Raw genomic sequence first — 54,963 nt, 5'->3', positions numbered from 1 at the left:
CCGGCCATTATACAGACCCTGTTGATCGAGTCTGACTGGAGTTCTTCATGTTGCGTGGCTTCCTGATGCTGGCTGCTTTTTTCGGCTTCACCGGTGTTGCCTTGGGCGCATTCGCCGCCCATGGCCTGAAAAGCCGCCTGAGCGCCGAGTACCTGGCGATTTTCCATACGGGCGTCACCTATCAACTGGTGCATACCCTGGCGCTGCTGGGGGTAGCGCTGCTCGCCACGCAAATTCCCGGTCGACTGATTACTTGGGCCGGCGCATCCTTTGCTATCGGCATTCTGTTGTTTTCCGGCAGCCTGTACCTGCTGACGATCACCGGCATCAGCAAGCTCGGGATCGTGACGCCCTTCGGTGGCCTGGCGTTCCTGGTCGGCTGGGTTTGCCTGGGGCTTGCCGCCTGGCGGCTGTAGGAGCGAGGCTTGCCCGCGAAGGCGTCGTATCAGTCACCTTCTTCGTTGACTGATACCATGCCTTCGCGGGCAAGCCTCGCTCCTACGGGATCGGGTTTCAAGACGAATGGCTTGGGTCGACTTGCCTGATCGGGCTAGAATGCCAGCCCCTAAAAATGATGGCGGCATTCGGTATGCGCATTCAATTGAACGGCGAATCCCTTGAACTGCCCGACGGTGAAACCGTTGCGGCCCTGCTGACCCGTCTGGAACTGACCGGACGCCGGGTGGCGGTCGAGCTCAATCTGGATATCGTCCCGCGCAGCCAGCACGCAGAAACCACGCTGAACGACGGCGATTCCGTCGAGGTGGTCCACGCCATCGGCGGCGGCTAGTCGCCCGGCCCTGATGGGCACAGAATTCTGCAAGAACCTCACCCCTACAGAGGATTTCCCATGAGCATCGTTCGTAGCGACAAGCCCTTCGTCCTGGCCGGTCGTACTTACCAGTCGCGTTTGCTGGTAGGCACCGGCAAGTACCGCGACATGGAAGAAACCCGCCTGGCCATCGAAGCCTCGGGTGCCGAGATCGTCACCTTCGCCGTGCGCCGCACCAACCTCGGCCAGAACCCGGGCGAACCGAACCTGCTCGAAGTCCTGTCGCCGGATCGCTACACCTTCCTGCCTAACACCGCCGGTTGCTTCGACGCTACCGAGGCTGTGCGCACCTGCCGTCTGGCCCGTGAGCTGCTCGGCGGCCACAACCTGGTGAAGCTGGAAGTGCTGGCGGATCAGAAAACCCTGTTCCCTAACGTGATCGAAACCCTCAAGGCCGCCGAAGTGCTGGTCAAGGAAGGCTTCGACGTGATGGTGTACACCAGCGATGACCCGATCATTGCCCGTCAACTGGCGGAAATCGGCTGCATCGCGGTAATGCCGCTGGCCGGTCTGATTGGCACAGGCCTGGGGATCTGCAACCCGTACAACCTGCAGATCATCCTCGAAGAAGCGAAAATTCCGGTGCTGGTGGATGCCGGTGTCGGTACGGCTTCCGACGCCACCATCGCCATGGAACTGGGTTGCGAAGCGGTGCTGATGAACTCGGCCATCGCCCATGCCCAGCAGCCGATCATGATGGCTGAAGCCATGAAACACGCCATCGTTGCAGGTCGCTTGGCCTACCTCGCCGGCCGCATGCCGAAAAAACTCTATGCCAGCGCCTCCTCGCCGCTGGATGGTCTGATCAAGTAAGAGCCATTGATGACTGAATCAAACGACACGCCTATCCAGACGGAAGAAGGCGAAGAGCGCCAACACCGCCGCATCAAGAGTTTCGTGATGCGTGCCGGGCGCATGACCGAAGGCCAGCAACGTGGTCTGGACCAGGGCACGCCACTGTTCGTACTGCCGTTGGCCGATGCGCCGGTGGACTTCGACCAGGTGTTCGGTCGCTCGGCACCGCGCTCGCTGGAAATCGGTTTCGGCATGGGCCACTCGCTGCTGGAAATGGCCGCGGCCTCGCCGGAGCAGGATTTCATTGGTGTTGAGGTTCACCGTCCGGGTGTCGGCGCGCTGCTCAATGGCGTGCTGACTCAGGGGCTGACTAACCTGCGGGTCTACGATTGCGATGCGATCGAAGTGCTCAACCGTTGCATCGCCGACAACAGTCTCGATCGCCTGATGCTGTTTTTCCCGGATCCGTGGCACAAGAGCCGTCACCACAAGCGTCGTATCGTTCAGGCGTCGTTCGCCGAACTGGTGCGCAGCAAGTTGAAAGTCGGTGGTGTGTTGCACATGGCCACCGACTGGGAACCGTACGCCGAGTACATGCTGGAAGTGATGAACGTCGCGCCGGGCTATCGCAACCTCGCCGAAGACGGCAAATGCGTCCCGCGCCCGACCGAACGCCCGATCACCAAGTTCGAACGCCGCGGTGAACGCCTTGGGCATGGCGTGTGGGATCTGAAGTTCGAAAAACAGTCCTAAGCCCTACGCAATACCAAATGTGGGAGCGGGCTTGCTCGCGAAGACGGTTCATCATTCAACGTTAATGTTGACTGACACGACGCCTTCGCGAGCAAGCCCGCTCCCACATTTGTTTTGTGTTGTGCCTGGAGGTCAGCGGCGATCGGCTACGACGCCAATCAACACCAGCACCACCAACAACACCGGTGCCAGGCTGTAGTTGTTGAACTGGCTCAGGCCTTTGATGATCCATGGCGTTGCATAGATCAACGCCACGCCGCTGCCGACCATGCACAGCAGGGCCATCAGCGGGACGCGCAAAGCGCCGGCGATGCTGCCCAGGCGTTGGTCGACCCAACCTTTGATGTCGGCGCCAAACAGCACCAGCAGGCAGCCCACCAGCGCCAGAGAGATTTCCGACAGGTTGCTACGGCTCCAGCGGGACACGGTGGCGAGCAGGTCGAGTACCAGATCCATTCGATTTCCTTATGTCAGAAATTTTTGCAGCAAGTCATTGAGAAAGAGTTGTCCGCGCAGCGTGGCCGCCAGACGTGACGGTTCGACCTGCAACAAGCCACTTTGTTCGGCCTCGCGGCGAGCTTCGGCTAGGCTTTCCAGGGACAGCCCGGTGCGCTCCGGATACAACCGCGCTTCGACGCCCTCGGTCAGGCGCAAGGCGTTCATCAGGAACTCGAACGGTAGTTCTTCGTCGGGCAGCGCTTTCTCGCCAGCCTTGAAGCTTTTGGCCGGATTGAGGTAGTCCTTCGGCAGGCGGGTCTTCCAGGTACGGACGATGCGTCCGTCCGGATGGCTGAGCTTGCCATGGGCGCCGGCGCCGATGCCGATGAAGTCGCCGAAACTCCAGTAATTGAGGTTATGCCGCGCCGCACGACCGGGCAGGGCATAGGCCGAGACTTCGTATTGCGCGTAACCGTGCTCGGCCAACAGCGCCTGACCAGCCTCTTGAATGTCCCACAGGGTGTCGTCTTCCGGCAGCGTCGGCGGCTGGTTCCAGAACACCGTGTTCGGTTCCAGCGTCAGCTGATACCAGGACAGGTGCGTCGGCTTCAGGGCAATGGCCTGGCGCAGGTCGTTCAGGGCATCGTCCAGCGACTGATCGGGCAAACCATGCATCAGGTCCAGGTTGAAGTTATCGAAACCGGCCTGACGGGCCATGCCGGCGGCACGCACGGCTTCATCGCCGTTGTGAATTCGCCCCAGGGCCTTGAGTTTCTCTTCCTGAAAGCTCTGGATGCCGATCGACAGGCGATTGATGCCCAGCGCCCGGTAAGCGACGAACTTTTCCTGCTCGAAGGTTCCGGGGTTGGCTTCCAGGGTGATTTCAATGTCGCTGGCAAACGGAATTCGTTGCTCGACACCCTTGAGCAGGCGACCCAGCGCCTTGGCACTGAACAGGCTCGGCGTGCCGCCACCGAAGAAGATCGAACTCAGCTCACGGCCATAGACTGCATGCAGGTCTTGATCGAGGTCGGCCAGCAGGGCGTCGACATATTCTTCTTCCGGCAGCACGGGGCTGGCGGTGTGGGAGTTGAAGTCGCAATAAGGGCATTTGCGTACACACCACGGGATGTGGATGTACAACGCCAGGGGCGGCAGCACGGGCAGGGCCGCTCGAGGCGATTGGGCGGCACCGCCGAAGATCAGCGGCGACGCGGACGAGTCATGGGTCATTTCAGGCCCAGACGCTGGCGCAGCAGATCCATTGCACGGGCGCGGTGACTGATCTGGTTCTTGTCGCTGGGCTTAAGCTCGGCGCTGGAGCACTCGCGCTCCGGCACCCAGAACAGCGGGTCGTAGCCAAAACCGTGTTCGCCGCTGGCCTGGGTCAGGATGCGCCCATGCCACAGGCCTTCGCAGAGAATCGGCAACGGATCGTCGGCATGACGCACCAATGCCAGCACGCAGACGAATTGCGCACTGCGCTCGGCTTCGGGCACATCTTTCAAGACGTCGAGCAGTTTGGCGTTGTTCGCCGCATCGCCTTTACCGTCGGCGTAACGGGCCGAATAAATGCCCGGTGCACCACCGAGGAAATCCACTGCCAGCCCCGAATCGTCGGCCAATGCAGGCAGCCCGGAAATGCGCGAGGCATTGCGTGCCTTGAGAATGGCGTTCTCGACGAACGACAGGCCGGTTTCTTCAGGCTCGACGCTGCTGAACTCGCCGATCGAGCGCAAGTGCACCGATTCGCCGAGCATGGCCTGGAGTTCCTTGAGTTTGCCGGCATTGTGGCTGGCCAGTACGAGTTGGGTGAAATTCATCATTGGCCAGGGAAAAGCTCTTGTTGGAAACTGATGGTGTTGGTTTTGTCGCCGGTCTGCACTTTGATGTCAAAGGTGCGGATTTCCTGCTGATCCACCGGGAACTGGGCGATGTAGTACACCGCACCTGTTTCGGTGATCTGTTTGAACTTCAGCGGGATGCTTTGGCTGGTCAGGTCTTTGACCGTGCCGCTGACCTGAGCCGTCTGTGGTTTACCTTCCTTGAGTACCGAGACGTTGATTACGCCCTGATTCTTGCTGCGAGTCAGCTCCGCCGCTTTGGCGATCTCCGGCGTCAGGAAGGTGGAATTGAAGGTGTTGTAATGCACCGTCACGTCGCCAAAGGTTTCCTTGCGCTCGCCCTTGATAACGTCGGCGGCCATGGCGGTGACGCTCAGGCAGGCAGTAAGTAAAAACAGTGCTAGACGACCCATGATCGTTCTCCTCGAAGTGTCGTGATTCAGACCGCGACCTTGTGGTCCGGCAGACCGGGGCTGCTGACGCGGTAGATACCGATCTCACCTAACAGATTAGGCCATAGCTTACTGGCCCACCCATGCCGATGCTGTTGATCCACGGCAAGCCGATCAATGACCTTGGCTTCACGTTCGCGACACAGCGCTTCAAAGTCTTCGAAAGTGCAGAAGTGGATGTTCGGCGTGTTGTACCAGGTGTATGGCAGAAACTCCGAAACCGGCATCCGGCCCTTGCTCGCCAGGTACCAGCGGCAGCGCCAGTGACCGAAGTTGGGGAAGGTGATAATGCACTGGCGACCGACCCGCAGCATTTCGTCGAGGATCCTGTCCGGGTAGTGCACAGCTTGCAGGGCCTGAGTCATGACCACGATGTCGAAGCTGTTGCTGGCGAAGTTGCCCAAGCCCTTGTCCAGATCTTGCTCGATGACATTGATGCCCTTGGCCACGCACTCGGCAATGTTGTCCGGGTCGTTTTCCAGGCCATAGCCGGTGACCTGTTTGTGGTCACGCAGCCAGGTCAGCAACTCGCCATCACCGCAACCGAGGTCGAGCACGCGGCTGCCGGCGGGGATCCATTCCTGGATGATTTCCAGATCGGCTCTCATGTCTTCCTCAAAGCGCTATACGGTTCATGTAATTGCTGAAGGCCTGCAAATAACGCGGGATCGGGATCAGGAAGGCATCGTGGCCTTGCGGAGCGTCGATCTCCAGGTAGCAGACGTCTTTCCTGGCCGCCATCAGCGCGTCCACCAGTTCCCGCGAGCGGGCAGGGGAGAAGCGCCAATCGGTGGTGAAAGACATCACGCAGAACCTGGCCTGGGCATTGGCGAAGGTTTTCGCCAGGTCATTGTCGAAGTTCGCCGCCGGGTCGAAGTAGTCCAGTGCCTTGGTCATCAGCAGGTAGGTGTTGGCGTCGAAACGTCCGGAAAACTCTTCGCCCTGATAGCGCAGGTAGCTTTCGACCTGGAACTCGACGCTGTGGAAGTCGTAGTTGAGCTTTTCGCTCTTCAGGCCGCGACCGAATTTCTCGCCCATGGAGTCGTCGGACAGGTACGTGATGTGCCCGACCATCCGCGCCAGCATCAGCCCGCGCTTGGGAATCACGCCCGCTTCCTGGAACGAGCCGCCGTGGAACTCCGGGTCGGTGAGGATCGCCTGACGTGCGACTTCGTTGAACGCAATGTTCTGCGCCGACAGTTTTGGTGCCGAGGCGATCGCCAGGCAGTGCCGCACGCGGTCCGGGTAGGTGATGGTCCACTGCAAGGCCTGCATGCCGCCGAGGCTGCCGCCAATCACCGCCGCCCATTGATGGATGCCGAGCAAATCAGCCAGACGCGCCTGGCTGTGGACCCAGTCTTCCACAGTCAGGACCGGGAAGTCGGCGCCGAATGGCTTGCCGGTTTCCGGATTGACACTGCTGGGGCCGGTGGAACCATTGCACCCGCCGAGATTATTCAGGCTGACCACGAAGAACTTGTTGGTGTCGATCGGCTTGCCGGGGCCGATGCAGCTGTCCCACCAACCGGGTTTGCGGTCGTCGGGGCTGTGGAAGCCGGCAGCGTGATGGTGACCGGACAAGGCGTGGCAGATCAGCACGGCGTTGCTCGCCGTAGCGTTCAGCGTGCCGTAGGTTTCGTAGATCAGGTCATAAGCGGGCAACGAACGTCCGCAGGCCAAGGCCAGGGGTTCACTGAAGTGCGCCACTTGCGGCGTCACCAGACCAACAGAATCGGGGGGGAAGGCAGCTGGCATCGACCCTGCTCTCATTGAAATGAGGCGTAAGTCTAAAGACCGCTGTGGCTAGCGGCAAGCAAAGGCCGGGCCTGATTTCATTCAGTTGGACCGAGGTGCGCCATTCGCGAGCAAGCCCGCTCCCACAGGGGAACGCATTCCATTGTGGGAGCGGGCTTGCTCGCGAATGCAGCGCCTCGGTGGATCAGGTCTGTCGCACCAGATCCGGCAAATCCGGCAGCTTCTTCGGCGAACAAATCCGCACCCGTTTCTGCCGGTTCAGCTCTCCGCTGATCAAACTCACCTGACTCTTCGAAACCCCGAACGCCTTGGCCAGAAACGCCATCAGGTACGCATTGGCCTTGCCTTCAACTGGCGGTGCGGTCAGGCGGATCTTCAGGCGATCACCATGCAGCCCGCAGAAATCATCGCTGCGGGCCGCCGGTTGCAGGTGACATTCCAGAATCAGGTCATCACCGTCCCAGCGAAAATAGCTCATCAGATCAGGCCGAGCAGCCCCATCGGCATGAGGGCGAAGTTCGCAAGGCGCGGGATCAGCCAGCTTTGCAGTAACTGGATCACGATGAACGCGAAGATCGGCGAGATATCGAGGCCGCCCAGGTTCGGAATGATCCGACGGAACGGGGCGAGTACCGGTTCAGTGATCTGAGCAACCAGCTCTGCACCCGGGTTGTGGCTCCCCGGGGCGACCCAGGACAGAATCACGCTGATAATCATCGCCCAGAAAATAATATTCAAAAACAGCGAGAAGAGCGCGATCAGCGCCCACGGCACCAGGAACAGCCAGTCGACCATGAAGCCTTTGAGCAGCAGGATCACCGCAATCAGCAGCATCTGAATGATCAGCGCCAGTACCAGTGACGACATGTCCAGCCCGAACATGCTCGGGATGACCCGGCGCAGGGGCTTGAGCAGCGGTTGAGTGGCTTTCACGATGAACTGGCAGAGCGGGTTGTAAAAATTCGCCCGAACCAATTGCAGGATGAAGCGCATCAGCACGATCAGCAGGTACAGGCTGCCCAAGGTTTTGATGATGAAAATGGCAGCGTCATTGAGTCCGAGCATCATTGATTCCTTTGTAAGAGCTGATTAGCGACCCAGTTGTTCGGCCATCTCGGCCGAGCGGTGCGCAGCGGCGCCGAGTGCTTTTTCCACCAGGGCTTCGAAACCACCGGCCTGGAACGACTTGATCGCCGCTTCGGTGGTGCCCGCAGGTGACGTCACGCGACGACGCAGTTCAGCCGCGTCGACATCGCTTGCGACTGCCATGTGTGCAGCACCCAAAGCAGTTTGCACGGTCAGTTGTGCGGCGATGTCCGCTGGCAGGCCGAGCTTCACGCCCGCGGCGGTCATGGCTTCGATCAGCAGGAAGAAATATGCAGGACCCGAGCCGGAAACGGCGGTAACCGCGTCCAGTTGCTGTTCTTCGTTCAGCCACAGGGCAATGCCAACCGCCGACAGCAATTCTTCAGCTTGCTGGCGTTGCTCGGCGCTCACTTCGCTGGTGGCGAACAAACCGCTTACGCCCTGACGCAGCAGCGCCGGGGTGTTGGGCATGCAGCGCACGATGGGCTGGGCGCCAAGCCAGTTGTTCATGCTGGCGCAGGTGATGCCGGCCGCAATAGAGACCACCAGTTGATTCGGCGCAAGGCTTGGGCGAATGGCTTCGCACACGGCTTTCATCGCCTGGGGTTTGACCGCCAGCACGATCACGTCCACGCCCTGAATGGCTTCGGCGTTGTCGGCGAACACTTCGATGCCGTGTTCGGCACTCACGCGGGCACGGGTTTGTTCACCCGGATCACTGGCGCGGATCTGCGCGGCGTCCAGACCTTTGGCGCGCAGGCCGCCGATCAGGCTGGCGGCCATGTTGCCGGCTCCGATAAAGGCAATACGAGTCTTGCTCATGTCAGGTCCTTATAAAGAGAGGTGTCAGCCATTGTTTCAAGACTGGCCGTAGTCGCGGGCACCAAACAGGGCCGTTCCGATACGGACCCAAGTGGCGCCCATGGCAATGGCCGACTCGAGGTCGTGGCTCATGCCCATGGAAAGTGTGTCGAGTGGCAGGTTCAGGCTGGCTTGCAGGCTCTGTACGGCAGCAAAAGCCGCGTCCTGGGCGGCGCGATCTTCAGTCGGCTCGGGAATCGCCATCAAACCGCGCAATTTCAAGCGCGGCAGCGCGCTGATGGCATTGGCCAGGGCGGGCAGGTCGGCCGGGGTGCAGCCGGACTTGCTGGCTTCACCACTGACGTTGACCTGGATGCAGATGTTCAAGGGAGGCAAATCGGCGGGACGTTGTTCGGACAGCCGTTGTGCGATTTTCAAGCGATCCACGGAATGCACCCAGTCGAAATGCTCGGCGATAGCGCGAGTCTTGTTCGATTGAATGGGGCCGATGAAGTGCCAGATCAAGGGCAGGTCGGCCAATTCGAGCTGTTTGCTCAGCGCTTCCTGCAAGTAGTTTTCGCCAAAATCGCGCAGGCCGGCGGCATACGCTTCCCGCAGGGCTTCGGCGGGCTTGGTCTTGCTCACGGCCAGCAGCTGGATGCTGTTCTCATCGCGGTTGGCGGCTTTGGCTGCTGCCTGGATGCGTGAACTAACCTGAAGAATGTTGTCTGCTATCGTGGACATCAAGAGGCGCCAGCGGTCTGAAGGTTCGCGGCATTCTACTGGAATTGAGGAGCGCTATGGATATCACTGAGCTGCTGGCTTTCAGCGCCAAACAAGGCGCGTCTGACCTGCACCTGTCCGCCGGCCTGCCACCGATGATCCGTGTCGACGGCGATGTGCGACGCATCAACCTGCCGGCTCTGGATCACAAGGAAGTGCATGAGCTGATCTACGACATCATGAACGACCTCCAGCGGGTGGACTTCGAGAAGCATCTTGAAACCGACTTTTCCTTCGAAGTGCCCGGCGTGGCGCGTTTTCGGGTCAATGCCTTCAACCAGAATCGGGGTGCGGGCGCGGTATTCCGGACCATTCCGTCCAAGGTGCTGAGCATGGACGATCTGGGGATGGGGGAAGTGTTTCGCAAGATTACCGAAGCCCCCCGGGGCCTGGTGCTGGTGACCGGCCCGACCGGTTCGGGCAAGTCCACCACATTGGCGGCGATGATCGATTACCTGAACAACCATCGCCATCACCACATCCTCACCATCGAAGACCCGATCGAGTTCGTCCATGAATCGCGCAAATGCCTGATCAATCAGCGCGAAGTCCATCGCGATACCCGCAGCTTCGCCACGGCGCTGCGCTCGGCCCTGCGCGAAGACCCGGACGTGATTCTGGTGGGGGAGATGCGTGATCTGGAGACTATTCGGCTGGCATTGACTGCCGCCGAGACCGGTCACCTGGTATTCGGCACGCTGCACACCACGTCGGCGGCGAAAACCATCGACCGGGTGGTGGACGTGTTTCCGGGCGACGAGAAATCGATGGTGCGCTCGATGCTCTCCGAGTCGTTGCTGGCGGTGGTGTCGCAGACATTGATCAAGAAAATCGGCGGCGGGCGAGTTGCCGCCCACGAAATCATGCTTGGCACTTCGGCGATCCGTAACCTGATCCGCGAAGACAAGGTGGCGCAGATGTATTCGTCGATTCAGACCGGAGGGTCGCTGGGGATGCAGACGCTGGATATGTGCCTGAAGGAGTTGGTGACCAAGGGCGTGATCAGTCGCGAGCATGCGCGGGAGAAGGCGCGGTCGCCGGATAATTTTTAAGGGGAATTGTAGCGCTTTCACAGACGCCTTCGCGAGCAAGCCCGCTCCCACATTGGAACGCATTCTAATGTGGGAGCGGCGGTGCGACGATTCGACTTGCTCGCGAAGAGGCCATCATGTTCAAAGCAGATTTCGGGTCTGCTCCGGAGCGCTCGGATCAGCGCTGAACAACCCGCAATGCGTTCTGTTCTTTCGGCAGAACCCGCTTGGCAACCACGTAGTGGCTTTCCCAATACGGTTTCTTCAGGGTGTCGATGCTGACCGACTTGCCACGGCGGGGTGCGTGGATGAAGCGGTCGTTGCCCAGGTAGATGGCAACATGATTGACCCTGCGGCTCTTGATGTTGAAGAAAATCAGGTCGCCTGGCTTCAGATCATTGCGATCGACCTTCTCGCCATGACCGCTGGCCATGGCGTTGGAGGTACGAGGCAGGTCAAACGTAGCGTCGTTGAACGCGTATTTCACCAGACCGCTGCAATCGAATCCTTTACTTGGGCTGCTGCCACCCCAACGATAAGGTGTACCGAGCACGTTTACCGCGCGGCTCAACACGTTGCTGCTTTCCTTGCTGGCCATCGGCGGGACCAGCTTGCTGTTTACGCTGCTCAGTTGGCTGGAGCGTTTTACTGTTTGTTTGTTTTTGCTCGAAGGAGCAGAAACGTGGGATTTTGGGGTGTAACCATTAACGCTAGGAAGACGTTGCTCACGATTGGTGGCGTGGGCGGCCAGGGGCAATAATAGGCAAATGGTTAGCCATGTCTTGAAAAATGGACGCATTAGGCAAGGCTCATATGGGTGAACGCGCAACTTTATAACAGCTTTTTTGGCCCTTCCGAGGCCGTTGGTCGATTCAAACGGCGGGCCGCGGAACTAAAAATCGGCAAAGTTGACGTGGGTTGTCTGACAAAAGTCAGGTATTACAAGGCTTTGGCAGGAATGAAGTTAGCATTTGCCGTATGTCGGCCGCCTGTAAAAAAGTCACAAAGAATTCAAGAATATTTCTCTATCGTGTGAGTCGAGGTCATCCATGAACACCTATCAACACCCCGTTTCAGAGCAAGACACACACAGCAAAGTGATTGGTTACCTGTTGTGGATTTTCGGTTTTACCGGGGCTCACCGCTTCTATTACGGCAAGCCGGTGACCGGGACGATCTGGTTTTTTACCTTCGGTTTGCTGGGTATCGGCTGGCTGATCGACGTGTTTCTGATCCCCTCCATGGACCGTGAAGCGGACCTGCGCTTTACCGCTGGCCCCATCGAATACAACGTTGCATGGATTCTACTGACGTTTCTGGGGGTATTCGGTGTGCACCGGATGTATCAGGGGAAATGGATCAGCGGGTTGCTGTATCTGGTGACAGGCGGGTTGTTCTTTCTGGGGGTGTTGTATGACTTCTGGACGTTGAATGACCAGGTGTCGATTCGCAATGCCCAGAATAGAGGCGCCTTCCAGTAAGCCTTCGCGAGCAAGCCCGCTCCCACATGTGTTTTCGGTCGTACACAAATTCTGTGTTCGCTGAAGGTCAAGTGTGGGAGCGGGCTTGCTCGCGAATGCAGGCAGCGCGGTGTTAAGCCTGGTGACTGATCCGTCCATCCACCAGGGTGTAACGCACCACACCCGGCAAGCTATGGCCAACGAACGGACAGTTTTCGCCCTTCGACAACCAGTTCTCACCGGCCACGGTCGAGGCTGCAGGGTCGAACAGCACGATATCTGCCGGCCCTCCCACCGCCAATTTGCCCGCTGGTAAACGCAACGCTTCGGCAGGACCGGCGCTCAAGCGTGCGAGCAGCGTCGGCAAGTCGAGCAAACCGTCTTCCACCAAGGTCATCGCCAGCGGCAGCAGCAGTTCAACACTGCTGATGCCCGGTTCGGTGGCACCGAACGGCGCCAGTTTGGCATCGCGTTCATGGGGCTGGTGATGGCTGGAGATGGCTGACACCACCCCCGACTTCACCGCTGCCCGCAGGCCGTCGCGGTCCGCACGAGTGCGCAGCGGCGGTTGGACGTGATAGAGGCTGCTGAAGTCGACCAGCGCTTCGTCGGTGAGGATCAGTTGATACAACGCCACGTCCGCCGTGACCTTCAGGCCACGGGCCTGGGCTTGGGCGATCAGCGCCACACCGCGGGCGCTGGTGAGCTGGCTGAAGTGCGCACGCACGCCGCTTTGCTCGACCAGCAGCAGGTCCCGGGCCAGGGCCACGGTTTCAGCGGTTTCCGGAATGCCCGGCAAACCGAGGAAACTCGCCGTCGGACCTTCGTGAGCCAAGCCACCTTCGGCCAGATCATGGTCTTGCGAGTTGAAAATCACCGTCAGATCGAACGTCGCTGCGTATTCCAGCGCCCGACACAGGGTGCGGGTGTTGCGGAAGCTCTCCAGACCGTTACCGAAGGCCACGCAGCCGGCATCGCGCAAGGCGACCAGTTCGGCCAGCTGTTCGCCATCCAGGCCTTTGCTCAGGGCGCCGATCGGGAAGACTTTGGTGTTGCCGGCTTCGCGGGCGCGGTCGAGGATCAGTTCGGCCACGGCCGAGGTGTCCAGCACCGGTTTGGTTTTCGGTGGGCAGCACAGGCTGGTCACGCCACCGGCCGCCGCGGCGCGGGTTTCGCTGGCGATCGAGCCTTTGCGGCTGTAACCCGGCTCGCGCAGGGCGACGTTCAGGTCAACCAGGCCGGGGGCGGCAACCAGGCCTTTGGCGTCGATGGTGTCTACTGCAACGAAACCTGCCGGAGCGGCGCCGAGGGCGACGATCTTGCAGGCTTCAACGTGGATATCAGTCACTTGATCCAGGCCGCTGGCCGGATCGATAACGCGTGCGCCGAGAATGCTGAGCTTCACTGGGCGTTCTCCTGCTCGAATTGGCGCTGGGCTGTTTGCCCGCTCATGGCCATGGACAGCACAGCCATACGAATCGCGATGCCGTAGGTCACCTGGTTGAGGATCACCGAGTGCGGGCCGTCGGCCACCGCCGACTCAATTTCCACCCCGCGGTTGATCGGCCCCGGGTGCATGACGATGCAATCCGGTTTGGCCCCGGCCAGGCGCGCGGTGGTCAGGCCGAACAGGCGGTAGAACTCGCCTTCGCTCGGCAGCAGGCCGCCGGTCATACGTTCACGCTGCAGGCGCAGCATGATCACCACGTCGACGTCTTTCAGGCCTTCGGTCATGTCGGTGTACACCTTCACGCCGTATTGCTCGATGCCGATCGGCAGCAGGGTTTTCGGCGCAATCACGCGGATGTCCGGGCAGCCAAGGGTTTTCAGGGCCAGCATGTTCGAGCGCGCTACCCGCGAATGCAGGATGTCGCCGACGATGGCCACCGAAAGGTTTTCGAAGCCGCCCTTGTGCCGACGAATAGTGAGCATGTCGAGCATGCCCTGGGTCGGGTGGGCATGACGGCCGTCGCCGCCGTTGATGATCGCCACTTGCGGGCAGACATGCTCGGCGATGAAGTGCGCCGCGCCGGAATCACCGTGACGCACGACGAACATGTCGGCGGCCATGGCTTCCAGGTTGCGCAGGGTGTCGAGCAGGGTTTCACCCTTGCTCGCCGACGACGTCGACACGTTCAGGGTGATCACGTCGGCCGACAGCCGTTGGGCCGCCAGTTCGAAGGTGGTGCGGGTGCGGGTGGAGTTCTCGAAGAACACGTTGCACACGGTCTTGCCGCGCAGCAACGGGACTTTCTTCACCGCCCGGGCGCCAACCTCGAGGAACGAGTCGGCGGTGTCGAGGATTTCCGTCAGCAGCTCGCGGCGCAAACCGTCGAGCGAGAGGAAGTGGCGCAGCTGGCCCTGATCATTGAGCTGCAGCGGGCGCTTGGTTTCTAGAGGCGTCATCGCGAGGGGGACTCTCAATAGGGCGAATTAAAGGGCGAGGTCTTGAAGTTCGAGCTTGAGTTCCGGGCCGGACAGCTTCACTCGCTCATGGGCTGCCAGCGACAGCGTCGCGCCAACCACGTTCGGCCGGATCGGCAGTTCACCGGCGTCCAGGTCCAGCAGGCATACCAGCGTCACGCTGGCCGGGCGGCCGTAGTCGAAGAGTTCGTTCATTGCAGCGCGGATGGTCCGACCGCTCATCAGCACGTCATCGATCAGTACCAGGTGCTGGCCTTCGATCTCGAACGGCAGCGCCGATGGGCGTACTTGTGGGTGCAGGCCGTTCTGGCTGAAGTCGTCGCGGTAGAACGAAACATCCAGGGTACCCAGGGGCGAATCGCTGCCCAGTTCATCGAGCAACGCCTGCGCGACCCAGACGCCACCGGTCCGAATGCCGATGTAACGCGGTTCGCTGATGCCCCGTTTGGCCAGATAGGTGTCAAGACGGATCGCCATCTGGCTGATCAGTTCGGCGGGATTGGGCAGGCTCATGGTTTGCTCCTTCTTTGTCCCGAGCCGGATGCCGCTTGAGGGGTGGCTCGGGTTGTAGCTAAGGGAGACGCCGCAGCGGCTCTTCAGAATTAGGTGCGGTCAGGATTCGAACAGCGCGGTGTTTTCGTCGAGCCAGCCTTGCAACAGCAGCGCGGCGGCGATGGCATCGACCGGGTTGTCGCGGTAACTGCCTTTCTGGCCGCCACGGACCAGGCGTTCGCCCTTGGCCTCGAAAGTGGTCAGGCGTTCGTCATGCGTATAGAAGGGCAGGTTGTAGCGGCCGTTCAGGCGGCGGGCGAACTTCTCGGCCCGCAGGCACATGTCGCTCGGCGTGCCGTCCATGTTCAGCGGCAGGCCGACCACCACAGCGTCGGGTTTCCACTCTTTAATCAGGGCTTCGACCTGATTCCAGTCAGGAATGCCGTTTTGCGCCTTCAAGGTGCACAGCTCGCGGGCCTGACCGGTAATCACCTGGCCGACCGCAACGCCGATCTGTTTGGTGCCGTAGTCGAAACCCAAAATCAGCCGCAGGGCCATCAGGCGTGCCCCGCCTGGTTGGTGAGCAGACTGAGATTGACGCCCAGGTGTTTGGCCGCCGCTTCAAGACGTAATTCGCTGCTGGTATTGAACAGGATGTCGGCATTGAACGGGCAGGTCAGCCAGGCGTTGTCGGCCAGTTCGGCTTCCAGTTGCCCGGCTTCCCAACCGGCGTAGCCGAGGGTGATCAGGCTTTTCGCAGGGCCGACGCCGTCGGCGATGGCGAACAGCACGTCCTGGGAGGTCGACAGGGACAGCTCGCCTTCCAGATCAACGGTTGCCTGAAAAGATTTGCCCGATGGGTGCAGGACAAAACCGCGATCGGTTTGCACCGGGCCACCCATAAAGATCGGCACGTGCTGGCAGAGCACTGGTGGTTCGATATCGGGGCGCAATTGCTCGAGAATATCGGCCAGGTTCAGGTCCTGCGGGCGGTTGACCACCAGCCCCATGGCACCATTGGCCGTGTGCTCGACGATGTAGGTCAAGGTGTGCGCAAAGTTCGGGTCGGCCATGTGAGGCATGGCGATCAGGAAGTGATGCTTGAGGTAGCTGGGGCTGACGTTCTTCATGAGCGCTAGTGTGGCGTTGGAGGGGCGAACTGACAAGCCGAGGATGCACAGGAAATGCCCCAAATACTCCTGACAACACAGATCAAATGTGGGAGCGGGCTTGCTCGCGAAGAGGCCGGCCCATTCAACATTGATGTCGACTGACCCGACGCCTTCGCGAGCAAGCCCGCTCCCACAGGGGTTTTGTGCTGGTCAATTACTGGACAACCGGTCCCCACGCGCAAACTTCCACGTCCGAATGATTTCCAGACGATCGATGTCCGACAGATCCCCGGTGAACGGTGCAAACGGCGCCGCGAGCCTTACGATGCGCTGCGCCGCCTGGTCCAGCAGCGGCTGGCCGGAAGACTCCAGCACCAGCACTTCATACAGCGAGCCATCGCGGTTGATCGAGACCATCAGTCGCAGATTGCCGTAAATCTGTTTGCGCCGGGCTTCGTCGGGGTAGTTCAGGTTGCCGATGCGCTCGACCTTCTTGCGCCATTCATCTTTGTACCAGGCACCCTTGTCGCGCATGGTCGATGCGGCACTCAAGCGGTGGATGCGCGGGCGCTTGGCGTAAAGCTGTTGTTCACTGGCCAGTTCCGCTTCCAGGCTGGCGATGTCGCTGGACAGCTGCGCGCTGTCGAAGGTCGGTGCCACGACCTTGGGTTTGGTCTCGGTCTTGATCTCTTCGCGCTTGGTCGCGGTTTTTTTCGGTTTCGGCGCGACGGTCGTCACGGCTGCCTTGGGGGCTGCTTCAGGCACTGGCGGCGTGGCGGTTGGCGGCGGGGTGACTGGCTGCACCTTGTTGTCCTGGAAGGGCGCGACCTCGGTGGTCTTGGGCGTCGCCTTTTTTTCCAGGGTGCCGCTGCCTTCCTGATTTTCCTGGGCGAGAAAGTCAGCTTTTTCCGGCTTCTTTTCGCTTTTGAACGTGGCGAGGGTGATTTCCAGGGTTTTGCTGATTTGCTGGGGTTCGACCATGGAGAACCCGACGCCCAACAGCAAGGCCAAGTGGATCAGCGCCGCGAGAAACAGGGTGAAACCGAGGCGATCAGCCGGACGCACGCCACGGTGGGCGAGTTCAGGGGGCAGATCGGACGGGAGTGTCATAACAAGAAAACCAACATCGCGTTTTTTACAAGCCGGGGATGATAACGCAATGTTGGTTGTCTCTATCAACGAGCCTTGAGCTTCTGATCGATGGCATCCATCAGAAGGCCACCAATGTCGGTGCCGAACGCGTTATCGATCTCGCGAATGCAGGTCGGGCTGGTGACGTTGATTTCGGTCAGATGCTCACCGATTACGTCGAGACCGACGAACAGCAAGCCCTTCTCACGCAGGGTCGGGCCGACTTGCGCGGCGATCCAGCGATCTTTCTCGGTCAGCGGTCGGGCTTCGCCACGGCCACCGGCGGCGAGGTTGCCACGGGTTTCACCGAGCGCGGGAATCCGCGCCAGGCAGTAATCCACCGGCTCGCCGTCGATCATCAGGATGCGCTTGTCGCCATCAACGATCGCCGGCAGGTAACCCTGGATCATGATTTGCTGACGGCCGTGCAAGGTCAGGGTTTCGAGGATCACCGACAGGTTGGGGTGGCCAGCGGTGTGACGGAAGATCGACGAGCCGCCCATGCCGTCCAGCGGCTTGAGGATCACGTCACCGTGATGGTCGGCGAATTCACGCAACACGTCGGGGCGACGGCTGACGATGGTCGGCGGCGTACACTGCGGGAACAGCGTGGCGAACAGCTTTTCGTTGCAGTCACGCAGGCTTTGCGGCTTGTTGACCACCAGTACGCCGGCATTTTCCGCTTGTTCCAGCAAATACGTGGAATAGACGAATTCCATGTCGAACGGCGGATCCTTGCGCATCAGGATCACGTCCAGATCGCTCAGCAGCGCATCGCTTTCGGCGCCCAGTTCAAACCATTTTTCCGGGTTGGCGAACACCTTCAGCGGACGCATCCGCCCGCGAGCCTCGCCTTCGGCCTGATACAAATCGCGCTGTTCCATATAGAACAGTTCCCAGCCACGCTTTTGCGCGGCCAGCAGCATGGCCAGCGAGCTATCCTTTTTATAGGAGATGCCGGCGATAGGATCCATGACAATCCCGACGCGAACGCTCATGGGGTTTTCCTCGAAATTGGGGTGAAAAGTGTTGTGAAAAAGTGGCGTCAGAGTGGCGCTGAGTGTGTTCCCGGTCAAGGAAAAACCACCGCCAGGGTCGCCCGATAGATTGGATGGGGAGACTGTGCTAAAAAGGCTGCCATGCCCTGTTGGCCCTTAAGTATCAAGGGTTTCGAGCCAGCGATGAGCGGCAAACGGACAATTTGATTCACAAAGGCGACGGTAGAGCCACTATGGAACAGCATTCCAGCGCCTTGAAGGTCATGGTGATCGATGATTCGAAAACGATTCGTCGCACCGCCGAAACGCTGTTGAAAAACGTGGGCTGTGAAGTCATCACCGCAATCGATGGTTTCGATGCCCTGGCCAAGATTGCCGACAATCACCCCGGCATCATCTTTGTCGACATCATGATGCCGCGTCTGGATGGTTATCAGACCTGCGCTTTAATCAAGAACAACAGTGCGTTCAAGTCCACGCCAGTGATTATGCTGTCGTCCAAGGACGGGTTGTTCGACAAGGCCAAGGGGCGGATCGTCGGTTCCGACCAGTTTTTGACCAAGCCTTTCAGCAAGGAAGAACTGCTGAACGCGATTCAGGCCCATGTACCGGGCTTCACCGCCGTTTCGCCGCAGTAGGACACGCACAGTGACACTCGGCCATGGGGCCCGGTGTCGACAAGAATGGGGAAGACCATGGCACGTATTCTGATCGTCGATGACTCGCCGACCGAAATGTACAAACTGACCGGCATGCTCGAAAAGCACGGTCATGAGGTGTTGAAAGCCGAAAACGGCGCCGACGGCGTGGCGCTGGCCCGTCAGGAAAAACCCGACGCGGTGTTGATGGACATCGTCATGCCCGGCCTTAACGGTTTCCAGGCGACCCGTCAGCTGACCAAAGACCCGGAAACCGGGCACATTCCAGTGATCATCATCACCACCAAGGATCAGGAAACCGACAAAGTCTGGGGCACGCGCCAGGGCGCCAAGGACTACCTGACCAAACCGGTCGACGAAGACACCCTGATCAAAACCCTGAACAACGTGCTGGCCGGTTGATCGTCCGGTCATGACCGAGTCGCTGACGGCTTTCGAACTGCTGCTGCAGATTGACCAGCGCTGTCGTCTGCTGGCGGCGGACCTGCCGTCCCAGCCGACCCGACAGGACAGCTGGAGCGGCATCGGCTTTCGCTTGGGCGAGCATTGGTACGTCGCGCCCATGGGCGAAGTCAGCGAAGTCCTGCACGAACCGCGCGTGACCCAATTGCCGGGGGTCAAGCCCTGGGTCAAGGGCGTGGCTAACCTGCGGGGGCGCCTGCTGCCGATCATGGATTTGAGTGGCTTCATCGGTCATGAACTGTCGAATCTGCGCAAGCAGCGACGGGTTTTGGTGGTGGAGCACAACGAGGTGTTTGCCGGGTTACTGGTCGATGAAGTGTTTGGCTTGCAGCACTTTGCCCAGGACAGCCTGGAACCGGTAGATACCTTGAGCGGCCCGATTGCACCGTTCATCAAAGGCCGGTTCCAGCGTGAGCAGACCTGGCAGGTGTTCAGCCCGTTTGCGTTGGCGCAGTCACAGAGCTTCATGAGCGTAGCTCGGGGCGACGCCGCAATCCTGTAGGAGCGAGGCTTGCCCGCGAAGAACGATAACGCGGTGTTCCTGCGGGACCGCAGCGCCTGCTTCGCGGGCAAGCCTCGCTCCTACAAGGGCATTGAGTGAATTGAGCAGGACAGGCGAGAACCGATGATAAAAGCAAAAACAGGCAAGCCAGAAGGGTCGCGCAGTCGGTCGCAGATCATTGCGCTGTTCATCGCGTTGATCGTCTTCATCATGCTGCTGTTCGCCAACTTCGCGTACCTCAACACCCAGGCGAATTACGATAAACAGTACATCGGCCACGCCGGTGAGCTGCGCGTGTTGTCCCAACGCATCGCCAAGAACGCCACCGAAGCCGCCGCCGGCAAGGCCGCGGCGTTCAAGTTGCTCAGCGATGCACGCAATGACTTCGCCCAGCGTTGGGGTTACCTGAAGAAAGGCGATCCTTCCACCGGCCTGCCGCCGGCACCGTCCACCGTGCGCCCGGAAATGCGCGCCGTGCAGCTGGATTGGGAGCGTCTGCTGAAAAACACCGACGCCATCCTCTCCAGCGAACAGACCGTGTTGTCCTTGCATCAAGTCGCCGCAACGCTGGCCGAAACCGTGCCGCAGTTGCAGGTCGAGTATGAAAAGGTCGTCGAAACCCTCCTGCAACGTGGCGCCCCGGCCACTCAAGTGGCGATGGCCCAGCGTCAGTCGCTGCTGGCCGAGCGGATTCTTGGTGCGGTGAATACCGTGCTGTCCGGTGATGAAAATTCGCAGCAGGCGGCCGACGCTTTCGGTCGCGACGCGGCGCGTTTCGGCTTGGTGCTCAACGGCATGCTTCAAGGCAACGCGGCGCTGAAAATCAGCCAGGTCGAAGACCGCGACGCGCGCGCCCGGCTGACCGAGATTTCCGAACTGTTCGAATTCGTATCGGGTTCGGTGGACGAAATCCTCGAAACCTCGCCGGAGCTGCTCAAGGTCCGCGAATCGGCCACCAACATTTTTACCCTGTCGCAAACCCTGCTCGATGAAGCTTCACACCTGGCCAGCCGTTTCGAAAACCTCGCTGACGGGCGTAACACCGGCACTATCGGTGGTTATGTGCTGGGCTTGCTGGCGCTGATGTCGATCATCCTCATCGGCCTGGTGATGGTGCGCGAAACCAACCGTCAACTGCGTGAAACCGCCGAGAAGAATGAGCGCAACCAGAACGCGATCATGCGTTTGCTGGACGAAATCGAAGACCTCGCCGACGGCGACCTGACCGTGACCGCCTCGGTGACCGAAGACTTCACCGGGACCATCGCTGATTCGATCAACTATTCCGTCGACCAACTGCGCGATCTGGTGGCGACCATCAACCTCACCGCCGGCCAGGTCGCCGCCGCCGTGCAGGAAACCCAGGCCACTGCCATGCACTTGGCCCAGGCCTCGGAGCATCAGGCGCAGCAGATTTCCGAAGCCTCCACGGCCATCAACGACATGGCCCAGTCCATCGATCAGGTCTCGGCCAACGCCGCCGAATCCTCTGCGGTGGCCGAACGCTCGGTGGAAATCGCCAACAAGGGCAACGAAGTGGTGCACAACACCATTCATGGCATGGACAATATTCGCGAGCAGATTCAGGACACCGCCAAGCGCATCAAACGGCTGGGTGAGTCTTCTCAGGAAATCGGCGACATTGTCAGCCTGATCGATGACATTGCCGATCAGACCAACATCCTCGCCCTCAACGCGGCGATTCAGGCATCCATGGCCGGTGACGCCGGGCGCGGTTTTGCGGTGGTGGCCGACGAAGTCCAGCGTCTGGCCGAGCGTTCGTCCGCGGCGACCCGGCAGATCGAAACGCTGGTGCGGGCGATTCAGGCCGACACCAACGAAGCGGTGATTTCCATGGAGCAGACCACCACGGAAGTGGTGCGCGGCGCGCGTCTGGCGCAGGATGCCGGGGTGGCCCTGGAAGAAATCGAAGGTGTATCGAAGACCCTTGCGGCATTGATCCAGAGTATTTCCAACGCCGCGCAGCAACAGACTTCGTCGGCCGGCCAGATTTCCCTGACGATGAACGTGATCCAGCAGATCACCACGCAGACCTCGTCCGGCTCCACCGCCACCGCCGAGAGCATTGGCAACCTGGCGAAAATGGCCAGCCAGCTGCGACGTTCGGTGTCCGGTTTCACCTTGCCGGCCAAGTCTGCGGACAACGCTTGAACCGCCTCTGGGCGGATGCATCTTGATTGGAGTGGTTATGGGTGATCGGCACGACTATGTGGCCCTTGAGTGGGTCAAAGGCGAGATTGCCGAAACGCTGAAGCAGGCTCATCAGGCAATCGAAACCCTGATCGACGACCCGCAGGCGACGCACGCGCTGAGTGAGTGTCTGGCCTGTGTCCATCAGGTTCACGGTAGTTTGCAGATGGTCGAATTCTACGGCGCGGCCCTGCTCGCCGAAGAAATCGAGCAGTTGACCAGCGCCTTGCAGCAGAACCGCGTCAGCCATCGCGACGAGGCGATCCACTTGTTATTGCACGCCCTGGGGCAATTGCCGACTTACCTCGACCGGGTGCAAGGCGCCCGTCGTGATTTGCCTTTAGTCGTGTTGCCGTTGATCAACGATTTGCGCAGCGCCCGTGGCGAAAGCCTGTTATCGGAAACCAGCCTGTTCAGCCCGCAACTGCCGGAGCTGCCGCCCCTGAGCCAGGAAGCCTTGGCGCTGCTGGAACCGTCCGACTTGCCGAATGTACTGCGTAAATTGCGGCAGATGTTGCAGATGGCCCTGGTCGGTTTGTTGCGCGAGCAGGATGACGAAACCCACTTCGGTTATCTGGCCAGGGTGTTTGCGCGTCTCGAAGCGCTGTGCGACAACGCACCCCTGAGCCCGTTATGGCAAGTCGCTTCGGCACTGGTCGAAGGCATGCGCAATGGCTCGATCGCCAACAGCCCGGCGTTGCGCAGTCTGTTCAAGGATGCCGATAAAGAGCTCAAGCGTCTGCTCGAACAAGGCATGCCCGGAATCAATCAACCGGCACCGCCGCAGCTGCTCAAGAGTTTGTTGTTCTATATTGCCAAGGCCGAACACCCCACCGGGCAGATGCTGACCATGAAAGATCGCTACTCACTTGACGACGCGCTACCTGACGGCGCGATGGTCGATGAAGAACGGGCACGACTGGCCGGCCCTGACCGCGACGCCATGCGCTCGGTATTGTCGGCGCTGTGCGAAGAGCTGGTGCGGGTCAAGGAACGCCTGGACTTGTTCGTGCGCAGCGACCGCCAGCACACCTCAGACCTCGAAAGCCTGCTGGCGCCCCTGCGGCAAATCGCCGACACCTTGGCGGTGCTCGGTTTCGGCCAGCCGCGCAAGGTCATCATCGATCAACTGGCGGTGGTGCTGAGCCTTGCTCAGGGCCAGCGTGAACCCAACGACGCGACCCTCATGGACGTCGCCGGGGCCTTGCTCTACGTCGAAGCGACCCTGGCCGGCATGGTCGGCACCGTGGAGCCGCAAAGCCAGGAAGACAGCCGACTGCCGACCACTGACCTGACGCAGATCCATCAGATCGTGATCAAGGAAGCGCGCATTTGCCTGCAACAGGCCAAGGACATGATCGTCGACTACATCGACGCCGACTGGGACCGCCAGCATTTGCAACCCTTGCCGGCGTTGCTGACCCAGGTGCGCGGTGCGTTGGCGATGATTCCGTTGGCCCGCGCGGCGAGCCTGGTCGAGACCTGCAACGGCTTCATCCGCGAACATCTGCTGGTAGACCCGGGCCAGCCCGGCTGGCAGCAACTGGACAGTCTGGCCGACGTCATCACCAGCATCGAATATTACCTGGAGCGCCTCAGCGACGACCCAGAAGCACCGGGAGAACACCTGCTTGATGTCGCGGAAAAAGGCCTGGCCTCGCTTGGCTTCTTCCCCAGCGAACAGCAGGTGCCGATGCTCAAGGATGTGCTCAGCCCCGGTGAAGCCCTGGTTATGCAAGACATGCAGGAACTGGATGACCCCGAAACCGTTCAGTCCCTGGCCGATGTATTGGCCAGCCCGGTGTCGTCCGTTAATCCACCTGCCCTGACCACACCGGGTAGCCTGTTGCCGCCGCCCGCCGGTGAAGAGCCGGTGGACGATGAGCTGCGGGACGTCTTCCTCGAAGAGACGGACGAGGTGCTGGAAATCCTTGAGGAGTATCTGCCGCGCTGGTCGGCCAACCCCGACAGCACATCGGCCTTGAGTGAACTACGCCGCGCCTTCCACACCCTCAAAGGCAGTGGCCGAATGGTCCGCGCGCTGGTGCTGGGTGAGTTGGCCTGGGCGGTGGAAAACCTGCTCAATCGCGTGCTGGAACACAGCGTTGCACCTGGGCCTGCGGTGCAACAACTGGTGGGCGATGCGCTGAAGCTGCTGCCTGAACTGGTGGCCGAGTTCTCCGCCAATGCCCAGCGCCAGCGCAACGATGTCGATCAACTGGCCGCCCGCGCCCATGCCCTCGCTAAGGGTGATAAGCCGGTGTCCGATGAGGACGTGCAGGATGTCGCGGCGCTCGATCCACTGTTGCTGGAGATCTTCCGCAACGAAGCCGAAACCCATTTGAGCAGCCTCAATCGCTTCCTCGACCAAGCCGCCGAGCACGTACCGCTTCAGGCCAGCGACGAGTTGCAGCGGGCGTTGCACACGCTCAAGGGCAGCGCCTCGATGGCCGGCGTGCTGCCGATTGCCGAGCTGGCGGCGTCGCTGGATGAACTGGCCCGGGAGTACAAGGCGCATCGGATTGCCCTCGACCTGGACGAAGTTGAATTGCTGCTGGAAGCCGAAGGGCTGTTCCGCCTTGGGTTGCGACAACTCAAGAGCGACCCGCTGGCTGAAATCCCCGACGCCCGCTCGCTGATCGAGCGCACCCACGCAGTGCTGGCCGAGCGTCTGCAAAGCCTGTTGAGCACGCCCAATACCAAGCTACGCATCAAGCGCGATCCGCAACTGATCAACAACTTCCTTGCCCAGGGCATGGACATCCTGCTGGACGCCGAAAGCCTGTTGCAGCGCTGGCAGCAACATCCCGGCGAACGGCAGGAACTCAGCGCGCTGCTGGACGAACTGACCACCCTCGGCGAAGGCGCGCACCTGGCCGATCTGCATCCGGTGGATGAACTCTGCGAAGCTTTGCTCGACCTGTATGGCGCTGTGGAAGAAAGCAGCCTGGCGGTCAGCGACCGGTTTTTTCATGAGGCGCAAAGTGCCCATGAAGCGCTGATCAACATGCTCGACGAACTGGCCGCAGGCCAGGAAGTCACTGCGCAACCGAAGCGGGTGCGTGCCTTGCGCGACTTGCTCGATGAGAGTCTCGATCCCTCGTCCATGGGCCTGATCCGCAGTGACGGCAGTCGCACCCTGAGCATCCGCGAACTGGGCAGCGCCACCGCCGAGCTGGAGCAGAGCGCGACGCAGGTGGAGCTGGACGACGAAATCGTTTCGATCTTCCTTGAAGAGGCGGTGGATATCCTCGAAAGCGCCGGCCAGGCCTTGCAACGCTGGCTGAGTGCCCCGGACAACGCCGCGCCGCTGTCGTCCTTGCAGCGCGATTTGCATACCCTCAAGGGTGGTGCGCGGATGGCCGAGGTCGAGCCGGTCGGCGATCTGGCCCATGAACTGGAAAACCTTTACGAAGGCCTGGTGGACCGCCGTTACAGCCACAGCGAAGTATTGGCGCAATTGCTGCAACAGAGCCATGACCGACTGGCCCTGTTCCTTGATCAGTTGCAGCACAACCGTCCGTTGGGTGATCCGGGTGAGTTGATCGCGGCCATTCGTGAGTTTCGCCAGGGCAATGCCGGCAGCGCCGAGACGATCGAACCAGCGGTCAGCCATGACTCGGCGGGCCATGATTCCGAGCTTCTGGAGATCTTCCTCGAGGAAGGTTTCGACATCATTGAAAACTCCGGCGCGGCGCTGTTGCGCTGGCAGGCCGAGCCGTCGAATCGCCAGGAAATGGAAACCCTGCTGCGCGACTTGCACACCCTCAAGGGTGGCGCGCGGATGGTGGAGATTGTGCCGATTGGCGACCTGGCCCATGAGCTGGAATTCCTCTACGAAGGCTTGTCGGCGGGCGTGCTGCAACCTACTGCCGAGCTGTTCTCGCTGTTGCAACGCAGCCATGACCGACTGGCGCAGATGCTCGACGCCACACGCGCCGGTCAGCCATTGCCGCCGGCCGATCAGCTGATCGATGCGATCAAGAATTTCAGCCATCCGGCAGTGCCCGAAACATCGGCACCCGTGACGTTGCCCGTAGCGCCCAAAGCCGAGCCAACCGCGCTGCAACCGGAAGGCACCGATACGGTCAAGGTTTCGGCGGAGTTGCTCGATGATCTGGTCAACCTGGCCGGGGAAACTTCAATCTTCCGTGGCCGCATCGAACAACAGGTCAACGATGCACGGGTGGCCCTGAGCGAGATGGAAACCACTATCGAGCGCATGCGCGATCAGTTGCGTCGCCTCGATACCGAAACCCAGGGGCGGATCCTCAGCCGTCAGCAAGTCGACGCCGAACGCCTGGGGTACGAAGAATTCGACCCATTGGAGATGGACCGCCACTCGCAGCTGCAACAGTTGTCCAGGGCGCTGTTCGAGTCTGCCTCCGACCTGCTCGACCTCAAGGAAACCCTCGAGCGGCGCAATCACGACGCGGAAAACCTGCTGCAACAGCAGGGCCGCATCAACACCGAATTGCAGGAAGGCCTGATGCGTACGCGCATGGTGCCGTTCGAGCGGATGCTGCCGCGTTTGAAACGCATCGTTCGTCAGGTCGCCAGCGAACTGGGCAAGGACGTGGACTTCGTCGTTGGCAACGCCGAAGGCGAGATGGACCGCAATGTCCTCGAACGCATGGCCGCGCCGCTGGAACACATGCTGCGCAATGCCGTCGACCATGGGCTGGAATCGGCCGAGGTGCGTATCGCGGCGGGTAAACCGGCCCAAGGCAAGATCACTCTGGATTTGTCACGAGAGGGCGGCGACATCATTTTCGACATCCGCGACGACGGTGCCGGCGTGCCTTTGGACGCCGTGCGGCGCAAGGCGATCAAGCGCGGGTTGCTCGACCCGGACAGCGACATCAGCGACCGCGACGTGCTGCAATTCATCCTGCAACCGGGGTTCTCCACTGCCGAGAAAATCACCCAGATATCCGGGCGTGGCGTCGGCATGGATGTGGTTCACGAAGAAGTCCGGCAGCTCGGTGGCGGCATGACCATCGACTCGGTGCCAGGGCAGGGCGTGCATTTCCGGATTCGCCTGCCGTTCACCGTGTCGGTAAACCGTGCGCTGATGGTGCAGTGCGGGGAGGATCAATACGCGATCCCGCTGAACACCATCGACGGCATCGTTCGGGTGTTGCCCAACGAACTCGAAGGGCATTACCGGCTCGATCCGCCGACCTACGAATACGCCGGACAACGTTATGAGCTGTGCTATCTCGGCGAGCTGCTGAAAACCAGCACCCGCCCCAAACTGCTGGGCCAGAGCCTGCCGTTGCCGGTGTTGCTGGTGCAGTGCAACGAGCGGCACGTCGCGGTGCAAGTGGATGCCATGGCCGGCACCCGGGAAATCGTGGTCAAAAGCCTTGGCCCGCAGTTCGCCGCGGTGCAGGGTTTGTCCGGGGCGACGATTCTGGGCGATGGCCGGGTGGTGCTGATTCTCGACTTGCTGGCGCCGATCCGCGCGATGCAAGCACAGGTGCCGAAGCGGCCTGTGACGCAGGACGTAGAGCCCGAGCCGCAACGGCCGTTGCTGGTGCTGGTGGTCGACGATTCGGTCACCGTGCGCAAGGTCACCAGCCGTCTGCTGGAACGCCACGGCATGAACGTGCTGATCGCCAAGGACGGTGTCGACGCCATGTTGCTGCTCGAAGAACACATGCCCGACCTGATGCTGCTGGACATCGAAATGCCGCGCATGGACGGCTTTGAAGTGGCGACCCAGGTGCGCGCGGACGAGCGCTTGCGGCATCTGCCGATCATCATGATCACCTCCCGTACCGGCCAGAAACACCGCGACCGCGCCATGGCCATTGGCGTCAACGACTACCTCGGCAAGCCGTACCAGGAATCGGTGCTGCTCGACAGCATCGCCCGGTGGAGCAAAACCCATGTATGAACATCGTTCCAGCAACCTCACAGGTTTGCTGCTGCCCTTGGCCGACCGCAACCTGATCCTGCCCAACGTTGCTGTCGCCGAACTCATTGATTACCAACCCGGCACCTTCGACCTCGACACACCGCCTTGGTATCTGGGGTTGGTGAAGTGGCGGGATCGGCAGATTCCGTTGCTTAGTTTTGAGTCGGCGTGTGGCAACAAAGTGGTGATCGGTGAGCGAGCACGGATCGTTATCCTCAACGCCCTCGGCGGGCGGCCTGAGCTGAAGTTCATTGCGCTGCTGGTGCAGGGGATTCCGCGGTCTTACAAGCTGGATAGCCAGTTGAGCTATGTGGATGTGCCGTTGTGTTCGCTGGAACAGGCGGCGGTGCAGGTGGGGGAGCAAGTGGCCAAGGTGCCGGATTTGTTGGCGTTGGAGGAACTGCTTGTGAGTGCTGGGTTGGTCTGACTGGCCCCTTCGCGGGCAAGCCTCGCTCCTACATTGGATCTGCGGCGTGCACAAAACCGTGTAGGAGCGAGGCTTGCCCGCGAAGGCGGCCTTCAACTTGCCAAAGACCCCACTGTTAAACCCTGGCCCGAGCCTTCATCTGCAACGACTCATGATGATCCAGTACCCGTTCCACCAACAACTGCACGCCATCTGCCAAACGGCTGAGCGCCAAGGCTACAGAGCGGCGTGAGCCTTCCACATCGTCCGCCAGATCGGCAGCAATGGCGCTGATGGACAGCAGGTCTTCGGAGGCATTGGCCAGAAGGGCTTCGGTGTCGATATCGGGGGCGACGGTGAAGAGCTGGGACTTACGGCGTTTGGCCGGTTTTTCGTGGAGTGGGGGGAAGTAGTGGGAGAAGGCGCGGTCAGCGGCTTCCTTCATCTTTTCTGCATCGAGGGATGCTTGGGAATCGACGTCGGTTTCCGGGGGATTGGGAGTAGCTTTGAACATAGTGAATCTCCGCTTAGGTTTGGAGCTGGCCCTTTCGGTTTCCGAACGAAGGGGTGGCAGCTGTACGCAGGCTGGAAACCCGGGAAACGGCAACCCGGTTGACCCGAAGGTCTCCCGCGCACAGCCGCCATAACGGAGTGCACACTTTAAAGGTGCGCAAGCATACGTCATGAGTGGCGCTTTCACGCCGTTTACTCGTCGGGGTTTCCAATCCCGGTCGCTGGATTGGCAGCGACACACAAACGATAAAGATCAACGCAAAACCGCACCAGTCAGCGGGTTCCGGCATTGCTGTAGGCAGCGACGCCAGACTGCGTAGCCTCACACCGCTCCTGCGGACAAACTTTTAAACACAAAACCCCAGGCTGTCGGACCTTCCAACAAGCCCCTCGCCACAAAGGTTTCTGCATCAGGTTGAAGATTCCCAAAAAGGGACCTATCGTTCCTTTTTTGGGACTTATCGGTCGTTGCCGTGAAAAACCTGTCATTGAGCGAAGCCTTGTTCACCACCACCCAGCAAAAAGTGCTTGGCCTGCTATTTGGTAAACCCGACCAAAGCTTTTACGCCAACGAGATCGCCCGCTGGGCTCAAGTGGGTAAAGGCAGCCTCATGCGCGAGCTGGATCGGTTGCAGCGGGCAGGCGTGCTGACCCTGACCCGTCAGGGCAACCAGACCCACTATCAAGCCAATCCCGACTGCCCGATCTATGCCGAACTGCTGGGCATCGCCCGCAAAACCTTTGGCATTGCCGAGCCTCTGCGTCAGGCGCTCCAACCCTTTGCCGAACAGATCACTTGGGCATTTGTGTACGGTTCTATCGCCAAGGATCAGGCAAACGCATCCAGTGACATTGATCTCATGCTGATCGGCGAGGGCCTGCACTACAGTGAAGTGATGGAGCGGCTCATGCCGATGGAAGAGCAGTTGGGCCGCGTCCTCAACCCGACGCTCTACACCCCCGACGACTGGGCCGCCAAACTGGTGGCTGAAAATAGTTTTGTCGTGCGGGTAGCGCAGCAGGACAAGATCAATCTGATGGGGGGAAACCCTTTGGAGTCCAAGGATGGGCAGCAACGAGAACCTGGAAAACCTGTTACGTAGCGGTGGACTGAAAGCTGAGCCGCCGGATCGCAAGGAATGCGAAGGGCTGATGCGTTCGGCTGTGGACCGATTGAAAGACGCGCAAACGTCTTCGCTTTCCTTCGCGAGTCGTTTCGACCTGGCTTATAACGCTGCCCATGCCCTTGCACTGACGGCTCTTCGCTTGTGCGGCTACCGTTCAGACAAGCGATACCTGGTGTTTCAGTGCCTGGTTCATACCGCTGATGTTGGCAAAGTACAGGTTCGGCTATTCGCCCTGTGTCATGAGCGACGAAACCTGGCGGAGTACGAAGGCTATATGGATGAAGATCCGGCGTTGTTGGCGCAGTTGTTGGAAAGCACCGCGCAGCTGCAGATTCGTGTGCAGCAGCAGATGACCGGAGTGTAATGCCCCGTCATTGAAAACTGCGGGGATTGTTCTGGCCCCTTCGCGGGCAAGCCCGCTCCCACAGGTATTGTGGGTGGCTCAGGATTTGAGCACGACACGGACACTGTGGGAGCGGGCTTGCCCGCGATGAGGTCGGTATTGGCAACAGAGATCTTCTGTCGATCATTAACCTGACCGTAACAATCCAACACTCCGCTTGATTGATGCCCCCCACCCAACGCTCCTAAGGTGACCCCCACGACAGCGAACCCGTGGAGTGGTCATGACAACAACAATATCCCCCGACTCGCGATGGACGCGGCGGCGCAGCGAAAAGCAGCGGCGCCTCGAACTGGTGAAGGGGCTTGCCGACGGTGTGGTGTTGCCCACCGACAAGATCGTTGCGGCGCTGGAGGCGTTGATCCTGCCCGGCGACCGTGTGGTGCTGGAGGGCAATAACCAGAAGCAGGCGGATTTCCTTTCCCGCTCCCTGGCCAAGGCTGATCCGGGCAAGCTGCATGACTTGCACATGATCATGCCCAGCGTCGGGCGTTCCGAGCACCTGGACCTGTTCGAGCGCGGCATTGCCCGCAAGCTCGACTTCTCTTTTGCCGGCACCCAAAGCCTGCGCATCAGTCAGTTGCTCGAAGACGGCCTGCTGGAAATCGGTGCGATCCACACCTACATCGAGCTCTATGCGCGGCTGGTGGTCGACCTGATTCCCAACGTCGTGCTCTCGGCCGGTTTCATGGCCGACCGCGCCGGCAACATCTACACCGGCCCGAGCACCGAAGATACTCCCGCGTTGATCGAACCGGCGGCGTTCAGCGACGGCATCGTCATCGTCCAGGTCAACCAATTGGTGGACGACGTCAGCGACTTGCCTCGCGTGGACATCCCCGCGTCCTGGGTCGATTTCGTCGTAGTGGCCGACAAACCGTTCTACATCGAACCGCTGTTCACCCGCGACCCACGGCACATCAAGCCTGTACATGTGCTGATGGCGATGATGGCGATCCGCGGGATCTATGAAAAACACAACGTCCAATCCCTGAACCACGGCATCGGTTTCAACACCGCGGCCATCGAACTGATCCTGCCGACCTACGGTGAATCCCTCGGCCTCAAGGGCAAGATCTGCCGCAACTGGACCCTCAATCCTCACCCAACCCTGATCCCGGCCATCGAAAGCGGCTGGGTCGAAAGCGTGCATTGTTTCGGCACCGAACTGGGCATGGAAAACTACATTGCCGCCCGTCCTGACGTGTTCTTTACCGGCCGCGACGGTTCACTGCGCTCCAACCGGATGTTCTGCCAACTGGCCGGGCAATACGCGGTGGACCTGTTCATCGGCGCAACCCTGCAAGTCGACGGCGACGGCCATTCCTCCACTGTGACGCGCGGTCGCCTGGCCGGTTTCGGTGGTGCGCCGAACATGGGCCACGACCCGCGCGGTCGCCGCCATGGCACGCCGGCATGGCTCGATATGCGTCACGACGATGCGCCCGAAGCATTGCTGGAGCGCGGTAAAAAACTCGTGGTGCAAATGGTCGAGACCTTCCAGGAGGGCGGCAAGCCGACCTTCGTTGAAACCCTCGACGCGGTGGACGTGGCGAAGAAAAGCGGCATGCCGCTGGCGCCGATTATGATTTACGGCGACGACGTCACCCACTTGCTGACCGAAGAAGGCATCGCCTATTTGTACAAGGCCCGTTCCCTCGAAGAGCGTCAGGCGATGATCGCGGCCGTCGCCGGGGTGACCGCCATCGGCCTGCGCCACAACCCGAAAGACACCGCGCGCATGCGCCGCGAAGGCCTGATCGCTTTGCCCGAAGACCTCGGCATCCGCCGCACCGACGCCACCCGCGAGCTGCTCGCAGCGAAAAGCGTGGCCGATCTGGTGGAGTGGTCCGGTGGCCTCTACAACCCACCCGCCAAGTTCAGGAGCTGGTAATGCGCGCATTCAATCTGCAACCGAAACCTTTAACCCTGACTGAGCGGCTGGCGGACCTGGCCGTGGATGCGCTGATCGATGAAGCGGATCTGTCGCCGAAACCGGCGCTGGTGGACCGTCGTGGCAATGGTGCTCATACCGACTTGCACCTCGGGCTGATGCACGCTTCCGCGTTGTCTTTATGGCCGACATTCAAGGCAATGGCGGACGCGGCCAGCGAGTTTGGCGACGTCGGTTTACCCCTGCGCGAAGCCCTTGGGCGGATTGGCCGCGACGGTGAACAAACGATGCTCGCCACCACCGACGGCGTGAATACTCATCGTGGGGCGATCTGGGCGTTGGGGCTGTTGGTTGCCGCCGCTGCGCTGGAACCTGAATCCAGCACCGCCAGCGGCATCACGTTGCGCGCCGCACGCCTGGCCTTGCTCGATGACCGCTACGCCCCGCGCCCTCTAAGCCATGGCGCTCAAGTGGCCCAGCGTTACGGTGCTCGTGGCGCACGCGAAGAAGCACAGCTTGGTTTCCCTGCAGTGATTCAACGCGCACTGCCGCAACTCAAACGCAGCCGCGCCGCCGGCCATGGCGAACAGAACGCCCGGCTCGATGCCTTGCTGGCGATCATGACGACACTGGCCGACACCTGCGTGCTCTACCGCGCGGGCGAACTCGGCTTGCAGACCATGCAACTCGGTGCCCAAGCAGTGCTCGACGCCGGCGGCAGTGCGAGCCTGGCCGGTCGCCGCCGTTTGCATGAGCTGGACCAACAACTAATCGCGTTGAATGCCTCGCCCGGCGGCGCTGCGGACTTGCTCGCAGCCTGCCTGTTTATCGACCGCATCGAGTCGGGCGACGGCGTCTTCCAGGGAGCGTTTTGATGGAAACCCTATCCTTTGAATTCCCCGCCGGGCAGCCGCCTCGGGGCAGGGCGCTGGTGGGCTGCGTGGGCTCGGGCGATCTGGAAGTGCTGATCGAACCGGGGCTGGCCGGCAAGCTGACGATCCAGGTGCAGACCTCGGTCAACGGCAGCGAACAACGCTGGCAGCATCTGTTCGCGCGGATGTTCGACGGCCAGACACCGCCCGCAATGGCGATCGATATCCACGATTTCGGCGCCACTCCCGGCGTGGTGCGCTTGCGCCTGGAACAAGGCTTCGAGGAGATCAGCCATGACTGACAGCACAGCGCTTCTCAACCCATTCCTTGAAAGGCATAGCTTCGTCGAACTCGGCGCCCGGCAACGAGCGAAAGCGTTGCTCGACGCCGGGACCTTCCGTGAACTGCTCGACCCGTTTCAGCGCGTCATGTCGCCATGGCTGTCGCGCCAGGGCGTGGTGCCGCAAGCCGATGACGGCGTGGTGATCGCCAAGGGCAGCCTCGGCGGATTGCCGGTGGTGATCGCGGCCATCGAAGGCGCGTTTCAGGGCGGCAGCCTCGGTGAAGTCGGCGGTGCGAAAATTGCCGGTGCGCTGGAATTGGCCGCCGAGGACAACCGCAAAGGCATTCCTACTGGCGCCGTGTTGCTGCTGGAAACCGGTGGCGTGCGTTTGCAGGAGGCCAATCTCGGGTTGGCGGCGATTGCCGATATTCATGCAGCGATTGTCGATCTGCGCCAGTACCAGCCGGTAGTCGGCGTGGTCGCCGGCAGCGTCGGTTGCTTTGGCGGCATGTCGATTGCCGCCGGGTTGTGCAGCTATTTGCTGGTGACTCAGGAAGCGCGCCTTGGCCTCAATGGCCCGCAGGTGATCGAGCAGGAAGCCGGACTTGAGGAATACGACTCCCGTGACCGGCCGTTTATCTGGAGCCTGACCGGCGGTGAGCAACGGTTCGCCAGTGGGTTGGTGGATCGCTACGTGGCTGACGACGTGGCGCAGATTCAGCAGCAGGTTAGCGAGTTGCTCCAGCAGGGTTTGCCGGCGCAGCAACGTAGCCGCCAGGCCGAATGGTTCCTGCAACGGCTGGCGCGTTTGGACGCCGAACCACAAATCGAGCCGGCGACGGTTCGCGATCTGTATCAAGGAGAGCACTCATGAGTTCGTATTCCCTGAGAGGCTTGAACTGGTTCAACGCCTTGAGTGCCGGCGCGAAACCGGTCGCGGATTTGCCGGCGTCGTTGAAAGTCGCCGATGGTTTATTGGGCGATCTACCCGTGCGGTTTATCGCAGTGGTGGCCGATCCCGACAACCGTTTCGTCCGCGCCCGCAATGGCGAGGTCGGTTTGCTGGAAGGTTGGGGCCTGGCCAAAGCGGTGGATGACGTCATTGCCGCGGATAACGATAAACCTCAAAAACGCGCCCTGATCGCCATCGTCGATGTGCCGAGCCAGGCTTACGGTCGACGCGAAGAAGCCCTCGGCATTCATCAAGCCTTGGCCGGTGCTGCGGACAGTTATGCCCGCGCCCGACTGGCCGGGCATGCGGTGATCGGTTTACTGGTGGGCAAGGCGATGTCTGGCGCCTTTCTCGCTCATGGCTATCAGGCCAACCGACTGATCGCATTGCGCGATCCGGGCGTGATGGTGCATGCGATGGGCAAGGCGTCGGCTGCGCGGGTGACGTTGCGCAGTGTCGAAGAGCTTGAAGCCTTGGCCGCCAGCGTGCCGCCGATGGCCTATGACATCGACAGCTTTGCCAGCCTGGGTTTGCTTTGGGAAACCCTGTCGGTGGATCAGATCGAGCAGCCGACCACGGCAGATCTGGCGCGGGTGAACGAGTGTCTGGTTCAGGCGATTGAAGATGTCGGGGCAGGTCGTCGCGATTTGAGCGGCCGCTTGGGTGCGAACAATCGCGCCGCGTCGAGCAAGGTTCGCCAACTGCTGAGAGAGCAGTGGTGAGCACGCTTCTGGCCCACGACCTGCTGTGGGGGATGACCCCGGAGCAGTTGCCTGCGGATGCGCCTGCGTGGGTGATCGAGTCGATCAGCGCGGGTCAGCCAGTGGTGGTTCGGCGTGCGATGACTGCGCCGGATCAAATCGCGGTCGGCGTGCGCGGACGCTTGCGTGAGCAGCGTTATGCAACGTCGATGGCGATCACGGCGATTGCACGTCGGGTAAGGCCGGAAGAGCTGTGTCATGTCGAGGCGACTCGGGACCTGCGGGCCCTGCGAGCGCTGGCGCAATTGCGACCAATGCTCGACGCCTGCGGTTGGGTGTGGGGTGTCAGCGGCAGCGCCGGGTTTGAATTGGCCAGTGGTTTTGCGGCGTTGCATGAGCGCAGCGATCTGGACTTGATCCTGCGTACACCGCAACTGCTGGGCCGTACTCAAGCGCAGGAATTGGTGACGCTTCTCGGCGCCGCTGAGTGTCTGGTGGACATGCAATTGCAGACACCTTACGGCGCTGTGGCCTTGCGTGAATGGGCCGGCCCGTCGCAACGTGTGCTGCTCAAAAACGCTCAGGTCGCCTGCCTGGTCACCGATCCCTGGAACCCGCAGGAGCAAGCAGCGTGAGCAGTTTGCTGGTGTTCCCCGGCCAGGGCGCGCAGCAACCGGGCATGCTTCATCGTTTGCCTCGGGAAACGCTGATCGAGGCGAGCGAGGTGCTGGGTGAAGATGTTTTGCTGCTGGATTCTGCCGAGGCGTTGCAGTCGACGAGGGCGGTTCAGTTATGCCTGCTGATCGCCGGAGTCGCCGCTTCACGTCAGTTGTTATTGAGCGCGGATTACGTGGCCGGATTGTCCATCGGCGCCTATCCGGCGGCGGTGGTCGCCGGTGCCTTGAGCTTCAGCGATGCGCTGCATCTGGTCAGCCTGCGCGGTGAACTGATGCAGCAGGCTTATCCTCAGGGCTACGGCATGACCGCGATCATCGGTCTGGATCTGGCGACGGTGGAAGGCTTGCTGGCGCAGGTTCACAGCGTCGACACACCGGTTTACCTGGCCAATATCAACGCCGATAACCAAGTGGTGATTGCCGGCAGCGACGAGGCGATGAAAGCGGTTGCCGAGTTGGCGAAAGGTTGTGGTGCAGGTCTGGCCAAGCGTCTGGCGGTCAGCGTGCCGTCCCACTGCCCGCTGCTGGAAGCACCGGCAAAAATCCTGGCCGAAGCCTTCGCCAAGGTGCAATTGAAAACGCCGATCCTGGGTTACCTGAGCGGCAGTCGCGCTCGGCCCGTTATCAATCCCGAGGCGTTACGCGACGACCTGGCCTTCAACATGTGCCGCGTGGTGGATTGGCGCGGCACGGTACAAAGCGCCTATGAGCGTGGCGTACGTCTACAGATCGAACTGCCGCCCGGTGCGGTGTTGACCGGGCTGGCGCGCCGGGTATTCGAGCAGGGCACCGTGATTGCCTTCGACGGTGCGCGGCTCGATACCTTGCAGGCGCTGTTGCGTGAGGAGGGAAGCCGCCAACCCTAGACCACCGACTCAGGCTGCGAACGACAAAAACAACAATTCCGACGATGCACTTTGAGGACTACAACAATGATTATTTACGGTGTGGCGCTGTTGGCGATCTGTACGCTGGCAGGGGTGATCATGGGCGACATGCTCGGCGCATTGCTGGGTGTGAAATCCAACGTCGGCGGGGTCGGGATCGCGATGATCCTGCTGATTTGCGCGCGGTTGTGGATGCAAAAACGCGGCGGCATGACCAAGGATTGCGAGATGGGCGTCGGCTTTTGGGGCGCCATGTACATTCCGGTGGTGGTGGCGATGGCCGCGCAACAGAACGTCGTTACCGCCCTGCACGGCGGGCCGGTGGCGGTGTTGGCGGCGATTGGTTCGGTGGTGCTCTGCGGTTGCACCATTGCGCTGATCAGCCGGACCCACAAAGGTGAACCCTTGCCCGATGAACCGGCGGACATAACGTCGGTTGGCGCACCGGCAGGAGGTCGCTGATATGTGGGATCTCATCGAGAAAGGTCTGGAACATAACGGGTTGGTGACAGCGTTCGCGTTCGTTGGCGTGATCATGTGGGTGTCGGTGGTGTTGTCCAAACGCCTGACCTTCGGACGAATTCACGGTTCGGCGATTGCCATCGTCATCGGCCTGGTGCTGGCCTGGGTCGGCGGCACCATGACCGGCGGGCAAAAAGGCCTGGCGGATTTGTCGCTGTTTTCCGGCATTGGTTTGATGGGCGGCGCGATGCTGCGTGACTTCGCCATTGTCGCCACGGCGTTCGAGGTGCAGGCCACCGAAGCGAAAAAGGCCGGGATGATTGGCGTCATCGCGCTGCTGCTGGGCACGATCCTGCCGTTCATTGTCGGGGCGAGCATGGCCTGGGTGTTCGGTTATCGCGATGCGATCAGCATGACCACCATTGGCGCAGGCGCGGTGACGTACATCGTCGGACCAGTGACCGGGGCCGCGATTGGTGCCACGTCCGACGTGATGGCATTGTCGATTGCCACCGGGCTGATCAAGGCGATTCTGGTGATGGTCGGCACACCGATGGCGGCGCGCTGGATGGGGCTGGATAACCCGCGCTCGGCGATGGTGTTTGGCGGCTTGGCCGGGACGGTGAGTGGGGTGACCGCAGGGTTGGCGGCGACGGATCGCAGGCTGGTGCCGTATGGCGCGTTGACCGCGACGTTCCACACCGGGCTTGGGTGCTTGCTTGGGCCTTCGTTGCTGTACTTCATTGTTCGCGGGATTGTGGGGTAGGGTCGAGAGTTGCGTCGCCTGTGATGACGCCTTCGCGGGCAAGCCTCGCTCCTACGGGTTATGTGTCGTGCCGCAAATCTGCGGCACTCCGAAATCCTGTAGGAGCGAGGCTTGCCCGCGAAGGGCGCGACGCGGTCTCAGACTTGCCGATTGGCATACATCCGACACTCCGCCAGCAACGCCAGCAAATTCGGGTCACGCTCCTTGGCCTTCAGAAACACCACCCCGATATGCTGCTGCAACCGATACTTTTCCTGCAATGGAATCAGTTTCACCCGGTTCTCATACACCGCTGCAATCCTTCCCGGCAGCAACGCATAACCCACCCCCGAGCTGACCATGCTCAGCAGGGTGAAGATGTCGTTGACCTGCATCGCCACCTTCGGCTCGAACCCCGCCTGCTTGAACACCCGAATACCGTCCTGGTGCGTGGCGAAGCCTTGGGTCAAGGTGATGAATGTCTCGTTGCGCACCTCGGCCAGATCGACTTCTGTTCGTTGGGCAAAGGGCGAGTCAGCCGGGGTGGCGAGGAAGATGTCATCGGAAAACAGCGGAATCTGCTCGCAGTCCGGGTCGTTGACGCTGTCGTCCAGCGACACCAGGATCGCGTCGACTTCCATGTTCTTGAGCTTGTACAACAGGTCGATATTCGAGCCCAGGATCAGGTCGATATTGAGTTCGCTGCGGCGAATCTTCAGGCCCATGATCAGCTGCGGCACGGTCTTCACCGTCAGCGAATACAGGGACCCGAGTTTGAAACGCTCAGCGGAGAAACCGGCCGCTTCGCGGGTCAGGCGCACGCTTTCGAGCACGTCCTGAATCAGCTTCTGCGCCCGTTCTTCCAGCACATAAGCGCTTTCGAGTGGGGTCAGGTTGCGGCCTTCGTGTTTGAATAGCGGGCAACGCAGGGCGCTTTCCAGAGAGTGGATGGCGCGGTGCACGCTGACGTTGCTGGTTTGCAACTCGGCAGCGGCGCGGGCCAGGTTGCCGGTGCGCATGAAGGCCAGGAACACCTCGAGTTTTTTCAGGGTCAACTCTTCATCGATCAGCATGGGCGTGACTCTTATTCGAATCGTTCGATTGTGCCCAATTGGCTGAGGTTTGGCTCGATGGCTTTTTGTAGGCGCTGCCGGAGGCTGCGATCTTTTGATCTTTGGCATCCTAAGATCAAGATCAAAAGATCGCAGCCTCGTTTCACTCGACAGCTCCTACACAGCTCCTACACAGCACCTACACAGCTCCTACACCGGTCTTACAGGGGCTTTGTGTTAATGAATTTTGAGGTGAGCAACGCATGTATCACGGGGAAAGATTGAACGCCTGGACGCATCTGGTCGGGGCGGTGGCGGCGTTTGTCGGGGGTGTGTGGCTGTTGGTGATCGCCAGTATGGACGGCAGTCCGTGGAAGATCGTCAGTGTGGCGATTTATGCGTTCACCTTGCTGGTGCTCTACAGCGCCTCGACCGTGTACCACAGCGTGCGCGGGCGCAAGAAAGCGATCATGCAGAAGGTTGATCACTTTTCGATCTACCTGTTGATTGCCGGCAGTTACACACCGTTCTGCCTGGTGACCCTGCGCGGGCCGTGGGGCTGGACGTTGTTCGGGATCGTCTGGGGGCTGGCGCTGATCGGCATCCTGCAAGAGATCAAACCGCGCTCGGAAGCGCGGATTCTGTCGATCGTGATTTACGCGGTGATGGGCTGGATCGTGCTGGTGGCGGTCAAGCCATTGCTGGCGGCGCTGGGGCCAGTCGGCTTTACCTGGCTGGCGTCCGGCGGGGTGTTGTACACCGTGGGAATTATCTTTTTTGCCCTCGACCATCGTCTGCGCCATGCCCATGGGGTTTGGCATTTGTTTGTGATTGCCGGAAGCGTGCTGCACTTTGTGGCGATTTTGTTTTATGTCTTGTAGATCGCATTGCAGCTATTTGCAAAACCTGTAGGAGCGAGGCTTGCCCGCGAAGAACGATGACGCGGTGTACCTGATATACCGCGGGGCCTTGTTCGCGGGCAAGCCTCGCTCCTACATTAGGGGACACAAGCGATCCAATTGCGCCTGCGCCCGTCGGCTGAACACCTGCAACAAGTCGCTCAAGGTGTGCGGCGGTGGCTCGTCGGCGCGGGTCACCGCGTACAGGGTGATTGGTAGCGCCGGCGCCAAGGGACGAATCGCCGTAGTGGCGGGGGACGCGCCGAGTGCGGTGAACGGGTCGATCACTGCTAGCCCGGCACCGGATTCAACCATCGCCCGCGCCAGCGAATAAGTCTGCACCGCGATGCGTACCTTTGGCGGCGGATTGACCGCTTCAAGGTAGCTGTCGAGTCGGGCGGCCAGCGGGTCGGCGCTGGACAAGCCAATCAGCGGCGCGCCGGCCAGTTCGATCAACGGCAACGGTTTACCGTGAGTGTCGTCGGCCCAAAAGCCCTTCGGCGCCAGCGCCACCAGCATCCCACAGGCCAGGGCCTGCGCCTTCAGGCCCGGATGATCGGGCAGTTGCAGCGTCAGAGCGACATCCACTTCGCGCATTAACAGGTTCTGCATCAGCTCGCGGCTGTGGGCGCTGGACAGCTCGCAGGCGATTTGCGGGTAGCGTTGCGTCCATTCGTTGATCGCCGGCGGCAGCAGCGACAAGGCCAGCGCCGGGATCGCGCCGATCCGTACACTGTGGCCCGGCTCACGTCGCAGGCTCTGGGCCAGACGTCGCACGCCTTGCAGGCTTTCGGTGACCTTATCGACCTCGCGCTCAAGCTCCAGGGCTTCGGGCGTCGGCTGCAATTTGCCGCGCACCCGCAGGAACAACGCAAAGCCCAGTTGCTGTTCGGCGTGTTGCAGCACTTTGCTCACCGCCGGCTGCGACACGTGCAGCAACTGGGCGGCGCCACTGACCGAACCGGTCTGGCGAATGGCCTGGAAAATCTCGATGTGTCGCAGTCGCATGGTAAGTCCATAACCTTTGTTTATGGCTCAGGCATCTTTATGCATTGTTCAGCGTCTGTCACCTGGTCCTAAGCTGAGGGCACGTTTCAACAACGCTTAAGGACTGACATGGCTCAGCGGGTTTGCATCATCGGTGGCGGCGTCATCGGGCTGACAACGGCTTACGCACTGGTGCGCGACGGCATCGACGTGACGCTGATCGAGGCCCGGGATTCGTTTGCCAGCGAGACCAGTTTCGCCAATGGCGGCCAGTTGTCCTACCGCTATGTCGCGCCACTGGCCGATGCCGGCGTACCGTTGCAGGCGCTGGGATGGATGTTGCGCGGTGATTCGCCCTTGAAGCTGCGCCCGCGTCTGGACCCGGCGCAATGGCGCTGGATGGCGTCCTTTCTGGCGGCCTGCCGGCGTTCGGTGAATCAGCGCAACGGCGCGCATCTGCTGCGCCTGGCGCTGCTGAGCCAGGCCACGCTGCAAGGCTGGCGCGACGAAGACCGCCTCGACGGTTTCGACTGGCGGCGCAACGGCAAACTGGTGACGTTTCGCGAAGCCGCAAGCTTCGAGCATGCGCGCCAAGGGCTGGCTGATCCGCGACAGCAACAGGTGTTGTCCCGAGCCGAGTGCGCACAGTTGGAGCCGGCACTCGCCGAGGCGCCGTTCGTAGGGGCGATCTACACGCCCGATGAAGAAGTCGCCGACTGCCATGCGTTCTGCCTGCAACTGGTGGCCCGGCTCAAGGCATCGGGGCGTTGCGAGTTTTTGCCGGGCCGTACGGTCACCGGCATTCGCCACGGGGACGGCGCGGTGCAGGCCGTTGAAATGGGCGCGCAGGTATTGCCGGTCGAGCAATTGGTGATCGCTGCCGGTCATCGCAGCCCGGCGCTGGCGTTGCCGGGCATGAACCTGCCGCTGTATCCGCTCAAGGGTTACAGCCTGACCATGCCGATCCGCGCCGAACACCGCGCGCCAGAGCTGAGCATCACCGATTACAACCGCAAGATCGTTTACGCCCGCATCGGTGCACAACTGCGGGTGGCGGCGATGGTCGACATTGTCGGTTTCGACCCGGCACTCGATCCCAAGCGTCTGGCGCTGATCAAACGCCAGGCCCAGGAAACCTTACCCAATGCCGGCGATTATGACGCCGCCATCGAGTGGGCCGGCATGCGCCCGGCGACCCCCAGCGGCGTGCCGTTGATTGGCGCCACGGCGTACCGCAACCTCTGGCTCAACCTCGGCCATGGCGCCCTGGGCTTTACTTTGGCCTGCGGTAGCGCGCGGCTGCTGAGTGAGTTGATTGCCCGGCGCACACCCTCGATCGAAATGCAGGGCCTCGCACCCCGCGTCGCTCGCTGCTAAACGCTTAACCCACAACGGAGAATAACAATGCAAAAAATCACGTTGATCGGCTGCACCCTCGGCCTGCTGCTCGCCAGTCAGGTCCAGGCCAATGAAGCGCCGCTGACCGGCACGCTGAACAAGGTTGCCAATGCCAAGAGCATCACGCTGGGCTATCGCGATGCGTCGGTGCCGTTCTCTTACGTGGGTGATCACACGGGGCAGCCGATGGGCTATTCGGTGGACCTGGCGAGCAAAATTGTCGAGCGCATCAAGCAAAAACTCGAGCTGCCGGACCTGCAGGTGAAGTACAACCTGGTGACCTCGCAAACACGCATTCCGCTGGTGCAGAACGGCACGGTCGACCTTGAATGCGGCTCCACCGGCGTGACCGCCGAGCGCATGCAGCAAGTGGCGTTTTCCTATGGGTTCATCTACGTGAAGGGGCAGTTGCTCACGGCGAAGGACAGCGGTATCAAGCGCTTCGCCGACCTGCGCGGCAAGAACGTCGTGACCACCGCCGGCACCACCAATGAGCGGTTTCTGAAGAGCTACAACGTCGATCACAAGATCGATATGTTCGTGATCAGCGCCAAGGACCACGGCGAAGCCTTCCAGATGCTGCAGTCAGGGCGGGCGGCGGCGTTCTATATGGACGATGCGCTGCTTTACGGTGAGCGCGCCAAGGCCCGCGATCCGCATAAGTGGGTCGTGGTGGGTGAGGAGCAATCGCGGGAAATCTATAGCTGCATGGTGCGCAAGGGCGATCCGCAGTTTCTCGAGTTGGTGAACTCGACGCTTGCCGATTTGTATAGCTCAGGGGAAATCAATGGCATCTACAACCGCTGGTTCCAGCAGCCGATTCCGCCTAAAGGTTTGAACCTTGAGTTTCCGATGACCAGCGAACTGAAGGCGATCATTGCGAAGCCGGTGAGTGATCCGGTGCAGTAGTTCCTGAACGATCAGATTCTGTTTTGTGTCTTGTAGATCGCGTCGCCGGCCTTCGCGAGCAAGCCCGCTCCCACACTTGATCTGTGTCGTTCAGAGATCAAATGTGGGAGCGGGCTTGCTCGCGAAGAGGCCCTAGAAGTCACCCCAAAGCTGTTGGGCCACCGCCAACGCCACCACCGGCGCGGTTTCGGTGCGTAATACGCGAGGGCCGAGGCGGGCGGCATGAAAACCGCCGGCCTTGGCCTGTTCGACTTCAGCGTCAGACAACCCGCCTTCCGGGCCGATCAAAAACGCCAGCGTCGCCGGTTTCGCATGGCTCACCAATGGCTCGGCCACCGGGTGCAGCACCAGCTTCAATTCGGCCTGCGTCTGCTTCAGCCAATCGGCCAACAGCAGCGGCGGATGAATCAGCGGCACCGATGAACGCCCGCATTGCTCGCAGGCGCTGATCGCCACCTGACGCCAATGCATCAGGCGTTTGTCGGCGCGCTCGTCCTTGAGGCGGACTTCGCAGCGGTCGGTGAAGATCGGGGTGATTTCACTGACGCCCAGTTCGGTGGCTTTCTGAATCGCCCAGTCCATCCGCTCGCCACGGGACAAGCCCTGGCCGAGATGGACCGCAAGCGACGACTCGACCTGCCCGGCGAAGCTTTCATCGATGTTCACCACGACGCGCTTCTTGCCGACTTCCGCCAGCGTGCCGCGAAACTCATGGCCCGAGCCGTCGAACAATTGCACCGCATCACCCTCGGCCATGCGCAGCACGCGGCTGATGTAATGGGCCTGGCCCTCGGGAAGCTCGTGTTCGCCGATGCTCAAGGGGGCGTCGATAAAGAAGCGGGACAGTCTCATGCTGGGTCTCTGGAAAGGTGTTAATTATCTGAATCGGTGTCGACTTCATTCGCGAGCAAGCCCGCTCCCACAGGGTATACGCGGTCAATTGTGGGAGCGGGCTTGCTCGCGAAGGCGGCGGCCCAGATACCACAAAAGCTCAAGGGGGTCACTTAGCCCGGATCACGGTAACCCGGATGAAAGTCCTTCGGCACTGCCACGCTGATGCTGTCGCGGGTGGCGATGTCGATGCCTTCACTGGCCACCTCGGCCAGAAAATCGATCTGCTCCGGAGTAATCACGTACGGCGGCAGGAAATACACCACGCTGCCCAACGGCCGCAGTAAAGCACCACGCTCCAGCGCATGCTGGAACACCCTCAAACCACGACGTTCCTGCCACGGATAAGCTTCCTTGGTGGGCTTGTCCTTGACCATCTCGATGGCCAGAACCATGCCGGTCTGGCGCACTTCGGCAACGTTCGGGTGATCGACCAGGTGCGCGGTGGAGGAGGCCATGCGTTGAGCCAGGGCCTTGTTGTTCTCGATGACGTTGTCTTCTTCGAAGATATCCAGCGTCGCCAATGCCGCCGCGCACGCCAGTGGATTGCCGGTGTAGCTGTGGGAGTGCAGGAAGGCGCGCAGGGTCGGGTAGTCGTCGTAGAAGGCGCTGTAGACCTCATCGGTAGTCAGCACCGCCGCCAACGGCAGGTAACCACCGGTCAGTGCCTTGGACAGGCAGAGGAAATCCGGACGGATGCCGGCCTGTTCGCAGGCGAACATCGTTCCGGTGCGGCCGAAGCCGACGGCGATTTCATCGTGGATCAGGTGCACGCCATAACGATCACAGGCGTCGCGGAGCAACTTCAGGTACACCGGGTGGTACATGCGCATCCCGCCAGCGCCCTGAATCAGCGGCTCCAGAATCACGGCGGCCACGGTGTCGTGGTTGTCGGCCAGGGTCTGCTCCATGGCGGCGAACATATTGCGCGAGTGTTCTTCCCAGCTCATGCCCTCGGGGCGCAGGTAGCAGTCGGGACTCGGCACCTTGATGGTGTCCATCAGCAGGGCTTTGTAGGTTTCGGTGAACAGCGGCACGTCGCCCACCGCCATCGCCGCCATGGTCTCGCCGTGGTAACCGTTGGTGAGGGTGACGAAGCGCTTCTTGTTCGGCTGGCCGCGGTTGAGCCAGTAGTGAAAGCTCATTTTCAGCGCGACTTCGATGCACGACGAACCGTTATCGGCGTAGAAACACCGGGTCAGGCCTTCGGGCGTCATCTTTACCAGGCGCTCGGACAGTTCGATCACCGGCTGATGGCTGAAACCGGCGAGGATCACGTGTTCCAGCTGATCGACCTGATCCTTGATGCGCTGGTTGATCCGCGGGTTGGCGTGGCCGAACACGTTGACCCACCAGGAGCTGACCGCGTCGAGGTAGCGTTTGCCTTCGAAGTCTTCCAGCCAGACGCCTTCGCCGCGCTTGATCGGGATCAGCGGCAGCTGTTCGTGGTCTTTCATCTGGGTGCAGGGATGCCACAACACCGCGAGATCGCGTTGCATCCACTGATTATTCAGGCCCATGTTCAGTCTCCTCGAGGCGGCTCGCTTGGTGCGCGGGCAAACAATCGCGCAAGCCTATGCAATGCGCGTCATCGGGACAACCCATTGTGTCGATTGAGCTACTTTGTATAAGGAGATAGACGTCGCTGGCGGCGTTTTGATGGCTGACGTATTCTTCGCGGTTCTTTGAGTCGTCTGACTCGTAAAACCGCTATTTCCTCGTGTATTTCCGGAGTTCGCTGAATGTCTGCTGGTTGGCTGCGCGCCTGTGCGCTGGTGATGTTGGGGCTGTTCAGCGTTTCGGCGCTGGCCAAGGATAAAACGGTGATCGTGGTCGGCGGCGGGCTTTCGGGCCTCACCGCGGCGTACGAACTGCAGAACAAAGGCTGGCAGGTCACTCTGCTGGAAGCCAAGCCGACGTTGGGCGGTCGCTCCGGCATGGCCACCAGTGAGTGGATCGGCAACGACAAGACCCAACCGGTGCTGAACAAGTACGTCTCGACGTTCAAGCTGACCACCACGCCAGCCCCTGAATTCGTGCGGACTCCGGGCTACCTGATCGACGGTGAATATTTCACCGCCGCCGATCTGGCGACTAAACAGCCGGCCACCGCCGAAGCGCTGAAACGCTACGAAAAGACCCTGGATGATCTGGCGCGTTCGATCGAAGACCCGCAGAACCCGGCCGCCAACAGCACACTGTTCGCCCTGGACCAGATCAACGTGTCCAACTGGCTCGATCGCTTGAATCTGCCAGCCACTGCGCGTCAGTTGGTGAATCAGCAGATTCGTACCCGCTATGACGAACCTTCGCGCCTGTCGCTGCTGTACTTCGCACAACAGAGCCGCGTCTACCGTGGCGTTGCCGACCGTGACCTGCGCGCCTCGCGTCTGCCCGGTGGCAGCCCGGTGCTGGCCCAGGCCTTCGTCAAACAACTGAAAACCATCAAGACCAGCTCGCCGGTTTCGGCCATTACTCAAGACAAGGACGGTGTGACCGTCAAGGTCGGCAGTGTTGGCTATCAGGCGGACTACGTTGTGCTGGCCGTGCCATTGCGGGCACTGAACAAGATCCAGATGACCCCGGCGCTGGATGCCCAGCACATGGGCGCCATCAAAGGCACCAACTACGGCTGGCGTGACCAGATCATGCTGAAGTTCAAGACGCCAGTGTGGGAAAGCAAGGCGCGCATGTCTGGCGAGATCTACAGCAACACCGGCCTGGGCATGTTGTGGGTCGAGCCGGCCCTGAAGGGTGGCGCCAACGTGGTGATCAACCTGTCCGGCGACAACGCGCGTGTGATGCAGGCCTTCGGCGACAAGCAGATGGTTGATCAGGTACTGATTCGCCTGCATGCGTTTTATCCACAGGCACGCGGTTCGTTCACCGGTTATGAAATCCGTCGCTACAGCACCGACCCGTCGATGGGTGGCGCATACCTGGCCTTCGGCCCGGGTCAGATCAGCAAGTACTGGCGCCTGTGGGAGCGTCCGCTGCAGCGAGTAGCCTTTGCCGGCGAACACACCGACGCCTTGTACCCAGGCACTCTGGAAGGCGCATTGCGCACCGGTCAGCGTGCGGCCAGTCAGGTAGAAGACCTGGCGGCGGGCAAATCGTTTGAACCGGCGAAAGTTGTTCCGGCGGCGACCGCAGCAGCGGCAGGTGCAGTGGCGGCGAAGAAAGGTAACTTCTTCACCAACCTGTTCGGTGGTTCTGACGACAAACCGGAACCAGCCAAGGCGCCAGTACCCGTGGCACCGGTTGCTCCGGCACCCGCCCCTGTACCTGCGCCGACTCCAGCGCCAGCACCGGTTGAGGCGCCGAAGCCTGCGGCACCGGTGAAAGCAGAACCTGCCAGGAAAGCGCCGGCCAAAGCGCCAGTGAAAAAGCCGGCGGCCAAGGCCGAGTCCAAAAAAGCCCCGGTCAAGGCGACGGTGAAAAAGACTGAGCCGGTGAAGCCAGCGGTCAATACTGCTGCGAAGACCCCAGTGACGACTGAAACCAAGACGCAGTAAGTTCTGGAATCAAAAAAAGCGCGGCAGTGATGCCGCGCTTTTTTTATGTCTTGCGTATGTCGCTGCTGATTTTTCTTTGACGCTAAGCTAGATCGACACTATGGACTTTGTCGCTTTGGTAGTCGCTGACATAGGCATGGTTATGTTGATCAAGAACCATGTCATACGGTTCGGAAGCACCAGGGATGGGCACCCGGCGAACAATTTCATACGTCGCGGTATTAATTTCCACGACCTCTTTTTTGATTTGATCAACGGCATAAGCGTTTTTTTCGCCGAACACTATTTTCCCTTCGCAAGTCACAAAATCGAAATGCCTGGTGGTCGATAACTTAGGGTCCAGTACGGTCAGTTTTTGAGCGTCCAGACACACGATATACACTTCTTTGTCGTCGGGACTGACGGTAACTGCTGACGGATACCTTTCGGTTCTGATGATATCGAGGACTTTGAAAGTCTTGCTGCTGATGATCGTTAGTGCGTCCTGATAAGGGCCATCAGGAGAGTTCGTGCTGGAAATATAAAGACGCGAATCGTCCTGGCTGATATCCACACTTATGGAGGGAGAGGGCAATCCTCTCACTCTGCTCACCGCATAAGTGCGGGTGTCGATAATTGCCAGCCACTCTTTATTTTGTCGAACGGTGACGTAAACATGCTTCCCGTCTCGGCTCACGACGATTCCCCGAGGATATTTTCCCACCGTGACGTTACCCACCGCATAGGTTTCAGTATCGATAACCGAAACCGAACTTGACCCGTAGTTGGTCACATAAGCTCTTTTCCCTCCATGGGCAAGGACGATGTTTTGGGGGTAATGCTCGACGGCGATGGTGTGGATTACCTTTCTGTTCCGGGTGTTGATCACTGACACATTGCCTGAAATGTAATTGCAAACAAAAACCCGTGATCCATCGTTGTTGATGGCTATCCCTCGTGGCCCTGCCCCTACGGGTATCGAATTGGATAGGTTGCGCGTAGTCGCGGGGGATAAACTCGAATGGTGACTCATGGTAGAACTCCTGTTCAGACGCTCGGACAAACGCCCGAGATCAGGTTCATCAATGACCTGCAATGTTGGCTACTGTCAGATATGACAGTTCTGACGAGTGGTAAAGGCTTTTTTTAAGTGGGAATGGGGACGGCATTTGTAGGTTTTTTCGTTCGGTTAACACTCTCTTAACATCTCGACCGCAAGGTCTTGATCGTATTTCTCGATATTTCAGAGCGAAATTTTCCGCTTTAAATCGATAGATAACTCGATAGTCTTGGGCGCAGTTCTTACAGGATTTGGGCAATGCAACTACGTAACTCTTCTTCCCGCTACGGTTGGATCAGCATCTTCGTGCATTGGGGTGTGGCGCTCGCGGTCTATGGTCTGTTCGCGTTGGGGTTGTGGATGGTGGGTCTCGACTACTACAGCGCCTGGCGCAAAGATGCGCCGGATCTGCACAAGAGCATTGGCCTGCTGTTGTTCGCGGTCATGTTGCTGCGGGTGTTGTGGCGCTTCATCAGTCCACCGCCGCCGGCTCTGCAAAGTTATAGCCGCATGACGCGTCTTGGTGCCGTGTTCGGCCATGCCTTCCTCTATCTCGGATTGTTCGCTGTGATGATTGCCGGTTACCTGATTTCCACCGCAGACGGTGTCGGGATCCCGGTGTTTGGCCTGTTTGAAGTGCCTGCACTGGTTTCCGGACTACCGGACCAGGCAGATACCGCGGGTGTGATCCATCTGTACCTGGCCTGGGCGCTGGTAATTTTTTCCGGCCTCCATGCGTTGGCAGCATTGAAACACCACTTTATCGATCGTGATGCGACCCTGACACGAATGCTGGGTCGCAAAGCCTGATGTTCAACCTCGACTCCAAAGGAATAGAAAGCATGTTGAAAAAGACGCTCGCCGCCCTGGCAATCGGTTCTGCTCTGCTGTCCGCTAACGTAATGGCGGCCGATTACGTTGTCGACAAAGAAGGCCAGCACGCCTTCGTTGACTTCAAGATCAGCCACTTGGGGTACAGCTACATCACCGGTACCTTCAAGGACATCGACGGCAAGTTCAGCTTCGACGCCGCCAAGCCTGAAGACAGCAAGATCGAGTTCAATGTGCGCACCGCCAGCGTGTTCACTAACCACGCCGAACGCGACAAGCACATCTCCAGCGGTGACTTCCTGAACGTGGGCAAATTCGCCGACGCCAAGTTCGTTTCCACCAGCGTCAAATCCACCGGCAAAAACGCCGCTGGCAAAGACACTGCCGACGTAACCGGTAACCTGACCTTGCTGGGTGTGACCAAGCCAATCGTGGTCAAAGCCACCTTCCTGGGTGAAGGCAAGGATCCATGGGGCGGCTACCGTGCCGGCTTCGAAGGCACCACCAGCATCAAGCGCTCCGATTTCGGCAAGCAGAAAGACCTGGGCCCAGCGTCCGACGCAGTCGAGTTGTACGTTACATTTGAAGGTGTGAAAGCGAAGTGAATTTCGCTGCTTGAACAAAAACGCCCCTGATCTCGCGATCCGGGGCGTTTTTTTGTTTCTGATGGGTGCGGGCCGATCGGCACATAACCCTGTAGGAGCCAGGCTTGCCGGCGAAGGGGGCGACTCGGTTTTTGCGGTGCAGCGGATGACGTCTTCGCGGGCAAGCCTCGCTCCTACAAGTTTTTGTTGAGGCATAAAAAATGCCCCTGATCTTGCGATCAGGGGCATTTTTCATGGCTTTGAAAAACTCAGCGATTGCGTGTCAGCAAGGCTGGTTTTTCGCCGCGTGGACGGCCTGGCAGTTGATCCAGTTGCTCAGGTGTCGGGAAGCGATCGCTTTTCGACTCCTTGTGAATGATCTTCGGTGCCGGGCCCCGCGGGTTCTGCACGGCCGGTTCCGAACGAGGCTGCTCGTCACGGGCCGGGCGGCGGTTGCGGGACTCTTCGCGACGGGCCTGGCCGTCACGTGGGGCGCCGTTGCGTGGGCCGCTGCGCTTGGCTGGCGGCGTGCCGGTGGTTGCGCCGCTGCTGCTGCGCGGACCATTTTGGCGACCTTGTGGCTGACCGGTGCGCGGAGCACCTGCGCCTTGTGCCGGAGCGCCCGGACGGCGGCCACGGCCCTGAGCCGGTTTGGCTTGAGGCACGTAATCGACGCGGTTACCGAAGTTATCGACATCGTCGTCCAGGAACTCGTCCGGAGCACGGTCAGCGGCGGCACGAGGTGCCGGACGCTGTTGCTCACGGGCCGGGGTGCCTTCGCGAGGCTTGTGTTCACGGGCAGGGCGATCGCCACGGCCAGTGGCAGCAGGTTTTTCCTTGCCGCCCTTGTCCTTGCCTTTGTCTTTACGACCGCCACCACCACCGCTGCCGTTCGGACCATCGCCGCGCGGGCCACGTGGGTTGCGCGGATTACGCACATCCGGACGCTCGCGAACTTCAGGTTTCTCGGCTTCCACAGTGCTGGAGTCGAAGCCCATCAGGTTGCCGTCGGCAATCTTCTGCTTGGTCATGCGCTCGATGCTTTTGAGCAGCTTTTCTTCGTCCGGAGCGACCAGCGAGATCGCCTCGCCCGAACGACCGGCGCGGCCGGTACGGCCGATACGGTGCACGTAATCTTCGTCGACGTTCGGCAGTTCGAAGTTGACCACGTGGGGCAACTGGTCGATGTCCAGGCCGCGAGCGGCGATGTCGGTGGCGACCAGGATGCGCACTTCACCGGCCTTGAAGTCGGCCAGGGCTTTGGTGCGGGCGTTCTGGCTCTTGTTACCGTGGATGGCGACGGCGGTGAGGCCGTGTTTGTCCAGGTACTCGGCCAGGCGGTTGGCGCCGTGCTTGGTGCGGGTGAACACCAGCACCTGTTCCCAGGCGCCAGCGGTGATCAGGTGCGCCAGCAGCGAACGCTTGTGGTTGGCTGGCAGACGGAATACGCGCTGTTCGATCCGCTCGACCGTGGTGTTTGGCGGCGTGACTTCGATGCGTTCCGGGTTGTGCAGCAGCTTGCCGGCAAGGTCGGTGATGTCTTTGGAGAACGTCGCCGAGAACAGCAGGTTCTGGCGTTTGCTCGGCAGGCGGGCGAGGACCTTTTTCACGTCATGGACAAAGCCCATGTCGAGCATGCGGTCGGCTTCGTCCAGCACGAGGATTTCCACGTGGGACAAATCGACGCTGCCTTGGCCGGCGAGGTCGAGCAGGCGACCGGGGCAGGCCACCAGCACGTCGACACCGCGGGACATGGCCTGAACCTGTGGGTTCATGCCGACGCCGCCGAAGATGCAGGCGCTGACGAACTTCAGGTCACGGGCATAGACCTTGAAGCTCTCGTGCACCTGGGCCGCGAGTTCGCGGGTTGGGGTCAGGACCAGTACGCGCGGTTGGCGCGGGCCGTGACGCTGGGATTTGTCCGGGTGACCGTTGGGGAACAACCGCTCCAGAATCGGGAGGGCGAAACCACCGGATATACAAGAACCAGTCTCTGCCTCAACCATCAGGTCGCGACCTTGCAACACGGCGGGAATGGCCCGCTGTTGCACCGGAGTAGGCTCTGTAAACCCAGATGAATAGATGGCGCGGACTAAAGCCTCGGAGAGACCGAGGGAAGCAAAGGACATGAGTAATCCTGTTTTAGTTAGGGCTTGGCCCAATGGGAGTCTTGCCTGGCGCGAATCGCGTTTAAGAGGACGCAATCCCGTCCGGTCCTGCTGGGACTCGAAGGCTCGTCTGGAGCGCTCGCGCGGGCTGAAAAGCTGCGCTGTAGCGGGATCGAGATGCCTTGAACAAGTCCGAGCGTCCGGGCGTGAGCCTGGCGGGAAGGCCGGAGTATAACAGAGCAATCACTGCGCGCCGCTTTCCTGCTGCTCAACGGTTTTTCCGCCGGTTGCGGTGGCACTGGCAGCCCCTGCTTCGGTGGGCGGGCTGGCGCCATAGCGGGCGCTCAGTTCAGCGTAGGCTGGCTCGCGCTTGAAGCGTTTGAGCTCGGCACCGAAACGCTGCACCAACAAATCCATCCCGGCATTGCGGCGTACCGCCAGAAACTGGCTTTGCTGGCTGATGATGATCGGGTTCTCGGTGATCTTGTCGCGGATGTTCAGTTGATCGAGCAAGTGCTGGCCAACCCGGCGATCAGTGATCAGCAGGTCGATGCGGCCGCGCACCAGTTTGCCGAAGTTGGCTTCATGGGTGGGTGCCGGTTCTTGGGTGAACAGCGTCGATTCGCTGAAGTCCTTGCTGTACAGGTAGCCCGGCGAGGTGCCGATGGTCAGGCCTTTCAGATCGTCCAGGGTGCGAAACGGATAGGGTCGCTCGTTGGCATAGAACATTACGAATTCGACTTGCGAGAGCGGTTCGCTGGGGTAGAGCAGGGTCGCGTCGCGTTCAGCGCTGTGGAAGATATCCAGCACGCCATCTGCCTGGCCTTGCTCAAGCATCGACAGGCAGCGTTTCCATGGCAAGAACTGCCATTCCACGTCGATTCCGAGGCGTTTGAAGACAATGGCGGTGGTTTCGTAGTCAAGCCCCAAAGACTTGCCGTTTTCCTCATACACATAAGGTGCCCAAGGCTCGGTGACAATACGCAACTTCTCGCCCCGAGCAGTGAGGCTCAGGCAAGTGAACAGAAGCACGGTCAGTAACTGAGCGATCAAAGGCATGGGGTTGAGATTACGACGAGAAATCATAAAGAGCCAGAAACCGGATCCAGAAGCTCTGGTTCAGGGTATGGCTGCACAATAAAGGGGCGCCGGAAAGCAAAAGATCGCAGCCTTCGGCAGCTCCTACAGAGGTACGTATCCCCTGTAGGAAATGCCGAAGGCTGCGATCTTTTGATCTTGCTTTAACGACGATTAACGCGGCAACTTCAGGTTATTCCACACCGCCAGGCTCGGCTCAGCCTGGTTCAGCGTGTAGAAATGCAGCCCTGGAGCGCCACCTTGCAGCAGGCGTTCGCACATCTGGGTGATGACTTGCTCGCCAAAGCCTTGAATGCTTTGGGTGTCGTCGCCGTAGGCTTCCAGTTGCTTGCGGATCCAGCGCGGGATTTCCGCACCGCAAGCGTCGGAAAAACGCGCCAGCTTGCTGTAGTTGGTGATCGGCATGATCCCCGGCACGATCGGGATGTTCACACCCTTGGCCCGTACACGCTCGACGAAGTAGAAATAACTGTCGGCGTTGAAGAAGTACTGGGTGATCGCACTGTTGGCGCCGGCGTTAGCCTTGCGCACGAAGTTGTTGAGATCGTCTTCAAAGTTGCGCGCTTGCGGATGCATTTCCGGGTAAGCGGCGACTTCGATGTGGAAATGATCGCCGGTTTCTTCACGAATGAATTCAACCAGGTCATTGGCGTGGCGCATCTCGCCGCTGGCCATGCCCATGCCCGAGGGCAGGTCACCGCGAAGCGCAACGATACGCTTGATGCCGGCTGCCTTGTACTGGCTCAGCAGGCCGCGCAGGTCGTCCTTGCTATCGCCCACGCAAGACAAATGCGGTGCGGCAGGGACTTTGACTTCGCTTTCAAGCTGCAACACGGTGTTGAGGGTGCGATCACGGGTCGAACCGCCAGCGCCATAGGTGCAGGAGAAGAAGTCGGGATTGAAGGTCGCCAGGTGACGAGCAGTGGCGATCAGTTTTTCATGCCCAGCATCGGTCTTCGTCGGGAAGAATTCGAAACTGTAGCGACGGTCTTGGGACATGGTCATATCCTTGGAAACACGTAAGCCGGACGCTTGCACATCCCAATGTGGGAGCGGGCTTGCTCGCGAAGGCGGTGGGTCAGACGACATTAATGTTGAATGTTAAACCGCCTTCGCGAGCAAGCCCGCTCCCACAAGGGAGAGCAGGCAGCAGGACCAATCAGTAGCGGTAAGCGTGCGGCTTGAACGGGCCTTCGACGGTCACGCCGATGTAGTCAGCCTGTTGCTTGGTCAGTTGAGTGACCACGCCACCGAAACCGCGGACCATTTCCAGGGCCACTTCTTCGTCGAGTTTCTTCGGCAGTACTTCAACGGTCAGACGCTCGGCTTTCTGGGCTGGAGACAGGTCGGCGTACTTCTGGCCGAACAGGAAGATCTGCGCCAGAACCTGGTTGGCGAACGAACCGTCCATGATGCGGCTTGGGTGGCCAGTGGCGTTGCCCAGGTTAACCAGACGGCCTTCGGCCAGCAGGATCAGGTAGTCGTCGTTCTGAGCGTCGAAAGCGCCCGGGCCGGTACGGTGAACCTTGTGAACCTGTGGCTTCACTTCTTCCCATGCCCAGTTCTTGCGCATGAAAGCGGTGTCGATTTCGTTGTCGAAGTGACCGATGTTGCAGACCACAGCGCGCTTCTTCAGGGCTTTGAGCATGTTTGCGTCGCAAACATTGACGTTGCCGGTGGTGGTCACGATCAGGTCGATCTTGCCAAGCAGCTCTTTGTCGTTGCTTGCTTCTGTGCCGTTGTTGATACCGTCGATGAACGGCGAAACCAGTTCGTAACCGTCCA

General features: G+C 60.4%; 57 protein-coding genes. 29 read left to right on the top strand and 28 right to left on the bottom strand.

Annotated features, from left to right (window positions below; genetic code table 11):
* Positions 1 to 47 precede the first annotated feature (47 nt).
* The 4 genes from ACIPLA_RS14550 to trmB all read left to right on the top strand — a co-directional run bounded on the left by ACIPLA_RS14550 (position 48) and on the right by trmB (position 2,380).
* Positions 48 to 416, top strand: a complete 369-nt coding sequence (locus ACIPLA_RS14550) for a DUF423 domain-containing protein (protein WP_401173705.1) — start codon at positions 48 to 50, stop codon at positions 414 to 416.
* Positions 417 to 589: 173 nt separating this feature from the next.
* Positions 590 to 790 (top strand): sulfur carrier protein ThiS, encoded by a 201-nt coding sequence (gene thiS, locus ACIPLA_RS14545; RefSeq protein WP_007897898.1) that lies wholly within the window; start codon positions 590 to 592, stop codon positions 788 to 790.
* A gap of 60 nt (positions 791 to 850) precedes the next feature.
* The gene (locus ACIPLA_RS14540) at positions 851 to 1,645 is read left to right on the top strand and encodes a thiazole synthase (RefSeq protein WP_007897902.1); all 795 of its coding nucleotides are present in this window, start codon (positions 851 to 853) and stop codon (positions 1,643 to 1,645) included.
* A 9-nt stretch (positions 1,646 to 1,654) separates the two neighbouring features.
* A complete protein-coding gene (gene trmB, locus ACIPLA_RS14535) occupies positions 1,655 to 2,380 on the top strand; it encodes a tRNA (guanosine(46)-N7)-methyltransferase TrmB (RefSeq protein WP_052964985.1) in 726 nt (241 codons plus the stop codon).
* A 132-nt stretch (positions 2,381 to 2,512) separates the two neighbouring features.
* Here the strand turns inward: trmB and ACIPLA_RS14530 are convergent, their stop codons facing one another.
* The 10 genes from ACIPLA_RS14530 to ACIPLA_RS14485 form a co-directional block, all read right to left on the bottom strand.
* Positions 2,513 to 2,836, bottom strand: a complete 324-nt coding sequence (locus ACIPLA_RS14530; protein ID WP_007897907.1) for a DUF3392 domain-containing protein — start codon at positions 2,834 to 2,836, stop codon at positions 2,513 to 2,515.
* A gap of 9 nt (positions 2,837 to 2,845) precedes the next feature.
* Positions 2,846 to 4,051: a radical SAM family heme chaperone HemW gene (gene hemW / locus ACIPLA_RS14525; RefSeq protein ID WP_256348631.1), complete on the bottom strand. Its 1,206-nt coding sequence runs from the start codon at positions 4,049 to 4,051 to the stop codon at positions 2,846 to 2,848.
* A complete protein-coding gene (rdgB, locus tag ACIPLA_RS14520; protein WP_192344916.1) occupies positions 4,048 to 4,644 on the bottom strand; it encodes an RdgB/HAM1 family non-canonical purine NTP pyrophosphatase in 597 nt (198 codons plus the stop codon). The genes hemW and rdgB overlap by 4 nt, the downstream gene beginning before the upstream one ends.
* Positions 4,641 to 5,075 (bottom strand): DUF4426 domain-containing protein, encoded by a 435-nt coding sequence (locus tag ACIPLA_RS14515; RefSeq protein WP_063342254.1) that lies wholly within the window; start codon positions 5,073 to 5,075, stop codon positions 4,641 to 4,643. Before ACIPLA_RS14515 ends, rdgB begins: the two co-directional genes overlap by 4 nt.
* Before the next feature lie 26 nt (positions 5,076 to 5,101).
* On the bottom strand, positions 5,102 to 5,722 hold the full coding sequence (metW, locus tag ACIPLA_RS14510) for a methionine biosynthesis protein MetW (RefSeq protein WP_052964988.1): 621 nt from the start codon (positions 5,720 to 5,722) through the stop codon (positions 5,102 to 5,104).
* Positions 5,723 to 5,729: 7 nt separating this feature from the next.
* Entirely contained in the window at positions 5,730 to 6,869 is a 1,140-nt protein-coding gene (locus tag ACIPLA_RS14505) for a homoserine O-acetyltransferase (protein ID WP_218395303.1), read from the bottom strand.
* A 184-nt stretch (positions 6,870 to 7,053) separates the two neighbouring features.
* Entirely contained in the window at positions 7,054 to 7,347 is a 294-nt protein-coding gene (locus ACIPLA_RS14500; RefSeq protein ID WP_008068114.1) for a DUF167 domain-containing protein, read from the bottom strand.
* A complete protein-coding gene (locus ACIPLA_RS14495; protein WP_010466835.1) occupies positions 7,347 to 7,934 on the bottom strand; it encodes a YggT family protein in 588 nt (195 codons plus the stop codon). Before ACIPLA_RS14495 ends, ACIPLA_RS14500 begins: the two co-directional genes overlap by 1 nt.
* A 24-nt stretch (positions 7,935 to 7,958) precedes the next feature.
* Entirely contained in the window at positions 7,959 to 8,777 is an 819-nt protein-coding gene (proC, locus tag ACIPLA_RS14490; protein WP_218395301.1) for a pyrroline-5-carboxylate reductase, read from the bottom strand.
* A 36-nt stretch (positions 8,778 to 8,813) separates the two neighbouring features.
* Positions 8,814 to 9,500, bottom strand: coding sequence for a YggS family pyridoxal phosphate-dependent enzyme (locus ACIPLA_RS14485; RefSeq protein ID WP_192344913.1), 687 nt, complete (start codon positions 9,498 to 9,500; stop codon positions 8,814 to 8,816).
* Positions 9,501 to 9,556: 56 nt separating this feature from the next.
* On the opposite strand from ACIPLA_RS14485, the gene ACIPLA_RS14480 reads away from it, so the two are divergent.
* The gene (locus tag ACIPLA_RS14480) at positions 9,557 to 10,591 is read left to right on the top strand and encodes a type IV pilus twitching motility protein PilT (RefSeq protein ID WP_123500239.1); all 1,035 of its coding nucleotides are present in this window, start codon (positions 9,557 to 9,559) and stop codon (positions 10,589 to 10,591) included.
* 157 nt (positions 10,592 to 10,748) lie between these two features.
* Here the strand turns inward: ACIPLA_RS14480 and ACIPLA_RS14475 are convergent, their stop codons facing one another.
* Entirely contained in the window at positions 10,749 to 11,369 is a 621-nt protein-coding gene (locus ACIPLA_RS14475; RefSeq protein ID WP_218395299.1) for a C40 family peptidase, read from the bottom strand.
* A gap of 250 nt (positions 11,370 to 11,619) precedes the next feature.
* Between ACIPLA_RS14475 and ACIPLA_RS14470 the strand changes: the two genes are divergently transcribed.
* Positions 11,620 to 12,051 carry an NINE protein gene (locus ACIPLA_RS14470; RefSeq protein WP_401173700.1) on the top strand — a complete coding sequence of 144 codons (432 nt, stop codon included), beginning with the start codon at positions 11,620 to 11,622 and terminating at the stop codon, positions 12,049 to 12,051.
* A gap of 112 nt (positions 12,052 to 12,163) precedes the next feature.
* On the opposite strand, the gene ACIPLA_RS14465 is transcribed toward ACIPLA_RS14470, so the two are convergent.
* The 7 genes from ACIPLA_RS14465 to gshB form a co-directional block, all read right to left on the bottom strand.
* Entirely contained in the window at positions 12,164 to 13,435 is a 1,272-nt protein-coding gene (locus tag ACIPLA_RS14465) for a dihydroorotase (RefSeq protein ID WP_401173699.1), read from the bottom strand.
* Complete coding sequence (locus ACIPLA_RS14460; protein WP_007897943.1) at positions 13,432 to 14,436, bottom strand: aspartate carbamoyltransferase catalytic subunit; 1,005 nt, start codon at positions 14,434 to 14,436, stop codon at positions 13,432 to 13,434. Before ACIPLA_RS14460 ends, ACIPLA_RS14465 begins: the two co-directional genes overlap by 4 nt.
* 27 nt (positions 14,437 to 14,463) lie before the next feature.
* A complete protein-coding gene (gene pyrR, locus ACIPLA_RS14455; RefSeq protein WP_008068126.1) occupies positions 14,464 to 14,967 on the bottom strand; it encodes a bifunctional pyr operon transcriptional regulator/uracil phosphoribosyltransferase PyrR in 504 nt (167 codons plus the stop codon).
* A 99-nt stretch (positions 14,968 to 15,066) separates the two neighbouring features.
* Positions 15,067 to 15,504, bottom strand: coding sequence for a Holliday junction resolvase RuvX (ruvX, locus tag ACIPLA_RS14450; RefSeq protein WP_007897947.1), 438 nt, complete (start codon positions 15,502 to 15,504; stop codon positions 15,067 to 15,069).
* The gene (locus tag ACIPLA_RS14445; RefSeq protein ID WP_401173696.1) at positions 15,504 to 16,076 is read right to left on the bottom strand and encodes a YqgE/AlgH family protein; all 573 of its coding nucleotides are present in this window, start codon (positions 16,074 to 16,076) and stop codon (positions 15,504 to 15,506) included. Before ACIPLA_RS14445 ends, ruvX begins: the two co-directional genes overlap by 1 nt.
* Positions 16,077 to 16,268: 192 nt before the next feature.
* A complete protein-coding gene (locus ACIPLA_RS14440) occupies positions 16,269 to 17,168 on the bottom strand; it encodes an energy transducer TonB (protein ID WP_192344909.1) in 900 nt (299 codons plus the stop codon).
* 65 nt (positions 17,169 to 17,233) lie between these two features.
* Entirely contained in the window at positions 17,234 to 18,187 is a 954-nt protein-coding gene (gene gshB, locus ACIPLA_RS14435; protein ID WP_218395296.1) for a glutathione synthase, read from the bottom strand.
* Between the two features lie 233 nt (positions 18,188 to 18,420).
* Between gshB and pilG the strand changes: the two genes are divergently transcribed.
* From pilG to ACIPLA_RS14405, 6 genes are all read left to right on the top strand, one after another.
* Positions 18,421 to 18,825 (top strand): twitching motility response regulator PilG, encoded by a 405-nt coding sequence (gene pilG / locus ACIPLA_RS14430; protein ID WP_008068133.1) that lies wholly within the window; start codon positions 18,421 to 18,423, stop codon positions 18,823 to 18,825.
* Positions 18,826 to 18,882: 57 nt separating this feature from the next.
* Positions 18,883 to 19,248, top strand: coding sequence for a twitching motility response regulator PilH (gene pilH, locus ACIPLA_RS14425; protein WP_007897961.1), 366 nt, complete (start codon positions 18,883 to 18,885; stop codon positions 19,246 to 19,248).
* A gap of 10 nt (positions 19,249 to 19,258) precedes the next feature.
* Complete coding sequence (locus ACIPLA_RS14420) at positions 19,259 to 19,810, top strand: chemotaxis protein CheW (RefSeq protein ID WP_401173693.1); 552 nt, start codon at positions 19,259 to 19,261, stop codon at positions 19,808 to 19,810.
* Between the two features lie 123 nt (positions 19,811 to 19,933).
* Complete coding sequence (locus tag ACIPLA_RS14415; protein ID WP_401173691.1) at positions 19,934 to 21,982, top strand: methyl-accepting chemotaxis protein; 2,049 nt, start codon at positions 19,934 to 19,936, stop codon at positions 21,980 to 21,982.
* Between the two features lie 37 nt (positions 21,983 to 22,019).
* Positions 22,020 to 27,923, top strand: a complete 5,904-nt coding sequence (locus tag ACIPLA_RS14410; protein WP_401173689.1) for an Hpt domain-containing protein — start codon at positions 22,020 to 22,022, stop codon at positions 27,921 to 27,923.
* Positions 27,916 to 28,371: a chemotaxis protein CheW gene (locus ACIPLA_RS14405; RefSeq protein ID WP_218395292.1), complete on the top strand. Its 456-nt coding sequence runs from the start codon at positions 27,916 to 27,918 to the stop codon at positions 28,369 to 28,371. Before ACIPLA_RS14410 ends, ACIPLA_RS14405 begins: the two co-directional genes overlap by 8 nt.
* A gap of 115 nt (positions 28,372 to 28,486) precedes the next feature.
* Here ACIPLA_RS14405 and ACIPLA_RS14400 read toward each other — a convergent pair whose 3' ends face one another.
* Positions 28,487 to 28,864 (bottom strand): DUF6124 family protein, encoded by a 378-nt coding sequence (locus tag ACIPLA_RS14400; RefSeq protein WP_218395291.1) that lies wholly within the window; start codon positions 28,862 to 28,864, stop codon positions 28,487 to 28,489.
* Positions 28,865 to 29,336: 472 nt separating this feature from the next.
* Between ACIPLA_RS14400 and ACIPLA_RS14395 the strand changes: the two genes are divergently transcribed.
* The 11 genes from ACIPLA_RS14395 (at position 29,337) to madM (ending at position 37,888) form a co-directional block, all read left to right on the top strand.
* On the top strand, positions 29,337 to 29,966 hold the full coding sequence (locus ACIPLA_RS14395; protein ID WP_218395290.1) for a nucleotidyltransferase domain-containing protein: 630 nt from the start codon (positions 29,337 to 29,339) through the stop codon (positions 29,964 to 29,966).
* On the top strand, positions 29,929 to 30,354 hold the full coding sequence (locus ACIPLA_RS14390) for a hypothetical protein (RefSeq protein ID WP_218395289.1): 426 nt from the start codon (positions 29,929 to 29,931) through the stop codon (positions 30,352 to 30,354). The genes ACIPLA_RS14395 and ACIPLA_RS14390 overlap by 38 nt, the downstream gene beginning before the upstream one ends.
* A 262-nt stretch (positions 30,355 to 30,616) precedes the next feature.
* Positions 30,617 to 32,287, top strand: coding sequence for a malonate decarboxylase subunit alpha (gene mdcA / locus ACIPLA_RS14385; RefSeq protein ID WP_218395288.1), 1,671 nt, complete (start codon positions 30,617 to 30,619; stop codon positions 32,285 to 32,287).
* Positions 32,287 to 33,162, top strand: coding sequence for a triphosphoribosyl-dephospho-CoA synthase (locus ACIPLA_RS14380; protein WP_401173686.1), 876 nt, complete (start codon positions 32,287 to 32,289; stop codon positions 33,160 to 33,162). Before mdcA ends, ACIPLA_RS14380 begins: the two co-directional genes overlap by 1 nt.
* On the top strand, positions 33,162 to 33,461 hold the full coding sequence (locus ACIPLA_RS14375) for a malonate decarboxylase subunit delta (protein ID WP_007897982.1): 300 nt from the start codon (positions 33,162 to 33,164) through the stop codon (positions 33,459 to 33,461). The genes ACIPLA_RS14380 and ACIPLA_RS14375 overlap by 1 nt, the downstream gene beginning before the upstream one ends.
* Entirely contained in the window at positions 33,454 to 34,317 is an 864-nt protein-coding gene (locus tag ACIPLA_RS14370; protein WP_401173684.1) for a biotin-independent malonate decarboxylase subunit beta, read from the top strand. Before ACIPLA_RS14375 ends, ACIPLA_RS14370 begins: the two co-directional genes overlap by 8 nt.
* Complete coding sequence (mdcE, locus tag ACIPLA_RS14365; protein ID WP_401173682.1) at positions 34,314 to 35,117, top strand: biotin-independent malonate decarboxylase subunit gamma; 804 nt, start codon at positions 34,314 to 34,316, stop codon at positions 35,115 to 35,117. Before ACIPLA_RS14370 ends, mdcE begins: the two co-directional genes overlap by 4 nt.
* On the top strand, positions 35,111 to 35,731 hold the full coding sequence (locus tag ACIPLA_RS14360; protein WP_401173680.1) for a malonate decarboxylase holo-ACP synthase: 621 nt from the start codon (positions 35,111 to 35,113) through the stop codon (positions 35,729 to 35,731). Before mdcE ends, ACIPLA_RS14360 begins: the two co-directional genes overlap by 7 nt.
* Positions 35,728 to 36,639 carry a malonate decarboxylase subunit epsilon gene (gene mdcH, locus ACIPLA_RS14355; protein WP_401173678.1) on the top strand — a complete coding sequence of 304 codons (912 nt, stop codon included), beginning with the start codon at positions 35,728 to 35,730 and terminating at the stop codon, positions 36,637 to 36,639. Before ACIPLA_RS14360 ends, mdcH begins: the two co-directional genes overlap by 4 nt.
* 66 nt (positions 36,640 to 36,705) lie before the next feature.
* Positions 36,706 to 37,122, top strand: coding sequence for a malonate transporter subunit MadL (madL, locus tag ACIPLA_RS14350; RefSeq protein ID WP_007897996.1), 417 nt, complete (start codon positions 36,706 to 36,708; stop codon positions 37,120 to 37,122).
* Between the two features lies 1 nt (position 37,123).
* On the top strand, positions 37,124 to 37,888 hold the full coding sequence (gene madM / locus ACIPLA_RS14345) for a malonate transporter subunit MadM (protein ID WP_192344896.1): 765 nt from the start codon (positions 37,124 to 37,126) through the stop codon (positions 37,886 to 37,888).
* 137 nt (positions 37,889 to 38,025) lie between these two features.
* Here madM and ACIPLA_RS14340 read toward each other — a convergent pair whose 3' ends face one another.
* Positions 38,026 to 38,940: a LysR substrate-binding domain-containing protein gene (locus ACIPLA_RS14340; protein ID WP_218395282.1), complete on the bottom strand. Its 915-nt coding sequence runs from the start codon at positions 38,938 to 38,940 to the stop codon at positions 38,026 to 38,028.
* A 242-nt stretch (positions 38,941 to 39,182) separates the two neighbouring features.
* Here ACIPLA_RS14340 and ACIPLA_RS14335 point away from each other — a divergent pair, with 242 nt between their 5' ends.
* Positions 39,183 to 39,800: a hemolysin III family protein gene (locus ACIPLA_RS14335; RefSeq protein WP_007897999.1), complete on the top strand. Its 618-nt coding sequence runs from the start codon at positions 39,183 to 39,185 to the stop codon at positions 39,798 to 39,800.
* A gap of 111 nt (positions 39,801 to 39,911) precedes the next feature.
* Here ACIPLA_RS14335 and ACIPLA_RS14330 read toward each other — a convergent pair whose 3' ends face one another.
* Complete coding sequence (locus tag ACIPLA_RS14330) at positions 39,912 to 40,826, bottom strand: LysR family transcriptional regulator (protein ID WP_007898000.1); 915 nt, start codon at positions 40,824 to 40,826, stop codon at positions 39,912 to 39,914.
* Positions 40,827 to 40,934: 108 nt separating this feature from the next.
* On the opposite strand from ACIPLA_RS14330, the gene ACIPLA_RS14325 reads away from it, so the two are divergent.
* Positions 40,935 to 42,182, top strand: a complete 1,248-nt coding sequence (locus ACIPLA_RS14325) for a D-amino acid dehydrogenase (RefSeq protein ID WP_401173675.1) — start codon at positions 40,935 to 40,937, stop codon at positions 42,180 to 42,182.
* A 27-nt stretch (positions 42,183 to 42,209) separates the two neighbouring features.
* Positions 42,210 to 43,112, top strand: coding sequence for a transporter substrate-binding domain-containing protein (locus ACIPLA_RS14320; RefSeq protein WP_401173673.1), 903 nt, complete (start codon positions 42,210 to 42,212; stop codon positions 43,110 to 43,112).
* A gap of 132 nt (positions 43,113 to 43,244) precedes the next feature.
* On the opposite strand, the gene ACIPLA_RS14315 is transcribed toward ACIPLA_RS14320, so the two are convergent.
* Both ACIPLA_RS14315 and ACIPLA_RS14310 read right to left on the bottom strand, forming a co-directional pair.
* Positions 43,245 to 43,964, bottom strand: coding sequence for a 16S rRNA (uracil(1498)-N(3))-methyltransferase (locus ACIPLA_RS14315; protein ID WP_218395279.1), 720 nt, complete (start codon positions 43,962 to 43,964; stop codon positions 43,245 to 43,247).
* A gap of 152 nt (positions 43,965 to 44,116) precedes the next feature.
* Positions 44,117 to 45,523: an adenosylmethionine--8-amino-7-oxononanoate transaminase gene (locus tag ACIPLA_RS14310; RefSeq protein WP_218395278.1), complete on the bottom strand. Its 1,407-nt coding sequence runs from the start codon at positions 45,521 to 45,523 to the stop codon at positions 44,117 to 44,119.
* 222 nt (positions 45,524 to 45,745) lie between these two features.
* On the opposite strand from ACIPLA_RS14310, the gene ACIPLA_RS14305 reads away from it, so the two are divergent.
* The gene (locus ACIPLA_RS14305) at positions 45,746 to 47,518 is read left to right on the top strand and encodes an FAD-dependent oxidoreductase (protein WP_401173670.1); all 1,773 of its coding nucleotides are present in this window, start codon (positions 45,746 to 45,748) and stop codon (positions 47,516 to 47,518) included.
* An 82-nt stretch (positions 47,519 to 47,600) separates the two neighbouring features.
* Here the strand turns inward: ACIPLA_RS14305 and ACIPLA_RS14300 are convergent, their stop codons facing one another.
* The gene (locus ACIPLA_RS14300; RefSeq protein WP_218395276.1) at positions 47,601 to 48,530 is read right to left on the bottom strand and encodes a YncE family protein; all 930 of its coding nucleotides are present in this window, start codon (positions 48,528 to 48,530) and stop codon (positions 47,601 to 47,603) included.
* A gap of 285 nt (positions 48,531 to 48,815) precedes the next feature.
* On the opposite strand from ACIPLA_RS14300, the gene ACIPLA_RS14295 reads away from it, so the two are divergent.
* Both ACIPLA_RS14295 and ACIPLA_RS14290 read left to right on the top strand, forming a co-directional pair.
* On the top strand, positions 48,816 to 49,367 hold the full coding sequence (locus tag ACIPLA_RS14295; protein WP_218395275.1) for a cytochrome b: 552 nt from the start codon (positions 48,816 to 48,818) through the stop codon (positions 49,365 to 49,367).
* Between the two features lie 32 nt (positions 49,368 to 49,399).
* Complete coding sequence (locus ACIPLA_RS14290) at positions 49,400 to 49,993, top strand: YceI family protein (protein WP_032830398.1); 594 nt, start codon at positions 49,400 to 49,402, stop codon at positions 49,991 to 49,993.
* 248 nt (positions 49,994 to 50,241) lie between these two features.
* Here the strand turns inward: ACIPLA_RS14290 and ACIPLA_RS14285 are convergent, their stop codons facing one another.
* The 4 genes from ACIPLA_RS14285 to ACIPLA_RS14270 all read right to left on the bottom strand — a co-directional run.
* On the bottom strand, positions 50,242 to 52,101 hold the full coding sequence (locus ACIPLA_RS14285) for a DEAD/DEAH box helicase (protein ID WP_401173668.1): 1,860 nt from the start codon (positions 52,099 to 52,101) through the stop codon (positions 50,242 to 50,244).
* A gap of 222 nt (positions 52,102 to 52,323) precedes the next feature.
* On the bottom strand, positions 52,324 to 53,139 hold the full coding sequence (locus ACIPLA_RS14280) for an ABC transporter substrate-binding protein (RefSeq protein ID WP_218395826.1): 816 nt from the start codon (positions 53,137 to 53,139) through the stop codon (positions 52,324 to 52,326).
* Positions 53,140 to 53,331: 192 nt separating this feature from the next.
* Positions 53,332 to 54,177 (bottom strand): methylenetetrahydrofolate reductase [NAD(P)H], encoded by an 846-nt coding sequence (metF, locus tag ACIPLA_RS14275; protein WP_218395272.1) that lies wholly within the window; start codon positions 54,175 to 54,177, stop codon positions 53,332 to 53,334.
* A gap of 160 nt (positions 54,178 to 54,337) precedes the next feature.
* The coding region (locus ACIPLA_RS14270; RefSeq protein ID WP_401173665.1) for an adenosylhomocysteinase at positions 54,338 to 54,963 on the bottom strand (626 nt) is incomplete at its 5' end.

The sequence above is a fragment of the Pseudomonas sp. NPDC086112 genome (genome assembly GCF_044746425.1).
In the GTDB taxonomy this organism is placed as follows: Bacteria; Pseudomonadota; Gammaproteobacteria; order Pseudomonadales; family Pseudomonadaceae; genus Aquipseudomonas.
The sequence above is the reverse complement of the archived record's forward strand: the minus strand, read 5'-3'. Positions and strand labels throughout refer to the sequence as shown.

Excerpts from the sequence above, each read along its gene's own strand:
- ACIPLA_RS14550 (WP_401173705.1), top strand. The coding sequence starts at position 48 with ATGTTGCGTGGCTTCCTGATGCTGGCTGCTTTTTTCGGCTTCACCGGT.
- thiS (WP_007897898.1), top strand. The coding sequence starts at position 590 with ATGCGCATTCAATTGAACGGCGAATCCCTTGAACTGCCCGACGGTGAA.
- ACIPLA_RS14540 (WP_007897902.1), top strand. The coding sequence starts at position 851 with ATGAGCATCGTTCGTAGCGACAAGCCCTTCGTCCTGGCCGGTCGTACT.
- trmB (WP_052964985.1), top strand. The coding sequence starts at position 1,655 with ATGACTGAATCAAACGACACGCCTATCCAGACGGAAGAAGGCGAAGAG.
- ACIPLA_RS14530 (WP_007897907.1), bottom strand. The coding sequence starts at position 2,836 with ATGGATCTGGTACTCGACCTGCTCGCCACCGTGTCCCGCTGGAGCCGT.
- hemW (WP_256348631.1), bottom strand. The coding sequence starts at position 4,051 with ATGACCCATGACTCGTCCGCGTCGCCGCTGATCTTCGGCGGTGCCGCC.
- rdgB (WP_192344916.1), bottom strand. The coding sequence starts at position 4,644 with ATGATGAATTTCACCCAACTCGTACTGGCCAGCCACAATGCCGGCAAA.
- ACIPLA_RS14515 (WP_063342254.1), bottom strand. The coding sequence starts at position 5,075 with ATGGGTCGTCTAGCACTGTTTTTACTTACTGCCTGCCTGAGCGTCACC.
- metW (WP_052964988.1), bottom strand. The coding sequence starts at position 5,722 with ATGAGAGCCGATCTGGAAATCATCCAGGAATGGATCCCCGCCGGCAGC.
- ACIPLA_RS14505 (WP_218395303.1), bottom strand. The coding sequence starts at position 6,869 with ATGCCAGCTGCCTTCCCCCCCGATTCTGTTGGTCTGGTGACGCCGCAA.
- ACIPLA_RS14500 (WP_008068114.1), bottom strand. The coding sequence starts at position 7,347 with ATGAGCTATTTTCGCTGGGACGGTGATGACCTGATTCTGGAATGTCAC.
- ACIPLA_RS14495 (WP_010466835.1), bottom strand. The coding sequence starts at position 7,934 with ATGCTCGGACTCAATGACGCTGCCATTTTCATCATCAAAACCTTGGGC.
- proC (WP_218395301.1), bottom strand. The coding sequence starts at position 8,777 with ATGAGCAAGACTCGTATTGCCTTTATCGGAGCCGGCAACATGGCCGCC.
- ACIPLA_RS14485 (WP_192344913.1), bottom strand. The coding sequence starts at position 9,500 with ATGTCCACGATAGCAGACAACATTCTTCAGGTTAGTTCACGCATCCAG.
- ACIPLA_RS14480 (WP_123500239.1), top strand. The coding sequence starts at position 9,557 with ATGGATATCACTGAGCTGCTGGCTTTCAGCGCCAAACAAGGCGCGTCT.
- ACIPLA_RS14475 (WP_218395299.1), bottom strand. The coding sequence starts at position 11,369 with ATGCGTCCATTTTTCAAGACATGGCTAACCATTTGCCTATTATTGCCC.
- ACIPLA_RS14470 (WP_401173700.1), top strand. The coding sequence starts at position 11,620 with ATGAACACCTATCAACACCCCGTTTCAGAGCAAGACACACACAGCAAA.
- ACIPLA_RS14460 (WP_007897943.1), bottom strand. The coding sequence starts at position 14,436 with ATGACGCCTCTAGAAACCAAGCGCCCGCTGCAGCTCAATGATCAGGGC.
- pyrR (WP_008068126.1), bottom strand. The coding sequence starts at position 14,967 with ATGAGCCTGCCCAATCCCGCCGAACTGATCAGCCAGATGGCGATCCGT.
- ruvX (WP_007897947.1), bottom strand. The coding sequence starts at position 15,504 with ATGGCCCTGCGGCTGATTTTGGGTTTCGACTACGGCACCAAACAGATC.
- ACIPLA_RS14445 (WP_401173696.1), bottom strand. The coding sequence starts at position 16,076 with ATGAAGAACGTCAGCCCCAGCTACCTCAAGCATCACTTCCTGATCGCC.
- ACIPLA_RS14440 (WP_192344909.1), bottom strand. The coding sequence starts at position 17,168 with ATGACACTCCCGTCCGATCTGCCCCCTGAACTCGCCCACCGTGGCGTG.
- gshB (WP_218395296.1), bottom strand. The coding sequence starts at position 18,187 with ATGAGCGTTCGCGTCGGGATTGTCATGGATCCTATCGCCGGCATCTCC.
- pilG (WP_008068133.1), top strand. The coding sequence starts at position 18,421 with ATGGAACAGCATTCCAGCGCCTTGAAGGTCATGGTGATCGATGATTCG.
- pilH (WP_007897961.1), top strand. The coding sequence starts at position 18,883 with ATGGCACGTATTCTGATCGTCGATGACTCGCCGACCGAAATGTACAAA.
- ACIPLA_RS14420 (WP_401173693.1), top strand. The coding sequence starts at position 19,259 with ATGACCGAGTCGCTGACGGCTTTCGAACTGCTGCTGCAGATTGACCAG.
- ACIPLA_RS14415 (WP_401173691.1), top strand. The coding sequence starts at position 19,934 with ATGATAAAAGCAAAAACAGGCAAGCCAGAAGGGTCGCGCAGTCGGTCG.
- ACIPLA_RS14410 (WP_401173689.1), top strand. The coding sequence starts at position 22,020 with ATGGGTGATCGGCACGACTATGTGGCCCTTGAGTGGGTCAAAGGCGAG.
- ACIPLA_RS14405 (WP_218395292.1), top strand. The coding sequence starts at position 27,916 with ATGTATGAACATCGTTCCAGCAACCTCACAGGTTTGCTGCTGCCCTTG.
- ACIPLA_RS14400 (WP_218395291.1), bottom strand. The coding sequence starts at position 28,864 with ATGTTCAAAGCTACTCCCAATCCCCCGGAAACCGACGTCGATTCCCAA.
- ACIPLA_RS14390 (WP_218395289.1), top strand. The coding sequence starts at position 29,929 with ATGGGCAGCAACGAGAACCTGGAAAACCTGTTACGTAGCGGTGGACTG.
- mdcA (WP_218395288.1), top strand. The coding sequence starts at position 30,617 with ATGACAACAACAATATCCCCCGACTCGCGATGGACGCGGCGGCGCAGC.
- ACIPLA_RS14380 (WP_401173686.1), top strand. The coding sequence starts at position 32,287 with ATGCGCGCATTCAATCTGCAACCGAAACCTTTAACCCTGACTGAGCGG.
- ACIPLA_RS14375 (WP_007897982.1), top strand. The coding sequence starts at position 33,162 with ATGGAAACCCTATCCTTTGAATTCCCCGCCGGGCAGCCGCCTCGGGGC.
- ACIPLA_RS14370 (WP_401173684.1), top strand. The coding sequence starts at position 33,454 with ATGACTGACAGCACAGCGCTTCTCAACCCATTCCTTGAAAGGCATAGC.
- mdcE (WP_401173682.1), top strand. The coding sequence starts at position 34,314 with ATGAGTTCGTATTCCCTGAGAGGCTTGAACTGGTTCAACGCCTTGAGT.
- madL (WP_007897996.1), top strand. The coding sequence starts at position 36,706 with ATGATTATTTACGGTGTGGCGCTGTTGGCGATCTGTACGCTGGCAGGG.
- madM (WP_192344896.1), top strand. The coding sequence starts at position 37,124 with ATGTGGGATCTCATCGAGAAAGGTCTGGAACATAACGGGTTGGTGACA.
- ACIPLA_RS14340 (WP_218395282.1), bottom strand. The coding sequence starts at position 38,940 with ATGCTGATCGATGAAGAGTTGACCCTGAAAAAACTCGAGGTGTTCCTG.
- ACIPLA_RS14335 (WP_007897999.1), top strand. The coding sequence starts at position 39,183 with ATGTATCACGGGGAAAGATTGAACGCCTGGACGCATCTGGTCGGGGCG.
- ACIPLA_RS14330 (WP_007898000.1), bottom strand. The coding sequence starts at position 40,826 with ATGCGACTGCGACACATCGAGATTTTCCAGGCCATTCGCCAGACCGGT.
- ACIPLA_RS14325 (WP_401173675.1), top strand. The coding sequence starts at position 40,935 with ATGGCTCAGCGGGTTTGCATCATCGGTGGCGGCGTCATCGGGCTGACA.
- ACIPLA_RS14320 (WP_401173673.1), top strand. The coding sequence starts at position 42,210 with ATGCAAAAAATCACGTTGATCGGCTGCACCCTCGGCCTGCTGCTCGCC.
- ACIPLA_RS14315 (WP_218395279.1), bottom strand. The coding sequence starts at position 43,964 with ATGAGACTGTCCCGCTTCTTTATCGACGCCCCCTTGAGCATCGGCGAA.
- ACIPLA_RS14310 (WP_218395278.1), bottom strand. The coding sequence starts at position 45,523 with ATGGGCCTGAATAATCAGTGGATGCAACGCGATCTCGCGGTGTTGTGG.
- ACIPLA_RS14305 (WP_401173670.1), top strand. The coding sequence starts at position 45,746 with ATGTCTGCTGGTTGGCTGCGCGCCTGTGCGCTGGTGATGTTGGGGCTG.
- ACIPLA_RS14300 (WP_218395276.1), bottom strand. The coding sequence starts at position 48,530 with ATGAGTCACCATTCGAGTTTATCCCCCGCGACTACGCGCAACCTATCC.
- ACIPLA_RS14295 (WP_218395275.1), top strand. The coding sequence starts at position 48,816 with ATGCAACTACGTAACTCTTCTTCCCGCTACGGTTGGATCAGCATCTTC.
- ACIPLA_RS14290 (WP_032830398.1), top strand. The coding sequence starts at position 49,400 with ATGTTGAAAAAGACGCTCGCCGCCCTGGCAATCGGTTCTGCTCTGCTG.
- ACIPLA_RS14285 (WP_401173668.1), bottom strand. The coding sequence starts at position 52,101 with ATGTCCTTTGCTTCCCTCGGTCTCTCCGAGGCTTTAGTCCGCGCCATC.
- ACIPLA_RS14280 (WP_218395826.1), bottom strand. The coding sequence starts at position 53,139 with ATGCCTTTGATCGCTCAGTTACTGACCGTGCTTCTGTTCACTTGCCTG.
- metF (WP_218395272.1), bottom strand. The coding sequence starts at position 54,177 with ATGTCCCAAGACCGTCGCTACAGTTTCGAATTCTTCCCGACGAAGACC.